The following is a 55,133-nucleotide window of genomic DNA, read 5'->3' as shown; positions in this document are numbered from 1 at the left end:
ACCCGTACGCGCCCCTGCCCGAGGTCGGCGATCGCCTCGCGTGCCGCGGCGAGCTCGGTCTCCGGCAGGCGCAGCAGGAGGCGGACGTCCGCGCCGTACTCGACCTCGGGCTCCGGGTAGCCTGCGGCGTTCGCCCACCGGCGCAGCCGCTCGGCATCCCCGTAGTCCGCGCGCAGCTCCAGAACCGTCTCCTGCACGCGTTCGACCGTCTCCGCGTCGGCGAGCGCCGTCGCGATCGCGTCGGTGTAGGCGCGCACCAGCCCGCCGGCGCCGAGCTTGACGCCGCCGAAGTAGCGGACTACTACGCCGAGCACGCCCTCCAGCTCGTGGTGGCGGAGCACTTCGAGGATGGGCCGACCCGCGGTGCCCGACGGCTCGCCGTCGTCCGACATCCCGGACTGGCCGCCCGCCAGCAGCGCCCAGCAGACGTGCGCCGCGCCCGGGTGCTCCGCCCGCAGCCGTGCGACCTCGACGAGAGCGCCCTCCCGGTCGGCGACGGGGAGGGCGCTCCCGAGGAACCGGCTGCGGCGGATCTCGAGCTCGGAGTTCACGGGGAAGGCGAGGGTGCGGCTCACACCTTCACGGTAGCCGCCCGCAGGTCGGAGGACGCGACGTCGGTCAGCGAGCGGCCCCGCGTCTCGGGGGCGAAGAACTGCGAGACCACTGCGCCGATCACGCACACCGCGGCCATGGCCGCCATCGCGAACTGCACGTTCCAGGCCAGCACCAGGGGGAACATGAACGTGCCGAAGGCGGCGCCGATCCGGCTGATGGAGCTCGCGAAGCCGACGCCCGTCGTCCGGATCGCCGTGGGGAACAGCTCCATCGGGTAGACGCCGCACAGCACGGAGGCGACGCCGTACGAGAACAGGTAAGCGAAGAAGCAGATCACGATGACCGGCGCGGGCAGGAACGCCTCGAAGGTGACGACCAGGAGCGCGGCCGCGGTGATCCAGAACGGGACGATGAGCAGCCTGCGGCGGCCCACCCGGTCGACCAGGAAGGTGCCGAGGATCGCGCCGAACACCACGACGATGGTGCCGAGCAGGGCGGTGAGGATCGGGTCCTGCAGCCCCAGCGTCTCGTACACCGCGGACTGGAAGAAGATGATCGCGAAGTAGGGGAGCACCAGGCAGATCCAGAACACGCACACGAACACGGTGCGGCCGAGCTGGCCGCGCGCGAACAAGTCGCGGACTCGGGCCTTGGTGCCGGTCTCGGCCTGGAAATCGCCCGACTCGAGCGTCCAACCGAGACGTGCCAGCACCTCGCGCGCCTCGTCGACGCGGCCCTTGCTCATCAGCCAGCGCGGCGACTCCGGCAGACCGTGCCGGGCGATCAGGCAGACGATGGCGGGGACGGCGGCAGACAGCAGCACCCACCGCCAGGCCTCCGGATGGGAGACCGTGACGAGGTAGCCGATGAGGAAGGCGACGACGTACCCGACGTTCCACGCGATCTGCAGGGTGGAGCCGAGACGTCCGCGGGCGCTGCGCGGTGAGAACTCGGAGAGCAACGGCGTGCCGATCGCGTAGTCCGCGCCCACGGCGAGGCCGAGCGCGAGGCCGAGCGCGAACACCTGCCACGGCTCCTGCACGAAGAACAGCAGGATGGCGGCGCCGGCGAACAGCACCAGGTCGGCGACGAAGAGCGGCCGGCGTCCGTAGCGGTCGGTGAGCCAGCCGAAGACGAAGGCGCCGACGAAGATGCCGATCAGCGTCGAGGAGGAGATCATCCCCTGCCAGAACGCGTCGACTCCGAGCTCGTCGCGGAAGGTCTGCAGAGCGAGAGTCACGCCGATCACGGCGAAGACGTAGCCGTCGATGAACATCCCGCCGGCGGTGACCGCCGTGAGGCGGGTGAGGAAGCGTCTGGCTTGTGGGTTCATGCTCTCATCGGTCTGCCGGCGGGCGTCGATGAAGCCTGTGGGGGTCTGGGAGGACATTCTCGTGATACCAATCTCGTCGTCGAGGATCGTTGGCCCCGTTTCGGTAGGCACGAGAGTACTGATGGTCGCCACCAGAACAAATCTGGTTGCAAATATGGCAAATACTGGTCAATCCGCGCCGAGGGAACGGGACAGCTCCCGTGCCCCCGCCGCAACGTAGCGGCCGAGGCTTGTGAGCCGGTCTCCGATCCGCACCTTCGGCGCGCTCACGTTGAGCGCGGCGACGATCCGGCCGGAGAAGTCCCGCACCGGCGCGGAGGCGCCGACGACGCCGAGTTCGAGCTCCTCGTCGAGCAGGGCGTAGCCGTTCGACCGGATGCGCGCGAGCTCCTCCTGGAGCGACGGGAGGTCGGTGACGACGGCCTTGGACTCCGGCGGGGCGGTGAGCACGGCGAAGCCGGCTGCGTTCGGCGGGACCGGCCCGACGATCGCGGTGTCGTGCCCGTGCTCGCGGTACCACTCGGCGAGCGATGCCGAGTCCCAGTCGGACAGCAGCACGCGGCCGGACGGGGTCCGCCAGGCCGCGGTCGTGACGCCCTCCCAGCCGGTGGTGCGGAACTCGTGCGGGCTCAGCTCGCTGAGCAACGTGAGCACGTTGCCGCCGCGCAGAACGCAGAGGTGCGTGGTCTCCCTGGTCATCTGCGCGATCCGCCGGAGCGCCGGCCGGGCCTCGCGCACCATCCGGGTCTCGGCCGTGCGCCCGGCGATCGCGTAGAGGCGGGAGCCGAGGCGGTAGTTCAGCGTCCCCTCGTCGCGATCGAGGAGCCCGGCGTCGGCGAGTGTGGCCAGTGTCCGGGAGATGATCGCCTTGTCGCGGCCGGTCAGCTGGGCGACGCGCATCACGCCGAGACCTCCGGCCTCCACCGCCTCTGTGCTCGAGAGGAGTTCGAGCAGCTCGATGTCGCGCGCGAGTCCGGACGAATTGCGTCGTGGTGCCGTGGCCGTCGTCATGCCGCGACACTAGCAGGCGTTGCCATAAACACAACCTGGAATGGCCAGATGGCATCGATGCGCTCTAGCGTGAGGTACTCCCTCCCACCTCGACGCAGAGAGGACCCCGCATGCAGATCGGCGAGAGCTTCGTCGGAGACGGCGTCAACGCCGCGCACATCAACACGGTCAACGGGGCGCGGTCCGGCCCCGCCGGAGCGGCCTGGGCGACGGCGCTCGCCTCGCCGAGCGCGGGACACGTCCCGTTCGTCGCCGTCCTGGCGCCGTCCGTGCCGGTCAAGCCGATGACGCTCTTCGTGACAAAGGCCGCGCCGGCGAGCGACGCGCACGGCACGCTCATCTGGGGTCCGGCTCAGGCCGGCGTCGCGGCCGGAGTCGCCGACGCCGTCGCCGACGGAACCATCGCGGCCGACGCCGTTGACGAGCAGGTCGTCATCGCGGCCGTCTGGGTCAACCCCGGGGCCGACGACGCCGACGCCGTTTACCGCAACAACAGGGAGGCCACGGCGACCGCCCTCCGCAACGGCGCCGCAGGTCTGCCGGCCGTGGCGGATGTGCTCGCTGCACGCGACCGGCCGGCCAATCCGTTCTACACGGCGCCCGCGTCCTGACCTCGCGCCCTCCGACACCCCGGACAAGGAAACAATGACAGGCACACCACCTCCCACGATCGGCTTCATCGGCCTCGGCAGCATGGGCAGCGGCATGACCCGCAACCTCCAGAAAGCCGGCTTCCCGCTGGTCGTGACCGACCTTCGCCGTGAGGCGGCAGACGAGCTCGTCGCGAACGGGGCGACCTGGGCGTCGTCCGCCGCCGAGGTCGCCGCAGCCAGCGACGTCGTGATCACCATGCTTCCCACACCGCGTCACGTCTCGGACGCGGTCACGGGCGCCGACGGCGTTCTCGCGGGCATCCGCGACGGCGGCACCTGGATCGACATGTCGACCTCGGTGCCCGAGGTGGCCGACGGCGTCCGCGCCGCCACCTCCTCCCGCGGGCTGCGCATCCTCGACGCCCCGGTGAGCGGGATGTCGGCAGGCGCGTCGCGCGGGATGCTGCAGATCTTCATCGGAGGCGACGCGGACGACGTCGCCCGGCTGCGCCCGGTATTCGAGGCGATGGGCGATCCGGAGCGGATCCTGCACGTCGGGGGGCACGGCGCCGGGTACGCCGTCAAGCTGATGATCAACCAGCTGTGGTTCTCGCACCTGGTGGCGACGGCCGAAGTGCTGTCGGTCGGGGTGCGCGCCGGAGTGAACCTCGAGGTGCTCCGCAGCGCACTCGTGGCCAGTCCTGCCAACAGCAACTTCGTCGAGCACGACGTGCGTTCGATCCTCGAGCACGGCGACTACGACGAGGGCTTCGCCCTCGCCCTCGCCTGCAAAGACCTCGGTCTCTCTGTCGACCTGGCGCGCTCGGTCGGCGTCTCGGTCGAGCTGTCCGGCCTGGTGGAGCAGGTGTTCCGCCGCGCCAAGGCGGCGTACGGCGACCGCGCGGGCGAGATGGCGCCCGTCAGATTGTACGAAGACCTGATCGGCGCGCCCCTGCGCACCGTCTCCGAGGAGGTGACCCGATGACCGCGGACCGCGAGAACGAGCTCCTCGCGAGCATCCCGACCGGGCTCTACATCGACGGCGCCTGGCGCCCCGCGTCGACCGGCGCGGAGTTCGACGTGATCGACCCCGCGACCGAGCGCGTGCTCGCCCGCGTCGCCGACGCGTCGCCCGCTGACGGCGAGGCGGCCCTCGCCGCCGCGCACGCCGCGCAGCGCGACTGGGCGCGCACCGCGCCCCGGGCACGGGCGGAGATCCTGCGCCGGGCGTTCGAGTCGGTGACCGAGCGGGTGGACGACTTCGCGCTGGCCATGACCCTCGAGATGGGCAAGCCCCTGGCGGAGGCACGCGGCGAGGTCGCGTACGGCGCCGAGTTCCTGCGCTGGTTCTCGGAGGAGGCCTCCCGGATCTCCGGCCGTTTCGCCACCGCACCGGACGGCGCGAACCGCCTGATGGTCGTCCGGCGTCCGGTCGGGCCCAGCCTCTTCATCACGCCATGGAACTTCCCGCTCGCGATGGCCACCCGCAAGATCGCCCCCGCGATCGCTGCGGGCTGCACGATGGTCTTGAAGCCTGCGGCGCTCACCCCGCTCACCGCGCTCCTGCTGACGAGCGTTCTGGAGGACGCGGGCCTGCCGCGCGGCGTGCTCAACGTCATCCCGACAACGCGTGCGGGCGCCGTGACCGGCCCCCTGATCAAGGACTCCCGGCTGCGGAAACTGTCGTTCACGGGCTCCACGGAGGTCGGCCGTCGCTTGATCGCGGACTCCGCGGACCAGGTGCTGCGCGTTTCGATGGAACTCGGCGGCAACGCCCCGTTCATCGTGTTCGAGGACGCCGACCTCGATGCCGCCGTCGACGGCGCGGTGCTCGCCAAGATGCGCAACGGGGGAGAGGCGTGCGTCGCCGCCAACCGGTTCCTCGTGCACACGGAGGTCGTCGACGAGTTCACCGAGCGGTTCACCGAGCGGATGCGGTCGTTCACGCCCGCACGCGGAACGGAGCCGGACTCGACGATCGGCCCGATGGTCGACGCCGCGACGTGCGACAAGATCGAGTCCCTCGTCGCCGGCGCGGTCGAGGGCGGCGCCGCGGTGGCGCTCGGCGGCGTGCGGCCGGACGGCCCCGGCTACTTCTACCCGCCGACCGTGCTGACCGGGGTTCCCCACGACGCCCGCATCCTCGACGAGGAGATCTTCGGCCCTGTCGCGCCGATCACCACCTTCGCGACAGAGGAGGAGGCGATTCGGCGGGCGAACGCCACCCCGTTCGGGCTCGTCGCCTTCGCTTACACGCAGGACCTCAACCGCGCCCTGCGTTTGGCTGAGGAGTTGGAGACGGGCATGCTCGGCATCAACGCCGGTGTCGTCTCGAACCCGGCGGCGCCGTTCGGCGGCGTCAAGCAGTCCGGCCTCGGCCGGGAGGGCGGCTTCGAAGGCATCGAGGAGTTTCTCGAGGCCACCTACGTCGGCATCGCCGACCCGTTCGCGGCGAACAGGAGCTGACCGATGGACATCACCGACTTCACCTCCGGTCTGTTCTCGCTGGAGGGCAAGCGTGCGCTCGTCACCGGCGGCAACGGCGGCCTCGGCCGTGCGTTCTCCGTCGCGTTGGCCGCGGCGGGGGCCGACGTCTTCGCCCCGGGCCTGGCCGACGACGACGGCACGACCGCCCGCCTGGTCGAGGAGCGCGGCGGTCGGTACGCCTTCGCGCAGGCCGACATCACTGGGGCCGGTGTGCCGCAACGGATGGTCGACGAGTGCGTCGCGCACCTCGGCGGCCTCGACATCCTGGTCAACTCCGCCGGCATCAACCTGCTCGACGACGTCGAGGGGTTCGGCCGGGACAAATGGGATCCGATGGTCGCGGTGAACCTCACGGCGGCCTTCGAATTCGCCCACGCCGCAGCCCGGCAGATGATCCCGCAGGGCTCGGGGAAGATCGTGAACATCGCGTCGTTGTTCTCGTTCCTCGGCGGCAAGGGCTCACCGGCGTACGCCGCCACGAAGGCCGGGATCGTCGGCTTCACGAAGGCCTACGCCGACGAGCTCGGCGAGCACGGCATCCAGGTCAACGCCATCGCGCCCGGGTACTTCTCGACCGCGCTCACCGCGAAGACCCGCTCCGACGCTGCGGCGAACGCGCGCATCGTCGACCATGTTCCGGCCGGTCGCTGGGGAGACCCCGCCGACCTGATGGGCGCTCTCGTCTTCCTGTCCAGTTCCGCCGCCGACTATGTCACCGGGCACACCCTCGTCGTCGACGGCGGCTACCTCGTCCGTTGACCCATCCAGACCTGACCGCACAACACACCCCAGGAGATACGACCATGGCCGCATCCCGTTCCCCGCTCACCCGCGATCAGATCGTCGAGGGCCTGACCTCCCTGCTCGGCGCAGAGCAGGTCTCCACCGACGAGACCGCGCTGCGCGAGGCGAGCGTCGACCGCTTCAAGAAGTACACCGCCGTGCACGGGATCTTCGACGGACCCTTCCCCTCGGCGATCGCCTTCCCGCGCTCGACCGACGAGGTCGCAGCCGTGCTGCGCTTCGCCGACGAGAACCTCGTCGCCGTCGTGCCGCGCACCGGCCGCACCGCCACCGAGGGCGGCCTGGAAACCGTGGTCGCCGACTCGATCGTGCTCGACGGCTCGCGGATGGACGCCGTGCTCGAAGTCGATCCCGTCGACATGATGGTGACCGTCCAGTGCGGCGTCCCCCTGCAGCGGCTGGAGGACACCCTGCGAGCTCAGGGGCTGACGACGGGCCACTCGCCCCAGTCCAAGCCGCTCGCCCAGTACGGCGGCCTGACCGCCACCCGGTCGATCGGCCAGTTCTCGACGCTGTACGGCGGCATCGAGGACATGGTGGTCGGGCTGGAGGCCGTCCTGCCCGACGGGACCGTCACCCGGATCAAGAACGTCCCCCGACGGGCGGCGGGGCCGGATCTCCGTCACCTCGTCGTCGGCAACGAGGGAGCCCTCTTCTTCATCACAGAGGTCACCGTCAAGGTCTTCCGGTTCCAGCCGGAGAGCTACCGCTTCTTCGGGTTCCTCACCGACGACTTCACCGCCGGTGTCGAGGGACTGCGCGAGCTGGTCACCTCCGGGTACCGCCCGTCCGTTGCACGGCTCTACTCGCCGGAGGACGCACGCCAGCACTTCGCCGACTTCTTCGACGGCAAGAGCGTCGTCGTGCTGGTGGCCGAGGGGCCGGTGCCGATCGCCGACGCCACGGCGGAGGCGATCCGCTCGCAGTTCTCCGGCGGGGACTTCACCGCGGTGCCCGAGGAGCGCATCCGATCGTGGTTCGACCACCTCAACTGGGGTCAGGACAAGATCGACGACGAGAAGCGCACGATGCTGGAGACCAACCACCTCGGCTACACGACGGAGGTCTCCGTCGACTGGTCGAACGTGGACGCGCTGTATCGTGCCGTCATGGACCGGGTGCGCCAGGAGTTCCCGAGAGCCGCCGACCTGACCATGCTCGGCGCGCACTCGTCGCACAGCTATCAGACCGGGACGAACCTGTACTTTGTCTACGACTACGACATCACGTGCGAGCCGCGCGACGAGATCGAGCTCTACCACAAGCCGCTCAACGCGATCATCGTCGAGGAGGCGCTCCGGCTGGGCGGCTCGATGGTCCACCACCACGGCATCGGCAAGTACCGCACCGACTGGACGGCCGAGGAGCACGGTTCCTCGTACGAGCTGCTGCTGCGGCTCAAGGCAGCGCTCGATCCGAACGGCATCATGAATCCGGGCACCATCTTCCCTCTGGAGCCGTGAACAGGTGACCTCGTTCGTCGTCGCCATCGACAACGGCTCGCAGAGCACGAAGGTGCTCGTCGTGGACGAGCACGGCGCGATCCACGCCTCGGCGCGCGTGGCCCTGCGACCGTACGCGCACCCGGCGCCCGGTCGGGTCGTGCATCCGGACGACGACGTGTGGACCTCGATCGCCGAGGCCTGCCGGGTCGCCCTCGACCGTTTCACGGGCGACCGCGGCCGGATCGTCGGGGTGGGGTTGTGCACCATCCGTTTCTGCCGCGCGCTTCTGGCCGCAGACGGGACGCTCGTCGAGCCGATGTCGAGCTGGATGGACGCGAGCGTCGGCCGGCCCTACATCGCACGCCAGGGTGTCGCGCGGGTGACCACCTCGTCCGGCTACGTGACCCATCGGCTCACGGGACGCTTCCGCGATACCGCGTCGAACTACCAGGGCGTGTGGCCGATCGACCAGGCCACCTGGCGCTGGTCGGACGACCCGGCGGAGCGGGAGCGCACGGGGATGTCGCGCGACCTCCTCGTCGAGCTGGTGGATCCGGGCGACCTCCTCGGTACGGTGACGGCGGAGGCGGCCGCGTCGACCGGGCTGCCCGAGGGTGTGCCCGTGTTCGCGACGGGCAACGACAAAGCGGTGGAGGCGCTCGGCGCCGGCCTGGCGTCTCCCGATCAGGTTCTCTTGTCGCTGGGCACCTACATCTCGTCGATGACCGTCGGCGAGGGCAGGGCAGCCGGCGCGGGGTTCTGGACGAATTTCGGTTCGCGGCCGGGCCAGTACCTCGCCGAGAGCGCCGGGATCCGACGCGGGATGTGGACCGTGAGCTGGCTGCGCTCACTGCTGGAGGGGGACCGCGCAGGCGAGGCCTCCGGAGACGACGCCATGTACGACCTGGAGGCGCGGCTCGACACGGAGGCGGCACTGCTGCCTCCCGGCAGCGACGGTGTGCGTGCCGTGCTCGACTGGCTCGCCCCCGATGACGCGCCCTCACGGCGCGGGGCGCTGCTCGGATTCTCGGGCGCGAACGGTCGCGCGCACCTGTACCGCGCCATCCTGGAGGGCATCGCGTTCGAGATGGCCGACAACATCGATGCGATGGCCGCCGGACTCGGCCGGTCGTTCGCGGAACTGATCATCATCGAACGTTCTCGCCTCCTCGCTGGCCGACGCGCTTCGGCTGCCGGTGCGGCGTGCGACCGTGGACGACGCCGCCGGAGTCGGCGCAGCGATCTGCGCGGCGGTCGGCGCCGGCCTCCACCCCGGGTGGGATGAGGCGGTCGCCGCGATGACCCGGCTCGGCGAGCCGGTGTCCGCGTCCGCCGATCCCGCGATCCACGCCCGGCTGCGCGCGTCGCACCGGCGCACGCGCGAGGTCGTCCGCGCGCTGGAGGAGGAGCTCGCAGACACCGGCGCTCCCCGCTGCTAGCCTGGTATCGAACTCATCGGTTCAGTACCCGTGCTGGGCCGGAGGACCGGAGGGCTCATGACGAAGACGGTGGAGGACCCGCTGAGTCGCACGTTCGCGGCGCTGGCGGACCCGACGCGGCGTGCCATCCTGGCGCGGTTGACCCGCGGCTCGGCGAACGTCGGTGATCTCGCCGCCCCGTTCGACATGAGTTTCACCGCGGTCTCCAAGCACTTGCGCGTGCTCGAGGGCGCCGGTCTGGTGTCGCGTGGCAGGGATGCGCAGTATCGTCCGGCGATGCTCGATGCGCGACCCCTTGCTGCCGCGTCCGCTTGGATCGACGACTACCGGGTGTTCTGGGGCGACAGCTTCGACGCTCTCGATGACTTCCTCGCCGCCTCGATCGCCCGTGACCAGGAGTCGGACGACAAGGACGCGGAATGACCGGCATCACCGAGGACGGCATCGAGATCGAACGCGAGTTCGCTGCGCCGCCCGCCGCGGTCTTCGCGGCGTGGACCACACCGGAGTCGTTCGCCCGGTGGTTCGGCGGACGGGAGGTCCAGATGCCGCTCGACGGCCTCGACTACCGCGCGGAACCCGGACGGGCGTGGTCGGCGATGATGGTGCTCCCCGACGGGAACACGATCGACTGGGCCGGCGAGTTCGTGGAGGTCGATCCGCCCTCCCGCTTGGTGATGACGCTCACCGACCGTCCCTCTGCGGGCGAGCGGGCGGTGCTCACAGTGGAGCTCACGCCGACGCCCACGGGCACACGCCTGCGGATGACGCAGCAGACGCCGGGCTTCACCGACGAGCAGCGCCGCGGCACCATCGCCGGCTGGCAGACCTTCCTCGACGTGCTGGCGGAGATCGCGGAGGGCTGACCGGGGCCGCGGAGCAGGGTTCTACTCTGCGTCCAGCGTATTGAACTAATTGGTTCAGAACCTGTAGGTTGTATACACGACGGATCGGCCGTCGATATCACGAAAGGACTCATCATGCGCACCCTCATCGTCTCCGCCTTCGTCTCGGCAGATGGCGTCGCCCAGGCGCCCGGCGACGACGCCGCGTACCGCAATGCCGGCTGGACATTCAGCGGCGTCGAGTTCGACCCGGCCGCCTACGAGCTCAAGGGCCGCGAGCAGGAGGAGTCGACGGCTGTTCTGCTCGGTCGCACCAGCTACGAGCTGTTCGCCCCGGTCTGGCCGTCGATGAAGGAGTTCGCCGGCTACAACGCGATGCCCCGCTACGTCGTCTCGACGACGCTCGACCACGACGACGAGCGCTGGCCGGCCACGATCCTCCACTCGCTCGACGAGGTCGCCGAGCTCAAGAACGGCGACGGCGGCCCGATCATCGTCCACGGCAGCCTCGAACTGGCCCGCGCTCTGGCGGACGCCGACCTGGTCGACCGCTACCACCTCCTGGTCTTCCCGCTGCTGCTGGGCGAGGGCGCACGACTCTTCAGCGACTCCGCGCACGCGACCGTGAAGCTCGACGTGGTCGAGCACGACGTGTACGGGAACGGTGTGCAGAAGCTGGTGTACGACGTGGTGCGGTGAGGGGTTGCCTGCGTGCCCGGCGCCGGTAGGCTCGATGCTGTGACGGACAGGGACGGCGCGAGGCGCGAGGTCGACGGAGGACTGGTGAAACTCGGCTACTTCCTCGGCGGCGTTCTCGCGTTGATCGGCGGAGGGCTCTGGGCCATCTACTCCATGGCGTCGACCACGACGACCCTGTCAGGCGGCATCGAAGTCGTCAATTCGAGTTCCGCGTGGGCCACGGCCAGCGGAGTCATGGCGCTCGTCGGCATCGCCCTGGCGCTGACGACGTTCGTACTCCACCGTGCCAGTGCGGCGAAGGTGCACGTCGGGGAGTAAGCCACCCCCCGTCCGCGTGCTTCTGCTCGGTCGACCGGAGCCAGTACGCTGCCGTAATGACTTCTTCCGGCATCGCGGCGTTGGGGTTCATCTACTCCCTCCTCATCGGGCTGATTGTCGCGGCGGTGAGCCTGCTGATCACGTGGGCGGTCATCCGCAGCGCGGTTCTGTCCGCGTTGCGGAAACACCACGCGGAGACGAACGGCTCGACTCCTTCGCAGATCCGCGAGTAGCGGGCCGCACTGCGCGGGCGGGATGCGTACGCCTGAGGGCGCGGCCAGTTTCTCGGTAAGCTCGTCGATCCGCCGACGGAGCTCAGCGAGGTGCGACCCTCGACCGGATGGAAAGTGCCCCCAGTGGGACTCGAACCCACACTCGGGCGATTTTAAGTCGCCTGCCTCTGCCAATTGGGCTATGGGGGCCGAGCGGCTCGGAGTACCGATCGGAGGGGCGGGACCGCCCGCGCGGATCAGCGGTTCTTGTAGGGTGCCTTCGCCATCTGCACCACGGCGGCGAGCGCGAGCGCACCGCCGACGATGACGACAGTCCAGATGAATCCGATCAGCACGCCTTCCATGGTTCCAACCATATACGGTGCGGCGGCCACGCGCCCCTTGCCGTCGCGTGCCCATCGGCGGAGGGTGGGGTCATGATCCGGATCGGTTCCATCGTGTGGGGAGTTCGCGACATCCCGAGGGCTGTGGAGTTCTGGTCGGCGGCGCTCGGCTACGGGCCGCTGTACGAGCCGGACGTCGATTGGGCGCTCCTCGCGCCGACGACCGGGACCGGGACCGGGACCGGCACCGGCCCGCGGCTCGCGCTCAAGCTGGTCGGCACCGAGGCGAACCCGTCGCCGCGGCACCACCTCGACCTCTACGCCGACGATCAGGGTGCGGAGGCCGACCGACTTCGGGGGCTGGGTGCGTCCGACGTCGAGTGGGAGTACGAGGAGAGCGCCGACTATCTCGTGCTCGCCGATCCCGACGGCAACCGGTTCTGCGTCGTGGCGGCGGGAGAGTCGGCCGCCGGCGACGCCGCCGCGCACTGAGAGGACGTTCAGACCCTCCAAAGGCCTCACCCACCCTGGTCGTGCACACTGGGTTCAGACACCCTTTCTGGTGAGGTGTCCTCCGACCCGGCTGGAGCCCGAGATCCCCCGACGTAAGGCTCCGGCCGGGTCGCCTTATGCCTGCGCCGTTAGGCTCGGGGGAGTGACCGACATGCGATGCCCCTGCGGAAGCGGCGAGACCTACGCGAACTGCTGCGGCCCGCTCCATGGCGGTGCTCCCGCGCCGACGGCCGAGCGGTTGATGCGATCGCGGTTCAGTGCTTTCGCGCTCGGTGACGTCGACTACCTGCTGCGCAGCTGGCATCGGTCCACGCGGCCGGCGACGCTCGACCTGGACGACGGGCTGCGCTGGTATCGGCTCGACATCGATGCGACCCAGCGGGGCGGTCCGTTCGACCGCGACGGCGTCGTCGCGTTCACCGCCCACTACAAGGGCGCAGAGCGGGGCGCGCTCACGGAGACTTCCCGCTTCGTCAAGGAGGGCCGCGACTGGTTCTACGTGGCCGCCCTCTGAGTCGGCATCGGCATCGGCGTCGCTGAGGGCAGCGGCGTCAGCGCGCCGGTTCGACGTACCGCTCCCACAGCCACACCGACACGCTCAGCACCGCGAAGACCAGCGCGGCCACGACCACGGCGACCATCCCGCTTCCGGCCTGCACCAGGGAGGCGACGGGCAGCAGTAGCGCGAAGAGCACCGTATACACCACTAGGGCCATCCCCAGCCAGAGCGGTCGCGACCAGCGCAGGACGGCCCGACCGGCGAGCCCGCCGAACGGCAGGAGTGCGATCGCCGTCGACCCGATCGCGATGAGGGCGATCGAGTTGGCGAGCTCTCGCACGAACGCGGAGATGTCGCCGGACGGCGAGGGCAGCACGCCGACCACCAGCCAGGCCAGGACGCCGAAGGCGGCGACGGCGGACAGCTGCACCGCGGCCGTGCGGCCCCGCGCGATCCGGCCGGCGGCCTCCGGGAGCGCCGCCCCCACCACGAGGCCGAACAGCAGCGCCGGCTCGAGTCCGATGAACCGGGAGCCGAGTGCGGTCGCGGCGACGACGACCAGGAGCCACGGACGCAGGATGGGCTGCGCCGGCGACAGGCCGAGCTGCCGCGTCATCCCGCGCGCTGCGAGCAGCCAGATCGCATTGACGCCGACGACAGCGAGCGCGACGGCCGCGAGCAGTCTCAGGTAGGCCGAGGCGTCCTGGACCGAGGTCGAGAGGGTGACGAGGGCGGCCGCGGTGACGCCGACCAGCGGCGCCATCCAGACCGGCTGCGATCCGGGCGTGGAGGCGGTGTGCGCGCCGCCGAGCAGGGCGTCGGCCTCGCCGAGCTCCGACCGAGCCCGGTTCCGGCCGAAGATCGACGCACGGCTGCCCCGTGGCTCGCGCGGGCGGGAGAGGGCGGCGACCAGCAGTCGCGCCGGCAGTACGAGCAACAGGAGCGCGGCGACCGCGAGGCCCACGGAACGCAGCCAGCCGGGCATGGCGGCAGCGCTGACGACGGGAGCCGAGGCCGTGCTGAACGGGGTGTCGGTCCAGCCCCTGGTCTGCGCGTGTCCCGGCGCCGAGGGCGACGGCGGTGTTGCTGCTGGCGGTGCCGGCTGGGCGGGCGCCGGCGTCGCGGAGGGGGAGGGCTTGCGGGTGGCCGGCGGCGCGACGGCCGCTGCCTCCACCGAGATCGCGACCGCGTTGCTGCCCGCGCTCACGTTGCCCGCCGCGTCGCGCTGCAGCGCGGACGCGAGATAGTCGCCGGGTTGCAGCGCGGCGCCGCACGACCACGCGGTGCCACTGACGGTCGCCGTGCAGGCCACGGTGGTTCCGCGCGACGTGTTCGCGTAGACGGTCACGGTGGCGCCGGCCTCGCCCGCGCCGCCGAACGCGATCGGCTGCCCGGCCGCCGCCGAGGTGCCCGGTGCGGGAGAGGTCAACGTCGGCGCGGCGGGCGCAACGGTGTCGACGACCACCGTGATCGTCCGGCTCGCCGCGGAGCGGGTGGACGAGAACGGTGCCACCTGCGTCGCGCTGACCGTGTGCGAGCCGTCGCGGAGCCCGGCGATGACGCAGCCCCAGCTGCCGGAGCTGTCCGCGGGGAAGGAGCAGGAGTCTCCGGTGTCGGCGGTGACCGTGACGGTCGCGCCCGGGTAGGCCGTTCCGCGGATCCCGCCGCCGGTGGTGCCGCCGTCGGCCGAGGTGATCACGGGCGGCGAGAGGACGTCCACCCGTCCGCTGTCGGTGAGGCCCGTGCTGCGCGACTGCGCACGCACCGGCACTCCGGGGCCGTCGGGGAGGCGCTGGATTGCACATCGGAATCGGCCGTCGTCGCCGGCGGTGGCCGTGCAGTTCGAGTCGGCGTTGGTGGAGGATCCGCCGGAGATGTCGATGACCTCGCCCGGGTCGGCGGTGCCGGAGACCCTCAGCGGCAGGCTGGTGATGAGGCGGCTGGGGAGCGGGTCGAGCTGCGGCGGCCCCGGGGTCGGGGTGGGCGTCGGCGTGCCGGAGGACGCGTCGCCGGGGGCCAGGCTGGGAGACTTCGGAGGTGCGGTGTCGGTGCGGGCGGTGCGCGTGGTCGCTTCCGTGGAGGCGGCAGAAGCGGGGGCTGCGGTCGCTGCGGTCGCCGCGACCGCCAGCAGCAGGCTGATCAGGGCAGCGACGAGCCGTCCGGTCGACCCCCGCGGCCGGACTGGTGGAGACACGTCAGACGTAAATACCCGCATTCCACCCCATTCCAGGGGGCCGACACGCGCATGTCAAACCACCGAGCCGGATTTGCGGCATACTGTCAAGTGGGTCAACTGTCCCACTTCGCGCGACGACGCGCGAACCGGCACCGCGAGGAGCTCCGATGACGCGCATCCCCCCAGCGGACCGCCGTGCGGCACTCGTGCAGGCGGCTCTCCGGGTGATCGCACGCGACGGCGTGGCCGCCGCCACGACCCGCAGGATCGTGGGCGAGGCCGGGATGTCGCTCGCCAGCTTCCACTACGTCTTCGCGTCGCGCGACGAGCTCATGGCCGAACTGGTCAACGTCGTCGTCTCCAGCGAGCAGTCCGACCTCGAGCCGGCGCTCGACGCCGCCCGTGCGCCCATCGGTCTCCGCGCCGCGATCCGCTCCGGTCTCCAGCACTACTTCGACGGGGTCCGCGCTGCCCCCGATCGCGAGAAGGCCATGTTCGAGCTGACCCAATGGGCGTTGCGGGAGCCCGGGTTCGCACCGCTGGCGCAGCGGCAGTACGACCGCTACTACGAGCTGGCCGCGCGGGCGGCGCGCGACGCCGCAGAGCTCACCGGCAGCGTCTGGAACCGCCCGGTCACCGAGATCGCGCGCCTCCTGGTGACCCTCACCGACGGCGTCACGATCGCCTGGCTCGTCACCCGCGACGACGCTGCGGCCGAGCGCGCGCTCGACTTCGCGGCGGACGCGCTCGCCGCCCTCGCAGACCCGGTAACCGCAGACCCGGCGCTCGCAGACCCGGCGACCGCAGACCCGGCGCTCGCAGACCCGGCGCTCGCAGACCCGGCGACCGCAGACCCGGCAACCGCAGACCTCACCGACGGCGACGATGCCGCCGGCTCCCTCCTCCCCAACCCGAACGCAGGTGCACGATGACCAACACCTCGACGCCGGCGGTCTTCGCCGAACCCACTCGGCGCATCCCCGGCCGCTGGATCGCCGCCTTCGCCATCGCCTGGCTCGGCGTCTGGATGGCGCAGCTCGCGCCCATCCAGAAGCTCCTGCCCGACCAGGTGCAGGCCCAGCTGCACACGGACTACTGGGTCGACAACGTCATCGCTTTCGGGATCATCTCCGGCATCTCGGGGGTGTGCGCCATCGTCGCGTACCCGCTCACGGGTGCGCTGTCCGACCGCACGACCAGCCGCTTCGGCCGCCGTCGCCCGTGGATCGCCGGCGGCGCGCTGCTGTTCGCGGTCTCGCTCGTGCTGCTCGGCCTGCAGACGACGATGGTGGGGATCGGCGTGTTCTGGTCTCTGGCGCTCACCGGCTTCTGCGTGCTCACCGCCGCGCTCACCGCGACGATCTCCGACCAGGTGCCGGTGGATCAGCGCGGCTTCGTCTCCGGGTGGATCAGCGCTCCGCAGGCGATCGGGATCATCCTGGGCGTCTCGCTGGTGACTTACGTGTTCGTCGGGGCGCTGCTCGGCTACACCGCCATGGCCGTGCTGCTGATCGTGCTCGTCGTGCCGTTCCTGTTCCTGCCCGACGCGGTGCTCCCCGCGCACCTGCGCGAGAGGATGACGTTCCGCGGCATCATCGAGGGACTGTGGATCAGCCCGCGCGAGCATCCCGACTTCGGCTGGACGCTGCTCAGCCGGGTGCTGGTGAACTTCGGCAACGCCTTCGGGACCTCGCTGCTGCTCTACTTCCTGGAGTTCGGCCTCCACGACAAACACGCCGACGACGACCTGCTGGTGCTGATCCTCATCTACATGGTGTTCGTGATCATCGCCTCCCTCGCTCTCGGGCGCCTGTCCGACCGGCTCGGGAGGCGCAAAGCCTTCGTCTTCATCTCCTCGGCGCTGCAGGGCGTCGCTGCCCTGCTGCTGGCCTTCGTGCCGGAGCTGACGGTGGCGATGGTCGCCGCCGGCCTGCTCGGTCTCGGCTACGGCTGCTTCCTCTCCGTCGACCAGGCGCTCGCGACGCAGGTGCTGCCCGACCCGGAGAACCGCGGCAAGGACCTCGGCATCATGAACATCGCCACGGCCGTGCCGCAGGCGATGGCCCCGCTGTTCGGCGCCGCGATCGTGGCCGCACTCGGCGGATTCGTCGGCCTGTTCGTGCTCTCCGGCGTGTTCGCCTTCGCAGGGGCCATCGCCGTCTCGCGCGTGAAGGCGGTGCGCTGATGCCGCGCGCGACGCCCGCTTCGCCGAAGGCGCCCGCTCCGACGAAGGCAGCCACGAGCCAGACCCGACAGAAGGACCCCGTGAACCCGATCGACCTGTCCACCAAGCCGGCGCCGCCCGAGCGCACCTGGACCACGCCCGACGTCTTCTGGCCGGCGCTCACCGTCGCGACGGCGCGCCTCGACCCGGCCTACGGCGTGCTGCACCTCCCGGCCCTCCGCCACAACACCCACGACATGCTGCGCCGCGCAGGCGGCAAGCCCATCCGCGTCGCCTCCAAGTCGGTGCGCGTGCGCTCCGTTCTGGATGCGGTGCTCGCACTGCCCGGGTACGCCGGCGTGCTGGCATACACCCTCCCCGAAGCTCTGTGGCTGGCCGAGGGCGACGCCGGGCACGCGCCGATCGAGGACGTCGTCGTCGGCTACCCGACGGCCGACCGCGGCGCGATCGCACGGCTCGCCGCCTCTCCAGAACTCGCCGCGCGCGTGACCCTGATGGTCGACTCGGTCGCCCACCTCGACCTGATCGACGCCGTCGTCCCGCCCGCGGAGCGCGCGACCATCCGGCTCTGCCTCGAGCTGGACTCGTCCTGGGACGCTCCCGTGCTCGGGCACATCGGCGTCTACCGCTCGCCGCTGCACAGCGCCCAGGCTGTCCGGGAGGTCGCCGAGGCGATCGTGCGCCGGCCGGGCTTCGCGCTGGTCGGCATGATGGGTTACGAGGCGCAGATCGCCGGTCAGGGCGACAACCCGCCAGGGCGGCCGGCCTGGGGTGCGACCCTGCGCTGGATGCAGAAGAACTCGCAGGAGGAGCTGCTCGCACGCCGCGGGGAAGCGGTCGCCGCGGTACGCGCCCTCGCCGATCTGGAGTTCGTGAACGGCGGAGGCACGGGCTCGCTGGAGTTCACCGCCTCCGACCCGTCCGTCACCGAGATCGCGGCGGGCAGCGGGCTGTTGGGCGGCCACCTGTTCGACACCTACCGCGGGTTCCGGCCGGCGCCGGCCGCGTCGTTCGCCCTCTCGGTGGTGCGCCGTCCAGACGAGCGCACGGCAACCCTGCTCGGTGGTGGCTGGATCGCGTCCGGGCCGCCCGGACCCGACCGCCTCCCGAAGATCGAGTGGCCGACCGGCCTGTCGATGGTCGACCGCGAGATGGCCGGCGAGGTGCAGACCCCGGTGACGGGGGCCACCGCAGGGATCCTGCGCGTCGGGGACCGGGTCTGGCTGCGGCACACGAAGTCCGGCGAGCTGAGCGAACACGTGAACGACTTCCACCTCGTCGACGTCGTCGACGGCCGGGCCGCTGTCGTCGGCACCGTGCCGAGCTACCGCGGCGAAGGGAAGGTCTTCCTGTGACGGCGACCGGCGCGGTCTGGCGCAACGGCGTCTGGCACAACTGGGGCCGGAGCGAGTCCGTCCGGCCGCAGCGCGTCGAACGCCCGCGCGACGCCGAGGCCGTGCAGCGCGCGGTCGCCGCAGCGGCGAAGCAGGGGATGCGGGTCAAGGCGGTCGGTGCCGGCCACAGCTTCACCGGCATCGCGGTGGCCCCGGGAGTGCTGCTCGACCTCGCCGACGTCAGCGGCGTCCTCGACGTGGACCTCGAGCGCAGCCGGGTGCGCCTCGCAGCGGGCACGCACCTCCATCAGCTGCCGCGGCTGCTGCGCCCGTACGGCCTGGCACTGCAGAACATGGGAGACATCGACCGGCAGACCATCGCGGGTGCGACCTCCACGGGCACGCACGGCACCGGGGGCGCGTTCGGCGGGCTCGCCACGCAGATCGTCGCAGTGACGCTCGTGACCGGCTCCGGAGAGCTGCTGACGGTCAGCGAGGACGAGAACCCCGAGCTGCTGCCCGCCGTGCGCCTCGGCCTCGGTGCGCTCGGCGTGCTCGTGGACATCACGCTGCAGTGCGTTCCCGGCTACCTGCTGAAGGCGGTCGAGCGACCGGAGCCGCTGCGGCAGGTGCTCGACAGCTACCTGGAACGCTCGGCGGCGGAGGATCACTTCGAGTTCTACTGGTTCCCGCACACCGAGACCGGGCTCACCAAGACGAACACCCGGCTGCCGCTCACCGAACAGCGTGCTCCGCTGTCGGCCGCCGGCCGTTGGGTCGACGACGAGCTTCTCGCCAACGGCGTGTACCGGGGCGTGTGCGCCGTGGGCACGCTGACGCCGGCGATCATCCCGCCCTTCAGCCGTCTCGCGCAACGCCTCACCGGGAACCGCGATTTCACCGACCACTCGCCGCGCGTGTTCGTGACGAACCGGACGGTGCGCTTCCGGGAGATGGAGTACGCGATCCCTCGGGAGGCGGTGCCCGAGGCGCTCGCCGAGGTGAAGGCGCTCATCGAGCGCCGCGGCTGGCGCATCTCGTTCCCCATCGAGGTGCGATCGGCGGCGGCCGACGACAACTGGCTGTCGACGGCGTACGGGCGCGAGACCGGGTACATCGCGGTGCACAGGTACTACCGGGAGGACCCGACCGAGTACTTCACCGCGGTGGAGGAGATCATGGCGGCCCACGACGGCCGGCCGCACTGGGGCAAGATGCACTACCGCGACGCGGAGTCGCTGCGCGAGACGTACCCGCGCTTCGACGACTTCCTCGCCGTCCGCGACCGCCTCGATCCCGACCGCCGCTTCGAGAACGCGTACCTCCGCCGCGTCCTCGGCCCCTGACGCCCTCCCGTCGCCCAGCCATCGATTCCTCACTTCCTCCCGCGACACACCGGTCTGGAGGGGGAGGAAGTGAGGAACCGATGGCTGGCTGCTAAGAGGTGCGGCGCTGGAGGGTGAGGGCACCGACGACGACGGCACCCACGGCGAACGCGCCGATGATCAGGAGCTGGCCTCCCACGTAGGCGGCGTCGTGCGAATTCGTCGCGACGGCGTTGAGGGCGTCGACCGCGTGCGACAGCGGCAGCCAGTCGCTGATCTCCTTGAGCCCGGCGGGGAGCTGGTCGCGGGGGAGGAAGATGCCGCCGAGCAGGATCTGCGGGAACACGATCGCCGGCATGAACTGCACCACCTGGAACTCGGTGCGCGCGAAGGCGCTCGCGAACAGCCCCAGCGTGCTGCCGAGCACGGCGTCGGTCACGGCCACAGCGACCAGAAGCCACGCGTCGCCCTTGATCGTCAGCCCGCACACCCAGATCGCGTAGCCCGAGGCGACCAGCGACTGGATCACGGCGAGCAGCCCGAACGCCAGCGTGTAGCCGAGGATGAAGTCGCCTTTGCCGAGCGGCATCGACAGCAGGCGCTCCAAGGTGCCGGTGCGCCGTTCGCGGAGTGTGGTGATGCTCGTCACCAGGAACATGACGACGAACGGGAAGAGTGCCAGCATCGCCGGGCCGATCGTGGCGAAGACGTCGGTGTCCGTGAAGATCCAGGCGACCAGTCCGATCAGGAGGCTCGGGACGACCACCAACAGGCCGATCGTGCGCGGGTCGTGCCGGATCTGCGTGAGGACGCGCGCGGTCGTGGCGAGGGTGCGGGCGGCGTTCATCGGGCGGCCTCCTCGTCGCTCGCGCCCGGTTTCGGCTCGCGGGGTGCGGGGTCCTCGGGTGCCGGCTCGTCGGGTGCTGGCTTGTCGGTAGCTGCCCCATCCAGGGCGTGGCGCGGATGGTGCCGGCGCAGCAGCGTGAGGAACGCGCCCTCCGCATCGGCGGCGCCGGTCTCGGCCAACAGCTCGTCCGGCGTGGTGTCGGCGAGGATCGCGCCCTCGCGCATCAACAGCAGCCGGTCGCAGCGCGTCGCCTCGTCCATCACATGGCTCGAGATCAGGAGGCTGGTGCCGCCGTCGGCGAGCCGGTGGAACAGCGACCACAGCTCGACGCGCAGCAGCGGGTCGAGCCCGACCGTCGGCTCGTCGAGCACCAGGAGGTCGGGGGAGCCCAGCAGGGCGGCGGCCAGCGAGACGCGGCTCCGCTGTCCGCCGGAGAGCGTGGAGACCAGTTGGCCGGCGTTCGCTCCCAGGTCGGTCGCGTCGATCGCCCGCTCGACGTCGTCTCTGCCCGCGCCGAGCACGCGGCGGAAGTAGGCGAGGTTCTGCCGGACGGTCAGATCTTCGTACACGCTCGCGGCCTGGGTCACGTAGCCGACCCGGTGGCGCAGCGTGGCGGATCCCGCCGGCTGGCCGAGCACCTCCACCCGGCCTCCCGCCACCCGCTGCACGCCGACGATCGACCGCATCAGCGTCGTCTTGCCGCAGCCGCTCGGCCCGAGGAGGCCGACGACCTGCCCGCGCGGGATGCTCAGGTCGAGGCCGTCGAGCACCGTCGTGCGCCCGCGGCGCACCCGCAGGCGCTCGATCACGACGGCGGCATCGCCCGAATTCATCATGTGATGAATTATTCGCCCGGTCCGGCCCCTCCGTCAAGATCGCCGAAGAGATGCCACTGGATCACCGGACCCACCCGGCGCGCGAGCTCGTCGGGAGTAGCGGTCGCGATCGGCTGGAGCTTCAGGGCGTACCGCGTCATCAGCAGCCCGGCGACCTGGGATGCGGCCAGGTCGGCGCGCAGGTCGGCATCGTCGGTGTGGGCGAGCGCGGCCAGGCGCGTGAACACCTCCCTGGTGAGGAACTCGCGCAGCATCCGGGTTCCCGCTCCGCTCCCGAGCGCAGTGCGCAGGATGAGCACCATGCGCCCGGCGGCGCGTTCGTCCTCCAACTGGGTGAGCAGGTAGCGCACGAGGGTCTCGCCCACAGCCTCCCGCGGGGCGCCGAGCACGATGTCCAGCACACGATCCGGACGCAGCGGAGCTTCGAGGGTCGCAGCGAAGAGGTCTGCCTTGTCGTCGAAGTAGTGGTGGACGAGCGCGGAGTCGACACCGGCGCGACGGGCGACGGCGCGCAGCGACGCGGCCTCGTAGCCGCGCTCGGTGAACTCGTCGGCGGCGGCCCGGACGATGGCCGAACGCGTGGAGGCCGCCCCGCGCTCCTTGCGCGGGCGTCCGCGTCTGCGGCGTTCGACGGTCTCGCTCACGTCAGCAATTGTGCACCCGGGCACCCGTGCGCTGTCCATCCGCATTGCGCTTGCTTCGAGAGTGGTGGGAAGGCAGTGGGAGGCGCATCCGCGCCCGTTAGGATGCTGTCAGCGCCGTCGATCAGCGCCCAGAGGCTTAGGAGTTCCCGCAATGGAATGGCTCATTCCGGTCATCATCGTCGTCGTGCTCGTCGCGATCATCGGAATCTACTTCTGGGCCACATACAACTCGCTGGTCACCCTGAAGGTCCGGGTCGACGAGGCGTGGAGCGACATCACGGTGCAGCTCAAGCGCCGTGCCGACCTCATCCCCAACCTGATCGAGACGGTCAAGGGCTACGCCGCGCACGAGCGCGGGGTCTTCGAGTCCGTGACCAAGGCACGCGCCGAGACGCTGACGGCGCAGACGCCGGGTGAGGCGTCCGTGGCCGAAGGGCACATGCAGACGGCCCTGAAGAGCATCTTCGCCGTGGCCGAGGCGTACCCGCAGCTGCAGGCGAGCCAGAACTTCCTGCGGCTGCAGGCCGACCTGGTCGACACGGAAGACAAGATCCAGGCCTCCCGCCGGTTCTACAACGGCGGCGTGCGCGAGTTCAACACCAAGATCAAGGTCTTCCCGAACAACCTGTTCGCCCGCCGACTGGGCTTCAGCGAGCGCGAGTTCTTCGAGGTCGACAACCTGGCGGCGATCGCAGAGCCGCCGCGCGTGCAGTTCTAGGTCGTCGATGTACAGGGCTATCGCCAGGAACAAGCGCAACACCGTCTTCATCATCCTGCTGTTCCTGGTTCTCATCGGTGCGCTCGGCTGGCTGTTCTCGGTCATCTACCACAGCTGGGCGATCCTGGCCTGGGTCGGGATCGGCGCGATCGTGTACGCCGTGTTCCAGTACTTCATGGCCTCCAGCCAGGCGCTCAGCATGTCCGGCGCCGTGCAGATCACCAAGGCCGACAACCCGCGACTCTGGAACGTCGTCGAGAACCTCTCGATCACGACCGGAACGCCGATGCCGGCGGTCTACATCATCAACGACCCCGCCCCCAACGCGTTCGCGACCGGACGTGACCCGCAGCACGCGTCCGTCGCCGCGACGACGGGTCTCCTCGACATCATGAACGACGCCGAGCTCGAGGGAGTGATGGCGCACGAGCTCGGTCACGTGCGCAACTACGACATCCGGCTCTCGATGATCGTCTTCGGCCTCACGGTCGCGATCGGGCTGATCGCCGACATCTTCCTGCGCATGGCGTTCTTCGGCGGCAACAACCGCAACAACAACAACGGCGGCGGCGGCAACCCGATCGTTCTGATCGCGGGCCTCATCGCAGCGATCATCGCCCCGCTGGTCGCGACACTCGTGCAGCTCGCCGTCTCCCGCCAGCGCGAGTATCTCGCCGACGCAACGGGAGCGATGACCACGCGTCATCCCGACGCTCTGGCGAGCGCCCTCCTCAAGCTGCAGGACTACGCGCAGCCCATGCGCCGCCAGAACAGCAGCATGGCGCACCTCTGGATCGCCGAGCCGCTCAAGCCCAGCCTCATGAGCCGCCTCTTCTCGACCCACCCGCCCATCCCCGAGCGCGTCGACCGCCTCGAGAAAATGGGCTCCACCTTCTGACGCTCGCGCCCCGGCGCCGCCGCGGCGCCGCCGCAACGCGACATTCGTCACGAATCTCGCGATTCGTGCCACGAATGTCGAGATTCGTGACGAATGTCCGCGCCCTCGCGCGTGAGCGCGCCGCAGCCGTTGCCGCCTCAGCCTCCCGATATTCGTCACGAATCTCGTGATTCGTGGCACGAATGTCGTGATTCGTGACGAATCTGTGGGGGCGGGAAGGGGCGTGGCCTCGCCGCGACAGCGGCGACGGGGAGTGGGAGATTCGTGACGAATGTCGGGATTCGTGCCACGAATGTCGGGATTCGTGACGAATGTCCGCCCCTGGCGCGTGAGCGCGCCGCAGCGGCGGCGCCTCAGCGCCCCGACATTCGTGACGAATGTCGTGATTCGTGGCACGAATGTTGGGATTCGTGACGAATGTGCGGGGCTGGCGCGGCGGGAGGTGCGCGGCGGGAGGCGCGTGAGCGCGCCGCGGCTACGCCTCGGCGGCCTCCAGCTCGGCGGTGCCGGTGTAGCGGTAGCGGACGCGCGTTCCCACGGCCTGCTCGTCGAGGGGGCGCCACTCGGTGCCCGCGTTGGTGGAACCGTCGACCACGTCGATGTCGCGGATGAGGTCGGCGGGGGCGCCGTCGCGGTAGCCGGTGATGACCTCGGCGTAGACCGTGGAGTCGGGGTTCAGCAGGACGGCGATGTAGTGCGTCGACTCGCGGACGTCGTCGGTCGTCACCCACATGCGGCCGTCGAACTGCACGTGCGCGCGGCCGTCGGTTCCGCGTTTGACGCCGGTGACGATGCCGTCGCGCCAATGGTCGCCGTCGCGGTAGGCGAAGAGCTCGCGCATGGGCTGTTCGAAGTCGGCCTCATCGGCCCCGTCGGCGTTCAGATACTCCAGCGGTGAACTCATGCCCGCACCTTACCCCCGCGTGCCGCGACTCCGCGAGAGCGGCGTCGCCCGTGCGCCTCCGACGGCTCAGAGCTCCGCGGCGAGCACCGGCGCGAGGTCGCCGCGCGCACCGTCCGCGACGCGCACCTCGCCGAGACCCTGCCACGCCGCGGTCTGCGCCAGCAGCGGGGCAAGACGTTCGGCGATCGGGCCGGAGTGCCCCGACTCGGTCCACGCCGACTGCACCCGCAGCACGCCGGCCTGGCGGTCGCTCTTCAGGTCGATGCGGCCGACGAGCTCGTCGTCGAGCAGGATCGGGAGCGAGTAGTAGCCGTACACCCGCTGCGGCGCGGGCGTGTAGATCTCGATGCGGTAGTGGAAGCCGAACATGCGCAGCGCACGGTCGCGGAACCAGACGACCGGGTCGAACGGCGACAGCAGTGCTGTCGCTTCGATCGAGCGCGGCTTGCGCGCGTCGCGATGCATCCACACCTTCAGCGGGCGCCCGCCGGGACCCTCCCAGCCGCGCACCTGCACCGGGATCAGCTCGCCCGCGTCTTCGAGCTGCTGGAGGGCGACCTGCACCGCCGGACCCTTCAGCCGGTAGTAGTCGGCCAGGTCGCGCGCCGTGCCGATGCCGTGCGCGACAGCAGAACGGCGCAGCAGCTCGCGGATGGCGTCGCCATCGGAGACGGTGCGGTCGAGGATACTCGCGGGCAGAACGTCGTCGACCAGACCGTACCGGCGCTGAAAGCGCGTGCGGCCGGCGATCGCGACCTCGCCGAACAGGAACATCCGCTCGAGCGCACGCTTGACCTCCGACCAGCCCCACCACGGCCCGGAGCGCCGGTTGGCGTCGTGCTCGATCTCGCTCGCCGCCAGCGGCCCCTTGTCGGCGAGCTCGGCGCGCAGCCACTGCAGCGTGCTCTCATTGGCTGCGAACCAGGCATTGCCGGTGCCGTAGCGCTCGCGGTAGGCGCGCATGCGCCACCGGAACAGCGGCCAGTCGTCTTTGCGCATGAACGCGGCCTCGTGCGCCCAGTACTCGGTGTGCGGCCCACGGGCGTCGAACGTCAACCGGTCGAGCAGGGCGCGGTCGTAGGCGCCGAGGCGCGCGAACGCCGGGAGGTAGTGGCTGCGCTCGAACACGTTCACCGAATCGATCTGCAACAGGTTGAGCCGGTCGATCAGAGCGTTGAGCTGACGCGTGCCCACGACCGCCGGGCGCGGCCTCCCGAAGCCCTGGGCGGAGAGCGCCATGCGTCGCGCGAGGGCGGGGGAGAGCTGTTCGACCACGGGTCGACCCTATCGGCAAGGTCCGACATCGATCGTTCACCGACGCGTTACCTGCCGCTGGCCCACGCGTACCCCGGCCTCCCTAGCGTGGCGTCGAGCCGGGTCGAACGCCCGGCCACCAACCCGTGCACTGGAGGATATTCCGTGATCAACAAGCGCGCTCGCGTCGCCGGCCTCGCCGCCGCAGCGACCGTCGTCGCCCTCTCGTTGGCCGCCTGCTCGAGCGGCGCCGGCGCGAGCAGCACAGCAGACGCCAGCAAGGTCGCCACTGCCACCGACGTCGCGTCGGCCGGCGGGATGGACGCCCTGGTCGCCGCCGCCAAGAAGGAGGGCAGCCTCAACATCATCGCCACTCCCGGCGACTGGGCCAACTACCAGGAGATCTTCGACGGCTTCACCAAGAAGTACGGCATCACCATCAACCCGAGCCAGGACTCGGCCTCCAGCCAGGAGGAGATCGACGCCGCGAAGAAGCTCAAGGGCCAGGACACCGCCCCCGACACCTTCGACATCGGCTCGTCGGTCGCGCTCGCGAACACCCAGTACTTCGCGCCGTACAAGCCCACCGGCTTCGCCGACATCCCCGACGCCCAGAAGGAGAAGGACGGCCTCTGGAAGGTCGGCTACTACGGCGTCATGTCGGTCGGCTACGACGCGAACAAGATCAAGACCCCGCCGAAGTCGTTCTCCGACCTGCTGAAGCCGGAGTTCAAGGGCGCCGTCGCGCTCAACGGCAACCCGACCCAGGCCGCTGCCGCCGCCGGTGCCGTGGCGTACGCCGACCTGCAGAACGGCGGGACGCTCGACGACCTGACCCCGGGCATCGACTGGTTCACCAAGCTCAAGGCAGCGGGCAACTGGAACGCCGCCGACGGCAAGCCGAACACCATCGCCTCGGGTGAGACCCCCGTGCTGCTCGACTGGTCGTTCAACCAGAAGGGCTACGCGACCTCCGACACCATCAAGTCCGGCGGCATCGACTGGAAGTACGTCGTCCTGCCCGGCACCGCGTACGTCGGCTACTACAACCAGGCCATCAACAAGGACGCCCCGCACCCGGCGGCCGCTCGCCTGTGGGAGGAGTACCTCTACAGCGACGCCGCTCAGAACGCCTGGCTGAAGGGCGGCGCCTACCCGGCCCGCGTCGACGCCATGGAGAAGGCCGGCACCCTCGACACCAAGGACTTCCCCGGCAAGCTCGACAAGGTGGCCGTCATGACGGACAAGCAGGCCACCGACGCGGGAACGCTCCTGAACGCCAAGTGGGCCAACGCAGTCGGCTGATGACCGAGACCATCGCCGCACCCGCGGCCGACGCTGCCGCCGGGGTCACCTCGCGTGACTCCCGGCGGCAGCCGTCGTCGGCGGGCACCTCCCGGTCGAAGCGCCGGCGCCGCGGTGGCGTCGCCGCCGTGCTCGGCCTCACCCCGTTCGCCTTCTACGTCGTCGTCTTCCTCGCCGTGCCCACCCTCGTGGCGGTCGGCAGCGGTTTCGTCGACGGCGAGGGCCGGTTCACGTGGTCCAATCTCTCCGGGCTCGCGGAGCCCGCCATCGCCGGATCGTTCTTCGGTGCGTTCTGGCTCTCCGCCGTCACCGCCATCGTCGGTGCCGTGGCGGGAGCCGCGCTCTGCTTCGCCATGCTGCACTCGCGCCCCGGCGGGACGACCCGCTCGCTCGTCGACTCGGCCAGCAGCGTGCTCGCGCAGTTCGGCGGCGTCATGCTGGCCTTCGCGTTCATCGCGACGATCGGCGCGCAGGGTCTGGTGACGGTGCTGCTGCGCAACACCTTCCACATCAACATCTACGCCAACGGCGTCTGGCTCTACACGGTCCCCGGCCTGATCCTGCCGTACCTCTACTTCCAGATCCCGCTCATGGTCATCACCTTCCTGCCCGCGCTGGAGGGCCTGCGCCCGCAGTGGCTGGAGGCGACGGCGACTCTGGGCGGCACGCGCTGGACCTACTGGACGCGCGTCGGCGGCCCGATCCTGCTGCCGTCTTTCCTCGGCAGCCTCCTGCTGCTGTTCGCCAATGCGTTCTCGTCGTACGCGACGGCGGCAGCGCTCGTCGGCCAGGCGAACAACATCGTGTCGCTGCAGATCCGCCAGGCGCTGATCTCGGAGACCGTCCTGGGCCGAGCGAACCTGGCCGGCGCGATGGCACTCGGGATGCTCGTCGTGATGGTCGTGGTGATGCTGGCCTACTCCGCTCTCGTCCGCCGCACCGCGAGGTGGCAGCGGTGAGCCGGGCGACCCCTCTGCGCCTCGGCCCCGGGCCCGTCGTCCGCACGGTGATCTGGGTGGTGCTCGGCGCGTTCTTCCTGATCCCGTTGTTCTCGATGCTCGAGTTCACCCTCCGCACGGCCAAGCCGGGCGTGTACAGCTTCGACCGCTGGATCGCCGTGTTCGGCGGTGGCACGACGCGCTACGACCGCGTCTACCAGGGACTCGGCAACTCGCTCGTGCTGGCGGTCGTCACCGTCGCGATCGTGCTGCTGGTGCTGCTGCCGACGATCGTGCTCGTCGAGCTGCGCTTCGCCAAGCTGCGCCGGCTGCTGGAGGCCGTGTGCCTGCTGCCGATCATGATCCCGGCCATCGTCATGGTCGTCGGGCTCGCTCCGACCTACGCCGTGGTCACGCAGATCTTCGGGTCCGGCGCCTGGACGCTCGCCTTCGCCTACGGCATCACCGTGCTGCCGTACGCCTACCGGGCCATCCAGAGCAACGTCACGGCCATCGACATGGTGACGCTGAGCGAAGCGGCTCGCTCGCTCGGCGCCGGCTGGGGGACCGCCTTCTGGCGGGTGCTCGTGCCGAACCTGCGGCGCGGCATCCTCGCCGCCTCCGCTCTGTCGATCGCCGTGGTGCTCGGCGAGTTCACGATCGCCTCGCTGCTCAGCCGGGTGAACCTGCAGACCTCCCTGCTGTTGGTCTCGCAGTCCGATCCGTTCGTCGCGGTCATCTTCGCCCTGCTGGCGCTGGTGTTCGCCTTCGTCCTCCTCGTGGTCGTGGACCGCGTCGTCAGCGCCCGCCGACGCACGCGCCGCGTTCCGCCGGACCGTCGCCTCCTGAAGGGCTCCTCATGACCGTTCTCGCCGATTCCCCCGCCGTCGCCGCCCGCGTCGGCTCCACCGTCGAGCTCGACGGGGTGGTGCGCGACTTCGGAGGGGGCGCCGGGCTCGCCGGGTTCTCGCTGCGGGCGGCGCCGGGGGAGTTCATCGCGCTCCTCGGCCCGTCCGGGTGCGGCAAGACGACCGCGTTGCGCTCGCTCGCCGGGCTGGAGCGCGTCGACGCCGGCCGCATCCTGATCGACGACCGCGACGTCACCGACGAGCCGACCAACCGGCGCGACCTCGGGATGGTGTTCCAGTCGTACTCGCTCTTCCCGCACCTGACGTCGGGCCAGAACGTGGAGTTCGGGCTGCGGATGCGCAAGGTGGCGGCCGGCGAACGCCGTCGCCGGGCGGTGGAGGCCCTCGAGCTCGTCGGGCTCGACCATCACGCCGACCGGTACGCCCACCAGCTGTCCGGCGGCCAGCAGCAGCGCGTCGCGCTGGCGCGCGCCCTGGTGACGGAGCCGCGCGTGCTGCTCCTCGACGAGCCGCTCTCGGCGCTCGACGCGAAGGTCCGCGTGCAGCTGCGGGAGGAGATCCGCCGCATCCAGACCGAGCTCGGCATCACGACGTTCTTCGTCACGCACGACCAGGAGGAGGCGCTCGCGGTCGCCGACCGCGTCGCCGTCATGCGGGCCGGCGCGATCGAGCAGATCGGCACCCCGGAGGAGCTGTACCACCGGCCAGCGACGGCGTTCGTCGCCGAGTTCGTCGGCCTCACGAACCGGCTGCCCGGCACCGTCTCGGCCGGTGTCCTGACCGTGTTCGGCCAGGTCGTGCCGCTGGCCGCGACCGTCGCGGACGGCCCGGTGACGGCCTACGTGCGCCCGGAGGACGTGCTGCTCGCTTCGGAGGGCCTGCCGGCCGAGGTGCTCACCACCAGCTTCCTCGGCGCGCTGCGCCGCACCCGGGTGCGGCTGGCCGACGGCTCGGAGCTGGCCGTGCAGCACGGCGCGCGCGACGTGCCGACGCCCGGCTCGCGCGTGCACCTCGCGTTCTCGGGCACGCCCGTCACCACAGCCCCCGCGGCATAGGGGCCGAGGGGCACGCCCACGCCCGGAAACGCTCGCTGCCAGGGGCGTCTGCGTGCCCCTCGATATCCGTGGAGGCACGGTCGCGCCCGCGGAGACCCGCTTGTAGAGTTATCCTCATGTCTGGCATCGTCCCGGGGACGGACGCCGAAGTCTCGGCCGCCATCGACCCCTCATCCTTCGTGAAGACCCTCTCGCCGAGTGACGTGGCCACTCGGATCCGTCCGGGCGGCATCCTGCACTGGCCGCCCTTCTTCTTCCCCATCGACATCATCAGCCCGACCCACACCGTGGGCGAAGGCCGAACGAACCTGACGCTCATCGCGTCCGACATCATGCAGACCGACACGTCGGGAACGCCGTACGCGTCGTTCACTTTCCGCCCGGTGCCCTCCGGAGGTCCCGGAGTCTCCGTGCACTTCGACCCGGCCGCCTACGGCGCGACGGCGACGGCGGACTACGTCGTCTCCTTCCTCGTCTCGACGAGCGGACCGGTCTCGCTCACGGTCGGCGGCTACGCGGGATCCGGCAGCGTCACCGGAGCCGGCGTCACGACCGTGAACGGCAACGTGTCGGTCGTGGTCGGCCTGCAGAACGTCCCGCCGGGGCAGCAGACCTACGCCTCGATCCAGCAGACGTCGCCCGGCCCGTCGTGGTCATGGTTCAACACCTGGATCGAGCATCCGCCGCTCGTCTTCGAACCCTGAGCGGGTCCACAGGATTCACGCGGCAGCGCCCCTAGACTGGCGGGCATGGCAGAAAGCGACGCCCCGGCACCGCAGGACCCCAGCTCGTCGGTCAGGGCGCGCTTCCTGAGACGGCGACGCGACCTTGCGGCACCCGCCGAGACGGTCGACGAGTCACTGCCGCGCGGGGTGCGGCTCGCGGGCGCCTGGTCCTGGCGCCTCCTCGTCATCGGAGCGGTGATCGCCGTCGCGATCTTCCTGATCGTGCAGTTGCGGCTCATCGTCATCCCCGTGCTCATCGCGGTCCTGCTCGCGGCGCTGCTCGTGCCGTTCAAGGACTTCCTGATCCGCCACCGCTGGCCCGCCTGGCTGGCCATCGTCACCACCCTCGTCACGCTCATCGTCGTGGTCGGCGGTCTCTTCTACCTCGCGATCTGGCAGGTCACCCGGCAGAGCCACGAGCTGCAGACCCAGTCGGTCGCCGCGTTCGACCAGTTCCGCGCGTGGCTCACCACCGGTCCGCTCGGCCTCACCGCCGACCAGATCGACAGCACGTTCCAGTCCATCTGGACGTCGCTCCAGCAGGACAGCCAGGTCTTCATCTCCGGCGCCCTCTCGATCGGCTCCACGCTGGGCCACGTGGCCACCGGCGCACTGCTGACCCTGTTCAGCGTGCTGTTCATCCTCATCGACGGGCGCAGCATCTGGGGCTGGGTCGTGCGGGTCTTCCCGAAGTCCGCACGGAGCGCGGTCGACGGTGCAGGCCGGGCCGGCTGGACGACGCTCCGCAACTTCGCCAAGGTGCAGGTGCTCGTCGCCTCCATCGACGCCCTCGGCATCGGGCTCGGAGCGTTCTTCCTCGGCCTCCCGCTGGTGATCCCGATCGCGGTCCTGGTCTTCCTCGGGTCGTTCATCCCGATCGTCGGCGCCGTGATCACCGGCGCGCTCGCGGTCTTCATCGCCCTCGTCTTCAAAGGCTGGGTCTTCGCGCTGATCATGCTCGGGGTCGTGCTGCTGGTGCAGCAGATCGAGGGTCATGTCCTCCAGCCGCTCATCATGGGCACCGCCGTCAAGGTGCACCCGCTCGCGGTCGTCCTCGCGGTCGCGGCCGGCTCGCTGCTCGCCGGCATCCCCGGCGCCCTGTTCGCCGTGCCGTTCGTCGCGGTGCTCAACGTGATGGTGCACTACGTGTCTTCCGGCGCATGGAGGGACACGCCTCCCGTGCCGGTAGGGGCACCGCCCGGAGCGATCTGGGAGACCGTGCCGAGGCCGCTCCGCCGGCCCTAGGCACCCCTGCCATTCGCATACATCCGGCGGTATATGACCGCGAGTAGGCTGTGCAGGTGGACACCGCGACCGAATCGACGCGCACTCCGTTCGCCGGCCCCAGCCTCGACGAGATCGAAGCAGCGCGCGCGATCGTCGGCCTGGTCGCGCAGCCGACGCCGATCGAGACCTCCCGGTACCTCACCGACGTGATCGGCTCGCCGGTCATCCTCAAGTGCGAGAACCTGCAGCGCACGGGCTCGTACAAGATCCGCGGCGCGTACCACCGGCTCTCGAAGCTGACGGCGGAGGAGCGGGAGCGCGGCGTCGTCGCCGCCTCGGCCGGCAACCACGCGCAGGGCGTCGCCTTCGCCGCGCGCGAGCTGGGCATCCACGCCACCATCTTCATGCCGGTCGGCGTCGCGATCCCCAAGTTCCAGGCCACCCGGGCATACGGCGCCGACGTGGTCCTCAGCGGCAGCATCGTCGACGAGACGCTGCGCGCCGCCGCCGACTTCGCGGCGGAGACCGGTGCCGTCTTCATCCCGCCGTTCGACCACCCGGACGTGATCGCGGGGCAGGGCACGCTCGGGCTCGAGATCCTCGACGAGGTGCCCGACGTGTCGACCATCGTCGTGCCGATCGGCGGAGGCGGGCTCATCTCCGGAGTGGCGAGCGCCGTCAAGCAGCGCGCCGCGCTCGAGGGCCGGACCATCCGCGTGATCGGCGTGCAGGCGGCCAACGCTGCCGCCTATCCCGCGTCGTTGGAGGCCGGGGAGCCGACCGAGATCGGCCTCGTCGCCACCATCGCCGACGGCATCGCCGTGAGCAAGCCGGGAATCCTCAACTTCGCGATCGTGCGCGATGCCGTCGACGCGGTCGTCACCGTCACCGAAGACGACATCGCGCGGGCGCTGCTGGTGCTGCTGGAGCGGGCCAAGCTCGTCGTGGAGCCGGCCGGCGCGGCCGGTGTCGCGGCGATCCTCGCTGGACTCGTCCCGGCCGACGCGGACGGCTCGGTCGTCGCGATCCTCTCGGGAGGCAACATCGACCCGTTGCTGATGCAGCGGGTGATCGCGCACGGTCTCGCAGCCGCCGACCGCTACCTGCGCCTGACGATCATGCTGCCCGACCGCCCGGGCCAGCTCGCCAGGATCGCCGAGATCCTCGCCGGCGTCAACGCCAACGTCGTGGAGGTGCTGCACACCCGGCACGGGAACGGCCTGCAGCTCAGCCAGGTCGAGCTCGACCTCTCGGTCGAGACGCGCGGCACCGAGCACCGCGAGCAGGTCATCCACGCGCTCCGCCAGGCCGGCTACGACCCCGTCCTCAAGGAGGACTGACGCAAAAACCGCCGAGTCCGCAGATCATCTGCGTACTCGGCGGTTCTCTGCTGAATTCGGCCGTACTCGCTGGGCGCCGTCTCGCCGGCTACTGGCCGGCGTAGGTGTCGACCTTGGCGATCTCGACGGCGATCTGACGGCCGTTGGGCGCGGTGTACTCGGTCTTGTCGCCGACCTTGAGGCCGAGGATGGCGGAGCCGAGCGGGCTCTGCTCGCTGTAGACGGGCAGGTCGGTGCCTGCCGCGATCTCGCGGTTGCCGATCAGGAAGACGCTCTCGTCGCCGGCGATGGTCGCGGTGATGACGGTCCCGGGCTCCACGACGCCGTGGCTCTCCGGCGCCTCGCCGACGGTCGCGCTGCGCAGCAGGTTCGTCAGCTGCACGATGCGGGCCTCGATCTTGCCCTGCTCGTCCTTGGCGGCGTGGTAGCCGCCGTTCTCCTTGAGGTCGCCCTCCTCGCGGGCCGCCTCGATGCGCTTCGCGATCTCGTTACGGCCGTTGACGCTGAGCTCCTCGAGTTCGGCCGAGAGACGGTCGTACGCGTCCTGGGTCAGAAAGGTGACCTGAGACTCCTGGGACATGATGAACTCCTTCGCGCCTGCGGTGTGAACCGCTTCGGCTGATGGCCGGCCGGAGCCGGTGTGTAGAACCTTCCGGTGGGTAAAGTAGACGCCCCGGCCTCGGCCGGGGCGTATCCAGAGAATGTTAGGTCAGCCAGCAGGTGTTAATCAAACCCGTGTTGCTCTGCGCGATGGTACGGATCGTCTCCGTGTGCGTCGTCACACGCGCGTCGGCGGCGGGATAGCTCACGATGCGCCAGCCCACGATCGCGTAGTCGTCGTTGAGCGCCTGGATGGCGCAGGTGACCGGTGTTCCCGGCTGCGTGTTGATCGTGAACGTGATCTCGACGTGGTGCGCATCGGGGATGGTGTACGCGGTGTCCGTCGCCTCCAGATCGGCCTGGTTGTTGTCCCAGCCGGCCCAGAACACCCAGGCGGTCACGACGGCGACGACGCCGAGTGCCCCGCCGATGAGCAGCCAGCGGTCGCGGCGGCGCCGGCCGGGGGTGCGGCCATAGCGGGACTGGAGGGTGGGCGACTCGGGCGCGACCGAGGGCTGCGGTGCCGATGGCTGCTGCGCCGATGGCTGCTGCGCCGATGGCTTGTGGGTCTCGCGTGCCATCGCTTCGCGGTCCGCCTCTCGGTGGGTGTTCAGGCCCGCCGTCCGGGCGACGGTAGGCTGAGACAAGACTAGGAGACGAAGCTGTGAATCGCGCTTCGCACCCTGCTCGTCTCCCGACCGAAAGCGAACCTTCCCATGCCTGAGCTGCTGCTCAAGGCCGGCATCTGGCTGGCCGCGACGCCGACCCCGACGCCGACGTCCGGCCCGAACGAAGACCAGGTGACGCCGGGCGTCGTGGGCTTCACCGTCACCTTCCTGATCGCCGTGGCCGCCGTGCTGCTCGTGATCGACATGACGCGGCGCATCCGCCGCGTGCGGTACCGGGCCGAGATCGCAGAGAAGTTGGACGCGGAGCAGAGCTCCCGGCCCGACGACGAGCAGGGGCCGTCCGCGTCGTCCTGACGATCCGCTCCCTCTGCGGTCGCCTCAGCCGTTGTAGGCGGGATGCAGCGCGATCAGTAGCGTGGCCGTCCAGTGGCAGAGGAACGCCAGCACCGTCAGCGTGTGGAAGATCTCGTGGAAGCCGAAGACCCCTGGTATGGGGTTTGGGCGCTTGATGCCGTAGATCACGGCGCCGATCGTGTAGAGGACGCCGCCGATGCACACCAGAACCATCATCGCGACGTTGGCGTTCACCAGGTCGACGATGTACATCATCGCCGCCCACCCGAGCAGCAGGTAGATCGGCACGTACAGCCACCGTGGCGCGGTGATCCAGAAAACGCGGAAGCCGATGCCGAGGAGGGCGCCTCCCCAGACGATGCTGAGCAGCAGGATCCCCTTCTGCGGTGGGAGGGCCAGCACGGCGAGCGGCGTGTAGGTGCCCGCGATCAGCAGGAAGATGTTGGCGTGGTCGATGCGCTTGAGCACGACCTTCGTGCGCGGCCTCCAGTTGAAGCGGTGGTAGAGGGCCGAATTGCCGAACAGCAGCATCGACGTCAGCATGAAGACCGCCGACGCCCACTTGGCCGGAGCGCCCTGCGCCAGGCAGATGAGCACGATGCCCGCCGCGACGGCGACCGGGAACGTGCCCGCGTGGATCCAGCCGCGCCAGGTCGGCTTGATCTCGGCGGGGTTCGCGGGGGAGGCGTCGAGCAGCGGGATGTTCGGTAGTACCGGGCCGCGCGAATCGTCTTCCTTGACGGCGGCGTCGGCGGGCTGGAGGTCGGCGGCCGGCTCGGCGAGCAGCTCGGCGACATCCTCGGGCTCGGGGGCGTTTCGCGGCGTCATGGAGCAAGAGTAGGGGAGTCGGGTGGTCGGATGCTGGGAGACGTGCCTCGCGCGTCGCGCTAACGTAGCTCCGTGAGCAGACGGAGTTCCGAGACGGCCAACGGGCTGCTCTACGGGCTGTACCAGAAACGGCTGCGACGCTATCTCGCCGGGCTCGGCCCGGAGTCGCTGCCGCGGCACGTTGCGATGATCATCGACGGCAACCGGCGGTGGGCGCGTCAGGCCGGGCTGACGACGCCGGCGCACGGCCACCGCGCGGGCGCCGCCAAGATGCGCGAGTTCCTGGAGTGGTGCGACGACCTCGGCATCGAAGTGGTGACCCTCTACCTGCTCTCGTCGGACAACCTGACCAACCGCGACAGCTCGGAGCTCACCGACCTGATCGAGATCATCGCCCAGCTGGCGGACGATCTCTCGCGCTACCGCGACTGGCGCATCAAGCACGTGGGTTCGACGGCGGGCCTCCCCGAGCGGCTGGTGCAGGCGCTCGCCGACGCCGAGAAGCGCACGGCGGGACGCACCGGGATGCATGTCAACCTGGCGGTCGGCTACGGCGGCCGCAAAGAGATCACCGACGCCATGCGCAGCATCGTCGCGGCCCATCACGCCGAGGGCGGCAGCCTGGAGACGCTGGCCGACCTTCTCACCCCCGATCTCATCGGCGCCCACCTCTACACCGGAGGCCAGCCCGACCCGGATCTCGTCATCCGCACCTCCGGCGAGCAGCGGCTGAGCGATTTCATGCTGTGGCAGAGCGCACACAGCGAGTTCTATTTCGTCGAGGCGCTCGGGCCCGACCTGCGGCAGGTCGACTTCCTGCGCGCGATGCGCGACTACTCGCGGCGCCAGCGGCGCTACGGCTCCTGAGCCCGCTGTCGACCCGTCACGGGTGATCCTGGGCGTGAACAGCGGTTGCGCCGGCTTCCGATTCGTCGCGACCGCCGCGCACCAGGCAGGATGGTCCCGGAGGTCAGGATGACGACGATCGAGGAGTTCGCCGCCGGATTCGGCGAGGAGCCCGGCTACCTGGACTACGGGCGCGTCGGGCCGCTGTCGGCAGCGGTGCGCGCCGAGCTGCTCGGGCAGTACGAGGTGCTCGCGAAGGCACGGTTCGGCACCATCGAGCGGATGCACGCCGAGAACGAGCGGGTGCGGGAGGCGGTCTCCGCGCTCACCGGCTTCCCCGCAGGCCAGATCGCGTTCCAGCCCAACGCCTCCACCGGGCTTATGCACGCCGCCTTCGGGCTGACCGGAGGCGAGGTGCTGCTGTCCGCCGGCGAGTTCCCGAGCGTGACGTACGCCGCCGTCCGTGCCGCCCAGGCGATGCGCGTCGTCACCCCGGTCTGGCTCGAGACCGACCACGGCCGGGTCACGCCGGCGCAGCTCAAAGAGCAGATCACCGACACCACCAGCGCTGTGATGGTGAGTCTCGTCGACTCGCGCACCGGCTATCTCGCCGACATCGACGGGATCCGGCAGGTGATCGGCGATCGCCTCCTCATCGTCGACGCCATCCAGGGGTTCGGCGTGGTGGATGCACCGTACGAGGTGGCCGACGTCGTCGTCTCCGGCGGCCAGAAGTGGACGCGCGCGGGCTGGGGCACCGGCTTCCTCGCGCTCAGCGAGCGGGCGATCGAGCACCTGACCCCGGTCTTCAGTGGTTGGGTCGGCACCGGCGCAGGAGAGCTCTGGGACGAGGTCGTCGACCCGGCTCGGGACGCGTCGGCGTTCACCGTCTCGAACGCCGACCCGGTGGCGGAAGCACGCTTCGCCGCCGCGCTGGAGGAGACCGCGGCCGTCGGCGTCGCGGCGATCTCCGCGGCGATCTCCGACCTCGCCGAGCAGGTGATCGACCTGGCCGACGAGTTCGCCGTGCCCGTCGCGTCGTCGCGCAATGCCGCCGAGCGTGCGGGGATCGTCGTGCTGGAGCCGCTGCCGGAGCAGCTCACGGTGCTCACAGCCTCGCTGTTCAACCACGGCGTGACGGCCAAGATCCGCGCGACCAGTGCTCGGATCAGCGTGCACGCGGGGACGACGGAGGAGACGCTCGACATGCTGCGTGCGGCGCTGACCTCCTACGCCTCCGCCACCTGATCCCGCGCCTCCCACAACTGGGGGCGAATGTTCACCTGGCCGAAACACGACACGCGGTCGTCGGGACTCCTCGTGTCGGCGGTGCGGCGTACGTTCGACTCATCGGGCACGGCGCCCGATCGAGACGGCCACACAAGTTCGTTTCGGAACCCACTGGCCGGCTCGCCAAAGTATCCGCCGGCTCCTGCGGAAGCGGAGCGGCGGGGTGGGAGTGGTCGTGGCTGAATCAGGAACCCGACAGTTCGAGTCGGCATCGAGCGACATCCGGCAGAGCGAGCGCACGTATGTGCTCGACACGTCGGTGCTGCTGTCCGACCCCAAGGCGATCTTCCGGTTCGCCGAGCACGCTGTCGTCATCCCTGTCGTCGTCGTGAGCGAGCTGGAGGGCAAGCGGAACGATCCGGAGATCGGGTACTTCGCGCGGCAGGCGCTGCGCAACCTGGACGACCTGCGCGTCCAACACGAGCGGCTCGACTTCCCGATCCCGGTCGGTGACGGCGGGTCGCTACGCGTGGAGCTCAACCACTCGAACATGTCGGTGCTCCCCAGCGGGATGCAGCTCGGCGACAACGACTCCCGCATCCTCGCGGTCGCGATGAACCTCGCGAACGACGGGCTGGCCGTCACGGTCGTCTCCAAGGACCTCCCGATGCGCGTGAAGGCGTCGTCGATCGGATTGGCGGCCGAGGAGTACCGGCACGAGCAGGTCGTCGACAGCGGCTGGACGGGGCTTGCGGAGATCTCGCTCGGCAGCGACCAGATGAGCGACCTCTACGAGGAGGAGTGGATGCGCACCCCGCTCGTCGACGGCCTCCCGGTGAACACCGGTCTTATCGTGCACTCCGACCGTGGGTCGGCCCTCGGTCGTGTGGTCGCCGACGGCGAGGTCAAGCTCGTCCGCGGCGACCGCGACGTGTTCGGACTGCACGGCCGCAGCGCGGAGCAGCGGTTGGCCATCGACCTCCTGCTCGACCCCGAGGTAGGGATCCTGTCGCTCGGCGGTCGCGCCGGCACGGGCAAGTCGGCGCTGGCGCTGTGCGCCGGGCTGGAGGCCGTGCTGGAGCGCCAGCAGCACAAGAAGATCATGGTCTTCCGCCCGCTCTACGCGGTGGGCGGCCAGGAACTCGGCTACCTGCCCGGCGACCAGGGCGAGAAGATGAACCCCTGGGGCCAGGCCGTGTTCGACACCCTCGGCGCGCTGGTCTCGCAGAACGTGCTGGACGAGGTGCAGGACCGCGGCATCCTGGAGGTGCTGCCGCTGACGCACATCCGCGGCCGCTCGCTGCACGACGCGTTCGTGATCGTCGACGAGGCGCAGTCGCTGGAGCGGAACGTCCTGCTTACCGTGTTGAGCCGGGTCGGCCAGAACTCGCGTGTCGTCCTGACGCACGACGTCGCTCAGCGGGACAACCTGCGGGTCGGCCGGCACGACGGCGTCGCCTCGGTGATCGAGACGCTCAAGGGCCACCCGCTGTTCGCGCACATCACCTTGACCCGCTCGGAGCGCTCCGCGATCGCCGCGCTCGTGACGGAGATGCTGGAGGGGAACGAGCTCGCCTGAGCGGTGTCCACCGAGCCTTGATGAAGGCTCGGGTGAAAGAACCCGCCTCGTTGTGGGGAATCCTGAGATTCAGGAATTCCCTGTGGAATTGTGATCCCGCCAGAGACCCACGCCTAGCGTGTGGTCATGGGGGAAACACCGATCCGGATCGCTCTCGCGGCCGGTCTGGGCGTCGCACTGCTGGGGGCACGCGACGCCGGGCCGGCCGCGGTGGGCACGCTCTACATCGCCGCGGTGACGGCCGCCCTGGTGCAGTACGACCTGCGGGAGCGCCGGCTGCCGGATGCGCTGGTGCTGCCGGGCTTCGCCTTCGCCGGCGTGGGGGCGGCGTGGAGCTCGTCGAGCGGTGGCGGCGGCCTCACCGTCATCGCGGCTGCCGCGCTGAGCGGGCTCGCCGTGCTTGGCGCGTTCCTGGTGCTCGCGTCCGGCGGCGGGCTCGGGATGGGCGATGTCAAGCTGGCCGCCGTGCTCGCGGCGGCTCTGGCCGCGCTGGTGGCCGAACGGGCGCCTCCGGAGAGGGAGCCTGCGGCCGCCGTCGTGGGCGCCGTGGGCGCGCTGGTCGTCGGGTCGCTCGTCCTCGGGGCGCTCGCCGCGGGGATCGTGGTGCGAAGCCGGGGAGCAGGAACGGGTGCGGCGAGGGCGGAGAGGACGGTGGGTGCGGGGCTCGCGGACGACCTGCCGTTCGGGCCGGTGTTGCTCGCGGTGTTCTGGGCCGTTGCGCTCGGCTGGTGACGTGCGACGAGGCGCCCCTCCCGCAGAAGGGGAGGGGCGCCTCGTTAGGACGGTCCGTGGGCGGCGCTGTGAGCGCCACCGGCCAGGGGTCAGCCCGGGTGGGTCATGCTCAGCACGTCGAGTGCCGAGTCGAGCTGCTCCTCGGTGACCTCTCCGCGGTCGACGAAGCCGAGGTCGATCACGGCCTCCCGCACGGTCATTCCCTGCGCCACAGCGTGCTTGGCGACCTTGGCCGCGGCCTCGTAGCCGATGACCCGGTTGAGCGGCGTCACGATCGACGGGCTCGACTCGGCGAACGCGCGGGCGCGGTCGAGGTTGGCCTCGAGGCCGGTGATCGTCTTGTCGGCGAGCACCCGGCTGGCCTGCGTCAGCAGGCGGATCGACTCCAGCAGGGCGGTTCCCATGACCGGGATCGCCACGTTGAGCTCGAAGAGGCCGGAGGCACCGCTCCAGGCGATGGTGGCGTCGTTGCCGACGACACGGGCGGCGACCATCAGCACGGCCTCCGGGATGACGGGGTTGACCTTGCCCGGCATGATCGACGATCCCGGCTGCAGGTCGGGGATGTGCAGCTCGCCGAGGCCCGTGTTGGGGCCGGAGCCCATCCAGCGGAGGTCGTTGCAGATCTTGGTCAGACTGACGGCGATCGTGCGCAGGGCGCCGGAGGCCTCCACCAGGGCGTCGCGGTTGGCCTGCGCCTCGAAGTGGTTGCGGGCCTCGGTGATCGGCAGCTCGGTCTCGGCGGTCAGCAGCTCGATCACGAGCTGCGGGAAGCCGAGCGGGGTGTTGATGCCGGTTCCGACGGCCGTTCCGCCGAGCGGGACCTCGGCGACGCGCGTCAGCGCCGCCTGCACGCGCTCGATGCCGTAACGGATCTGCGCGGCGTAGCCGCCGAACTCCTGGCCGAGCGTGACCGGGGTGGCGTCCATCAGGTGGGTGCGGCCCGACTTGACAGCGGTGGCCCACAGCTCCGCCTTCTCCTCGAGCGCAACCGCGAGGTGGTCGAGCGCGGGGATGAGGTCGTCGATCAGCGCACCCGTGACGGCGATGTGCACGGAGGTCGGGAAGACGTCGTTCGACGACTGCGACGCGTTGACCTGATCGTTCGGGTGCACCGGACGGCCCAGCCGGCGGGTGGCCAGCGTCGCCAGCACCTCGTTCATGTTCATGTTCGACGACGTGCCGGAACCGGTCTGGTACACGTCGATCGGGAAGTCCCCGTTGTGCGCGCCGCTGACGACTTCGTCCGCGGCGGCGGCGATGGCCTCTGCGACATCGGCGTCGAGGACGCCGAGGCGCGCGTTGGCGAGCGCGGCCGACTTCTTGATGCGGGCGAGCGCAGCGATCTGAGCCGGCTCGAGCACCGAACCCGAGATCGGGAAGTTCTCGACCGCGCGCTGCGTCTGCGCGCCGTAGAGTGCGGCTGCGGGAACCCGCACCTCGCCCATCGTGTCGTGCTCGATGCGGTAATCGGTACCCGCCTGGGTGTCCACCACGGTGTGTTTGTCCTTTCTGGGCTCGGGCGCGTCAGCGCCCGTGCGATGAGTCGGCGACCGGTTCGGCCATACCGACGACGGCGTCGGGAACGACCCGACCTTCTTGGAGACGGTAGTTCGCCCCGACGATGGCGAGGAGGTTCGCGGCGACGGCGTCGCTGAGGATCTCCGAGCGCGCCAGCAGCTCGCCCACGGTGTCGCGCAGGTGTTCCTTGCCGACCTCGGACGCGTCGACGTCGGACGGGACGACGGGCTGGTCGGCCGGCGTTCCGGCGACGCGGTGCACCGCGGGCAGGATCGGCGCGATGAGCTGCGCGATGTGCGGGGGCAGCGGATCGGCGTCGGCGGCCTGGGACGCGATGGCGGATGCGACCGCCCCGCACGCGTCGTGGCCGAGCACCAGGATGAGCGGGACGTTCAGCACGGCGACGGCGTATTCGAGCGAGGCGATCGCCGAGTCCGAGGCCACCTGGCCGGCGTTGCGCACCACGAAGGCGTCGCCGAGCCCGAGGTCGAAGATGATCTCGGCCGCGAGGCGCGAGTCGGCGCAGCCGAAGATGGCGGCGACCGGGTTCTGCCCCTGGGCCAACGTCTCCCTGCGCTCCACGTCTTGCCGCGGGTGCTGCGGCGTGCCGGACACGAAGCGTTCGTTGCCGGCCAGCAGCTCTTTCCAGACGCGGCCCGGGCGGGTCGTCGGCATCTACTTACCTCCTGGGGTCGGGGATCCGAGGTCGTGCAGTTGGCCGGCCAGTGACGAGGCGACCGTCGTGAACTCGTCGTCGCTCGCGGTGCCGAAGACGACGACCGTGCTCGTGCCGGCGGTCGCGACCAGGGCGTACGCGACGTTGCCCACGTCGGAGCCCGCGCGATTGTCGTAGACGTCCCACTTCACGCCGCCGATGTCGCGGGTGCCGGAGATCCGTGCGCGGTTCACCTGGTCGGCGACCCAGCTGTCGTTCGCGCCGAAGCCTTGGACGATCCCGATGTACTGGCCCTTGGGCGTCAGGAGGCCGATGTACCAGGCGTCGACCTTGTCGGAGGTCTTCGTGCGCAGCTCCGCGCTGTTGGACTTCCAGCCGGACGGCAGCTCCGGCACCAGCAGGCGGTCGGGCTCACTGCCCTGTGCCTGCTGCGCGACGGCCGCGTAGTCGACCGGCGGAGCCGATGCCGTCGGGTTGCCGCGCGGCACGATCAGGACGATCACGACGACCAGCGCCACCGTCGCGATGAGCGAGTAGACGAGGTTGTTGACCGTCTGCCGGTTGCGATGGTTCGCCGAGTTCTGCGCCTTGCGCGCCGCCGTCTCCTCCGGCGTCTCCGGACGCCCGAGCTCGGCCACGACCGCCGGGGGCTTGGTGCGAGGGCTCATTCGCCGGGCGCTCCCGACGCCTCCGCGACTGCGCCGGCGCGTGCGGCGTCGAGCCGCGCCTTCGCTCCGATCAGCCACTCCTCGCAGTGGCGGGCCAGCGCCTCGCCGCGCTCCCAGAGCGCGATCGACTCTTCGAGCGTGATGGAGCCCTGCTCCAGCTCACCGACGACGCGGATGAGCTCGTCACGCGCTTCCTCATAGGTGAGCGCGCTGATCTCGGAGGTGGGCATGGTCCCCATTCTATTTGTCTCGCTGGGCGGCCGCTGGATCGGTCCCGGTCGGTGCCGCTCGTCGATCGTCCGCCCGCTCGCCGTGCCCCTCCGTCGCAGGCGATGCCAGCCGTTCGCCCGCCGTCGCGGCGAACGCGCCTCCGGCGACGGTGACGCGCAGCACGGCGCCCTCCGGTGCCTCGCCCGGCGAACCGACGACGTGGCCGGCGGCGTTCTGCACGATCGCGTACCCGCGGTCGAGCGTGCCCTGCGGGGACAGCGCGCGCAGCCGGCCACGCAGGTCGGCGATGCGCGTGGTCTCGCGATCGGCCAGCCGCTCCACGAGCTCGGCGCCGCGGGCGACCTGCCGGGTGAGTTCCTGGGCGCGCGAGTCGATGATCCAGCCCGACGACGCGAGCGCGGGGCGCGTGCGCAGATGTCCGATGCGGTCGATCTCGTGGTTCAGCAGGTGCGTGAGCTGCATCCCGATGCGGGCACGCGCCTGCTGCACGCGGGCGAGCTCTTCCGCGACATCGGGCACGACGCGCTTGGCGGCGTCGGTGGGCGTGGAGGCGCGCAGGTCGGCCACGTCGTCGAGCAGCGGGCGGTCGGCCTCGTGGCCGATGGCGCTCACGATCGGGGTGCCGGCCTCTGCCGCGGCGCGCACCACCCGCTCGTCGCTGAAGCCCAGCAGGTTCTGGAAGTCGCCGCCGCCGCGCGCCACGATGATGACCTCGACGTCGGGATCGGCGTCGAGCGTGCGGATCGCCGCGACGACCTCCGTCGGCGTCCTGTCGCCTTGCACCGCGGCGTGGACCACGCGGAACCGCACCTGCGGCCAGCGCAGCTGCGCGTTGCGGAGCACGTCCTTCTCTGCGTCGGAGTCCTTTCCGGTGACCAGCCCGATGGTGTGCGGGAGGAACGGGAGGCGCTTCTTGCGATCCGCCGCGAACAGCCCCTCGGCCGTCAGCTGCGCGCGCAGCCGCTCGAGCCTCTCGAGCAGGTCGCCGAGGCCGACGTGGCGCATGTCGGAGACCTGCATGGTGAGGCTGCCGCCCTTGACCCAGTAGTTGGGCTTGACGGCGGCGATGACCCGGTCGCCTTGCTTGAGATCCGCGGGGATGCGGGCGCGCACCGACGACCAGATCGTGAACGAGATCGTCGCGTCTTCGCGCAGGTCTTTGAGCTTGCCGTAGACGTTGCCGCCCGAGACGCCCCACTGGGTGATCTCGCCCTCCACCCAAGCGGTGCCGAGGCGGTCGATCCAGCCGCGGATGCGGTCGGCGAGCAGTGCGACCGGCCACGGGGCGTCGAGGGTCGGCGGCCCTGGCGTCATCGTCGGCGTGTTCGTCGGCGTGCTGCCTGCGACCTGTGCCACCCGGCCTCCCATTCGTTCTTCAGCGCGCTCCGCGTACGATCGAGGAGTGAGCGACGCGACCATCAGCCTCCCCATGCCCCGGATCCCCGTCAAGCGGGACACCGGTGCGCGCGGGCGGCTTCAGGATATCCCGGTCCAGGGACACAAGCGCGTGCTGCTGGCCGCCCCGCGCGGGTACTGCGCCGGCGTCGACCGCGCCGTCGTGGCCGTCGAGAAGGCGCTCGAGCACTACGGCGCGCCCGTCTACGTGCGCAAGCAGATCGTGCACAACGTGCACGTCGTCTCCGAGCTCGAGCAGCAGGGCGCGATCTTCGTCGACGAGGTCGACGAGGTGCCCACCGGCGCGCACGTCGTGTTCTCCGCGCACGGGGTGTCGCCCGCCGTCGTCAACGCCGCGGCAGACCGCGGCCTCCTCGCGATCGACGCCACCTGCCCCCTGGTCACCAAGGTGCACCGCGAGGCCGTGCGCTTCGCCCGCGACGACTACGAGATCCTCCTCATCGGTCACGAGGGCCACGAGGAGGTCGAAGGCACCGCGGGGGAGGCGCCCGACCACGTCACGCTCGTGAACGGACCCGACGACGTCGACCGCATCGAGGTGAAAGACCCGGACAAGGTGGTCTGGCTGTCGCAGACGACGCTGTCGGTCGACGAGACCATGGAGACCGTGCGCCGGCTCCGCGAGCGGTTCCCCAACCTCCAGGACCCGCCGAGCGACGACATCTGCTACGCGACGCAGAACCGTCAGGTCGCGATCAAGAAGGTCGCGGAAGACGCCGACCTCGTGATCGTGGTCGGCTCCGCGAACTCGTCCAACTCGGTGCGCCTCGTGGAGGTCGCGCTCGAGTACGGCGCCAGGGCGGCCTACCGTGTCGACTACGCGAGCGAGATCCGCCAGGAGTGGCTCGAGGGCGTCGCGACCGTCGGGGTGACCAGCGGCGCGTCCGTGCCGGAAGTGCTGGTGCAGGAGGTCCTCGCCGATCTCTCCGGCGCCGGCTACACCGAGGTGCAGGAGGTCAAGACGGCCGAGGAGGACCTGATGTTCTCGCTGCCCAAGGAGCTCCGCAAGGACATCACCGGCCGGCAGGATGCGCGGGCGCTCGGCGGTCGGGGGCACTGACCCGCCCGAGCCGTCCGTCCCCTCCTCGCGACGCGTCGCGCTCCGGCCGCGCTCCCGCCCGCCTCAGACCTCCAGGGCGCGGGACGACGCCGGATCCGCGGCGGCCGAGCCGCCGAACGCCGGGTGGTACGCCGGGGGCTCGCTGAGCTCGACCACATCGGCGACCACCACCGAGACATTGTCGCGGGCGCGGTAGCGCAACGCCAGCGCGACGAGGGCGTCAGCGGCATCCTGCGGGGTGGCCGCCGCGTCCAGCGTCTCTGCGACCTCCGCGACGGGAACGTAGTCGGTGAGGCCGTCGCTCGCCAGTAACCAGCGGTCGCCGCGTCGCAGCGGTTCCGCCGACACGTGCAGCGCGGCGGCATCCTCGGGGTCGCCGCCCAGCACGTGGGTCACGACCGAACGCAGCGGATGGTCCGCGACCTCCGCCTCGGCGATCGCGCCGGAGGCCAGCAGCTCGCGCACCAGCGAGTCGTCCTCCGTGACCTGCGACAGGTCGCCGTCCCGGAGCCGGTAGGCGCGGGAGTCGCCGGTGTGGGCCACGAGCACATCCTCCCCGCCGGAGAACAGACCGACGAGCGTGGTCGCCATCCCCGCCAGCGCGGGGTCCATCCGCACCCGCAGCGCGAGGTCGGCGTTGGCGATGGCGACGAGCTCCCGGAGACGCTCCTCGCCGGGGAGGCGGCCCTCGGTCGCATCCAGCATCGACGCCAGCCGGATGGCGACGGTGGCCGACGCCACCTCGCCCGCTGCATGGCCTCCGACACCGTCGGCGACGAACGCCGACCAGGACGACGCGTACAAGGAGTCTTCGTTGCCGTCACGGTAGTCGCCGCTGATCGAGGCCTGGCCGGTCGCGAAGCCGAGGGGAGCGGGAGGCGCGGGTGGGACGCCCGTGAGGATGTCGTCGGCGTTGCCCGCGATCCACTGCATGAGTGGGAGCAGATGGGCGGTGACCTCCCTGCCGCGGCCGGTCAGGCTGTAGTCGACGCGCGGCGGCACGGTGGGCTGCGCGGTGCGCAGGACGAAGCCGTCCTTCTCGAGGGTCCGCAGCGTCTGCGCGAGCATCTTCTCGCTGATGCCCTGCACGGTGCGCCGCAGTTCGCCCCAGCGGAGGTCGCTGCGGGCGAGGGCGACGAGCACGAGCACGCCCCAGGTGCTCGTGACATGGTTCAGCACGATGCGGGACGGGCACTCCGACGGGAGCACGCCGTCCGTGAAGCCGAGGGCCTCGAACGACGGAAATCTGGTGTCCACGTCAGTAACTTACCGAAAAGTGGGTACCTCCGACAGGGAAGTATCGCGCCTTCCCAGCGGTTGCGAAGGACGACCCCGAACGAAAGGAACCACCCCCATGACCATCGTCGTAACCGGAGCAACCGGACACCTCGGCCGACTCACTGTCGATGCGCTGCTCGAGCGCGGCGTCCCCGCTGCCCAGATCCGCGCCGCCGGGCGCAGCGCCGAGCGCCTGGCCCCCCTCGCCGCCCTCGGCGTGCAGACGGCCGTCATCGACTTCGAGAAGCCGGAGACCCTCGACGCCGCCTTCGCCGGCGCCGACGCCCTTCTCCTGGTGTCCGGGTCGGAGGTCGGCCAGCGCATCCCGCAGCACCGCAACGCCATCGAGGCGGCCGCGCGCGCGAACGTCGGCCGGATCGTCTACACGAGTGCTCCGCGCGCGACCGACACCGACCTCATCCTCGCCCCCGAGCACGCCGAGACCGAGCAGCTCCTGGCGGCCTCCGGCCTCCCGGTGACGGTGCTGCGCAACAACTGGTACACCGAGAACTACGTCGGCCAGGTCGACACCGCTGCGGCGACGGGGGAGCTCGTCGGAAGCGCCGCCGCCGGTCGGGTGGCGTCCGCCTCCCGCAAGGACTACGCGGAGGCGGCGGCCGTCGTGCTCATCACGGACGGGCACGAGGGAGCGGTCTACGAGCTGGGCGGCGACGTCGCCTGGACGTTCGACGACCTCGCTGCGACGGTCGGCGAGCTGCTCGGCCGCCCTGTCGTCTACCGGTCGGTGACGCCGGACGAGCACACGGCGGCCCTGCGCGATGCGGGCCTCGACGAGGGGACGGCCGGCTTCGTCGTCGCCCTCGACGGCAACATCCGCGACGGCGCGCTGGCCGAGGTGACCGGAACGCTGAGCGAGCTCATCGGCCGGCCTACCACGCCGCTGGCCATCGGCCTGGCGGAGGCGCGGGGCACGGGCGCCGCAGCCTGATCGTTCAGGCGGACGCCGATACCCCTGCCGTCGTGGTGGGTGTCGGCGTCGGTGTTGGTGTCGGCGTCGGGCTCGTCGGAAGCGGCGAGCTCGGCGCCGGGGTCGGCGAGATCCCACTGTAGAAGTCGAGCAGTACGGGGTCGGTCGAGAAGATGATCCCGAGGATCACGAAGAGCGTGACCAGCGCGAGGACGCCCGCGATCAGCGGGACGTAGAACGCCATCCGCTTCTGCACCAGGAGCCAGACAGACAGACCGGCCGAGATCGCCCAGAAGCCCGCCATCGCGATGGAGCCCCCGGTGATCAGGGGCGCGACCGAGGGGTCCTGCACGTACGCGCCGAGATTCTGCGTCGAGTGCAGCACCGCCATTCCGGCGGGCACCCCCTGCAAGGTGATGATCGAGTACGACATGCCGAAGAACCCGATGACCAGCAGCAGAACGGTGAAGGTGACGTTCCAGCGTGGAGCGTCGGCCCGCAGCTGCGGGCCGGGACGGTACGGCCCGTGACCGTCGTGTCCCGGCCCCGCAGGAGGCTGCGGAGGCGCGGGCGGGTGCTGCTCGACCTCCGAGGCCGCCGGACTGTGGTGCGTGGTGTCCAAGCGGTCGGCGTCCTGCGGCGGGCGCCACACCCAGCCGGGAGGAGCGAGCTCGCCGTATTTGGGGCGCGGACGTTCGTCCGGCCGCTTCTCCGGCTCGTGCTCGCTCATCCCCCCTGCCTTCTGGACTACTTGCCGGAGTGCCCGGCGCTGCCCAGCTGCTGCGTGGCCTCGATCACGCGGGCGGCCATCGCCGTCTCGGCGACCTTGCCCCAGGCGCGCGGGTCGTACGCCTTCTTGTTCCCGACCTCGCCGTCGACCTTGAGCACGCCGTCGTAGTTCTCGAACATGTAGCCGGCGACGGAGCGCGTGAACGCGTACTGGGTGTCGGTGTCGATGTTCATCTTGACGACGCCGTTGCGCACCGCTTCCGCGATCTCCTCGTCGGTCGAGCCGGAGCCGCCGTGGAAGACCAGGTCGAGCGGCTTGGGGCCGGTGCCGTACTTGGCGGCCAGGCCGTCCTGGATCTCCTTGAGGAGCTCCGGACGCAGCTTCACGTTGCCCGGCTTGTAGACGCCGTGCACGTTGCCGAAGGTCAGCGCGGCCATGTAGCGGCCGTTCTCGCCGAGGCCGAGCGCCTCCACGGCCTGCTCCACGTCGCCGAGGGTCGTGTAGAGGGCCTCGTTGGAGCCCTCGTGGCGCACGCCGTCCTCTTCGCCGCCGACGACGCCGATCTCGACCTCGAGGATGGCGTTGATGGCCTTGGTGCGCTTGATCATCTCCTGCGCGATCTCCAGGTTCTCGGCCAGCGGCACGGCGGAGCCGTCCCACATGTGGGACTGGAAGATCGGGTTGCGGCCGGCGCGCACCTCCTCCTCGGAGGCGGCGATGAGGGGCAGCACGAAGTCGTCGAGGGCGTTCTTCGGGCAGTGGTCGGTGTGCAGCGCGACCGTGATCGGGTAGTTCTTGGCGACCTCGGTGGCGAACTTCGCGAACGCCAGCGCACCGGTCGCGCGCGCCTTGACCGTCTGGCCCGCGAAGTAGTCGGCGCCACCGGTGGTGACCTGGATGATGCCGTCGCTGCCCGCTTCGGTGAGGCCCTGGAGTACCGCGTTGATGGTCTGCGACGACGAGACGTTGAACGCGGGATACGCGAACCCGCCCGCCTTCGCCTTGTCGAGCATCTCTGCGTACTGGTCCGGCGTGGCGATGGGCATTGCGGCTCCTTGAGGATCGGTGTGTCGAACGGGTCTCATCATACCGAGGCGGCACGCGCGGCCTGCTGTCGATGAACGTTCACCCGGGTGGGGGCACGCGGTGACCGCGCGTGGATACACTGGCATCGCCGTCGTCCGGCGGCTGACGCCGTCGTTCGGTTTCGGCGGCGTCCACCTCGATTCGTCCGGGAGGACCCATCATGACCAGCACCGACACCGCAACCCTCTTCCTGCACCCCGATCGGAACCTGGCCATGGAGCTGGTGAGGGCGACGGAGGCCGCCGCCATCCGGGCGACGCCCTGGATCGGGCGCGGCGACAAGAACGCGGCCGACGGTGCGGCGGTGGACGCGATGCGCAAGTTCCTGGGAACGGTGAACTTCGACGGTCTGATCGTGATCGGCGAGGGCGAGAAGGACAACGCCCCGATGCTCTTCAACGGCGAGCACGTCGGCAACGGCCGCGGACCGGCGTGCGACATCGCCGTCGACCCGATCGACGGCACCTCCCTCACCGCCGCCGGGCGCCAGAACGCTCTCTCGGTCATCGCGGTGTCGGACCGAGGCACGATGCTCGACGCCTCCAGCGTCTTCTACATGGACAAGATCGTCACCGGGCCGGAGGGTCGCGGGGTGGTCGACCTGTCGCAGCCGATCGGCGACAACATCCGGGAGCTGGCGAAGGCGAAGGGGAAGCCGGTCGGCGAGATCCGCGTCGCCGTGCTGGACCGGCCGCGGCACGAGGGTCTGATCGAGGAGATCCGCGCGGCAGGCGCCGGCACCCGCCTGATGCTCGACGGCGATGTGGCGGGCGGCATCAATGCGGCGCGCTACGAGTCGCGCATCGACCTGTGCGTCGGCATCGGCGGCAGCCCGGAGGGCATCACCACGGCCTGCGCCATCAAGGCGATCGGCGGGTTCATGCAGGGTCGACTGGCGCCGAAGGACGACGCGGAGCGCGCGGCGGGGATCGCGGCCGGCCTCGAGATGGACCGCGTCTACGGCGCCGACGACCTGGTCAAGGGCGACAACACCTTCTTCGTCGCGACCGGCGTCACCGACGGCGGCCTCGTGGAGGGCGTGCGCCGCAAGGGCCCGATCATCCGCACCGAGTCGATCGTGCTGCGCTCCAAGTCGGGCACCATCCGCCGTGTCTCCGCCGACCACCTCGCCGAGAAGTGGCTGTCGCCCGACGAACTGTGACCGCCGGCGAACCGTGAGCGCCGGCGATTTGCGCCGAATGTGCCGATAGAGCGTCGCTATCGCAACATTCGGCGCAGATCTGGGCGTGCTCAGGCGGCGCCGGACTCCGCGTCGCGCGCGTCGGCGCGCTGCTTCTCTTCGAGGGCGAGCTTGTCGATGCCGTGCATGTCGCGGGCCTCGTCGCCGCCGACCTCCACCCGGGTTCGCGCTTCGGCCTGCGCCTCGAGCTCGTTCACGAGTTCGAACGCCGTGAGCTCGCGCGGGGACTCCTCGATGCCGTCGAGCGTTCCGATGATCTTGGACTCGTCGAGCGTGCCGAGCTTGCGGGCGGCGGGGAACACCTGGCGCTCGAACGAGCCGACGAAGCCGTTGTAGTCCTTGACCGTTCGCTCGATCGATCGTCCCAGCTTCTCGATGTGCCCCGCGGTCGTGCCCAGCCGTGTGTATAGGGTGCGGCTGAGATCGAAGAGCTGCTTGGCGTCCTGGGTGAGCACGTCCTGCTGCCAGCTGAACGCGACCGTCTTCAGCACCGACCACAGTGTCACCGGCGATGCGAGCGCGACCCGCTTGCCGAAGGCGAACTCCATGATCGACGGGTCGGCCTCCATCGCCGACGAGACCAGCGACTCGCTCGGGATGAACGCGATCACCAGCTCGGGAGACGACTCCAATCCCGTCCAGTACGCCTTGCTGCCCAGCGTGGTGATGTGGTCGCGGACCGCCTTCACGTGCTGCTTCAGCAGCGCTTCGCGCTGCGCGCCCTCTGTGCCGGTCGCCGTGGCCGGGATCTGGCTGGCCTCCAGGTAGGCGTTGAACGGCACCTTCGCGTCGAGCGCGATACTCTTGCCGCCGGGAAGCCGGATGATCATGTCGGGTCGGCCGGCCCCCGACTCCGAGTGGATGCTCGACTGCACGTCGAAGTCGACCCGCTCGAGCAGGCCGGCGGCCTCCACCACGCTGCGGAGCTGGGTCTCGCCCCACACGCCGCGAGTGCTGTTGGAGCGCAGCGCCGACGCCAGCGCCTCGGCGGTGCTGCGCAGCCGCTCCTCGGACTCGGCGGCCGAGCGCAGCTGCTGAGCGAGCTGCCCGTGCTGCTGGTGGCGCTGCGTCTCGAGTTCGACGACCTTGCGCTGCATGTCGGTGAGGCTCTCCCGAACCGGGGCGAGTGCCTGCAGCACCTTGCTTTCGGCGCGCTCGCGCTCGCTCTGGGCCAGCGCCTCGGCGCGGTGCCGCTCCTCCGTCTCGCGCAGCTGCTCCTGCACGCCGCGCAACTGCTCCTGCAGTGCATCGACGCGCGTGTCGGCCGACGCGAGCTCGGCGCGAAGCTGCGACTGGACCGCGGCCTCAGCCGCGCGGACCTCGACCAGCTCCTTCTCGTGGCGGGCTGCGACGATCGCGGGACTCTCGGCCGGCTCGGCTGCCGCCTGCCGGCCGCGCAGCAGTTTCGCGACGGCGAATCCCGCCGCCGCGGCGCCGACGATGAGGCCCACGAGGAGTCCGAGGAGCAGGGCGAGTGTGTCCATGGCCTCAGTGTGGCAGGGGCCGCCGACACCGGCCGCGAACGCCGGCGGGCGGGGCGGGAAATCGTCCCGTCCCGCCCGCCCCCGTACCGCGGATCAGCGCGTGAAGCGTGCCTTCAACTCCTCTTCGAGCCCTTCGAGGCTGCGGCCGCGCGTCTCGGGCAGGCAGCGGGCGACGAAGACCACAGCGCCGACGCCGACGACGGCGAAGAGGAAGAACGTGGGCGAGATCCCGAGCCCGTCCACCAGCTGCGGGAAGAGGAACCCGACGAGGAAGTTCGTCAGCCAGAGCACGAGGGCCGCCAGGCCGAAGGCCGCGCCGCGGATGCGGGCCGGGAAAATCTCGGCGAGCATCAGCCAGGTCACCGGGGAGACGGCGCCCTGCTGGAAGGCCAGGAACGTCACCGTGAGCGAGAGGACGACGAACGGCAGCGCGGGGGAGCCGGCGAGCAGCGCCGAGGCGCCGCCGACCAGCAGAAGGGAGGTGGTCGTGCCGATCAGCCCGATTATCAGCAGCGGTCGTCGGCCGAGCCGCCCGAGGAGGGCTATCCCGACGAACGTCGCGAGCACCGAGATCACGCCGTTGGCGATCTGCCCGATGAGCGCGCCCTGCTGGTCGAATCCGGAGCGCTGCAGGATCTGCACGCCGTAGTACATGATCGAGTTGACCCCGGTCAGCTGCTGCACCATCGCGATGCCGAGCCCGATGACGAAGACGCGTCGGATCCACGGCACCGCGAGCTCGCGCAGCAGCGGGGTGCGCACGGCGCGCTCGTCGTGGCTGCGGATCTCGGCGGCCTCCCGCTCGGCCTGCTCCTCCGCGCGGATGCGGCGCAGCACGGCGACACCCTCGGCGAAACGGCCGTGCAGGATCAGCCAGCGCGGACTCTCCGGCACGACGAGCATCCCGAAGAACAGCACGACGGCGGGCAGCGACGCGACCACCAGCATCCAGCGCCACACGGCCGCGTGCTCGGGGATCACCGCGGCGAGAACGGCGTTCACGACGAACGCCGCCAGCTGGCCCGAGACGATCATGAGCTCGTTCTGGGTCACGATGCGCCCACGGCGCGCGGCGGGGGAGAGCTCTGCGAGGTACATCGGGACGACGACGGAGGCGCCGCCTACGGCGAGGCCGAGCGCGAACCGGGCGGCGATCATCACGCCGATCGTCGGTGCGAACGCGCAGGCGAGCGCCGCGACGAAGAAGATGACGGCGAGGGCGGCGATGAGCCGGCGACGGCCGCGCCGGTCCGCGATGCGGCCGCCGAGGAACGATCCGAGGGCGGCGCCGAAGAGCAGGGAGGAGACGATGGTCCCCTCTTCGAGAGGGGTGAGCGGGCGCTGGTCGAACTGCATGAACGGGAGGGCGCCGCTGATCACACCGGTGTCGTAGCCGAACAGGAGGCCGCCGAAGGTGGCCAGCACGGCGATCCTGCGCAGGAATCTCCGCGCCCGTGGGTCGTCGGCGTGGGGCGGGTCGGCGCGCGCGGCCGGCGCCGACGTCGTCGTTCGAGGATCTGGGGATGCGGTCATGAGCGCTCCTTCGCGTCTTGTTGCTATGTCTGGACATTAGAACCAGATGCGGGAAGTTGCAACGCTTGCATTCCTGAGGTTTAGATGCGGTACTCGAGCGGGTCGTCGGATGAGGACGCGTGCGGGCGCGCGGGGGCGCCGAGTGTCCTGCTGGTGTCAAGGTGGGTGCGGAAGGCGCTGCTACGCCGCCGCGGGCATCCCGATGCGCCCGATGCGGGCGCCGGTGAGCGCCGCGAGGTCGTCGATCGTCGCCGCCTCGTGCCTGCGGGCGGCGTGCACCACGATCGCGGCGCAGGCCTCGGCGTCGGCGAGTGCGTCGTGGTGGTGGAAGTCCTCGAACCCCGCAGCCATCGCCGCGACCGGGAGGCGGTACGACTCCAGGTGGTACGTGCGGCGGGCGACTTGGAGGCTGCACAGGTAGCGGTACTCGGGGCAGGAGACGAACGTGGCGGCGCAGGCCGCGCGGATCACGCCCATGTCGAAGCCGGCGTTGTGTGCGACGAGGTGGTCGTCCTCGGCGAACTCCACGAGGTCGGCCAGCTGGTCGACCCAGCCCGCCGCCCCGGCGACGTCCTCCGGTCGGATCCCGTGGATGCGCACGTTCCACTCCTGGAACAGGTCGTGCCCGAGCGGCGGCCGGATGAACCAGCTCGCCCGGTCGACGACCCGGCCGTCGCGGACCTTCACCAGCCCGACCGAACACGCGGAGGCCGCTGAGGAGTTCGCGGTCTCGAAGTCGATGGCGGTGAAGTCCAGGGGCACGCCTGAATGCTCGCATGGCCCACCGACGTCGCCCGCGCGCACCGCCGAGTACTCCCGAAATCCGTGGCGGACCGTCCAGCATGC

The 55,133-nt window shown here is 70.5% G+C and carries 58 protein-coding genes, 1 tRNA gene and 1 pseudogene (1 of these 60 only partly in view); 35 read left to right on the top strand and 25 right to left on the bottom strand.

All coding sequences use genetic code 11. The features are described 5' to 3' along the window. The 3 genes from JNB50_RS25805 to JNB50_RS14940 form a co-directional block, all read right to left on the bottom strand. A protein-coding gene (locus JNB50_RS25805) for a YigZ family protein (protein ID WP_208040977.1) crosses the window boundary here: on the bottom strand, window positions 1–575 show its 5' portion. The gene continues 16 nt to the left of window position 1, outside the view; only the first 575 of its 591 coding nucleotides appear in the window; the start codon lies at window positions 573–575; its stop codon lies beyond the left edge, outside the window. Next, window positions 572–1,945, bottom strand: a complete 1,374-nt coding sequence (locus JNB50_RS14945; protein WP_208040976.1) for an MFS transporter — start codon at window positions 1,943–1,945, stop codon at window positions 572–574. The genes JNB50_RS25805 and JNB50_RS14945 overlap by 4 nt, the downstream gene beginning before the upstream one ends. A gap of 111 nt (window positions 1,946–2,056) precedes the next feature. Continuing rightward, window positions 2,057–2,899: an IclR family transcriptional regulator gene (locus tag JNB50_RS14940; protein WP_208040975.1), complete on the bottom strand. Its 843-nt coding sequence runs from the start codon at window positions 2,897–2,899 to the stop codon at window positions 2,057–2,059. Between the two features lie 110 nt (window positions 2,900–3,009). Between JNB50_RS14940 and fae the strand changes: the two genes are divergently transcribed. The 12 genes from fae to JNB50_RS14880 all read left to right on the top strand — a co-directional run bounded on the left by fae (window position 3,010) and on the right by JNB50_RS14880 (window position 11,762). Beyond that, entirely contained in the window at window positions 3,010–3,510 is a 501-nt protein-coding gene (gene fae, locus JNB50_RS14935; RefSeq protein ID WP_208040974.1) for a formaldehyde-activating enzyme, read from the top strand. A gap of 34 nt (window positions 3,511–3,544) precedes the next feature. Continuing rightward, a complete protein-coding gene (locus JNB50_RS14930; protein ID WP_208040973.1) occupies window positions 3,545–4,477 on the top strand; it encodes an NAD(P)-dependent oxidoreductase in 933 nt (310 codons plus the stop codon). Then, on the top strand, window positions 4,474–5,958 hold the full coding sequence (locus JNB50_RS14925; RefSeq protein WP_208040972.1) for an NAD-dependent succinate-semialdehyde dehydrogenase: 1,485 nt from the start codon (window positions 4,474–4,476) through the stop codon (window positions 5,956–5,958). Before JNB50_RS14930 ends, JNB50_RS14925 begins: the two co-directional genes overlap by 4 nt. Window positions 5,959–5,961: 3 nt before the next feature. Further along, complete coding sequence (locus JNB50_RS14920) at window positions 5,962–6,738, top strand: SDR family oxidoreductase (protein WP_208040971.1); 777 nt, start codon at window positions 5,962–5,964, stop codon at window positions 6,736–6,738. A gap of 44 nt (window positions 6,739–6,782) precedes the next feature. Then, a complete protein-coding gene (locus JNB50_RS14915) occupies window positions 6,783–8,246 on the top strand; it encodes an FAD-binding oxidoreductase (RefSeq protein ID WP_208040970.1) in 1,464 nt (487 codons plus the stop codon). A 4-nt stretch (window positions 8,247–8,250) separates the two neighbouring features. After that, window positions 8,251–9,513: an FGGY family carbohydrate kinase gene (locus JNB50_RS25800; protein WP_208040969.1), complete on the top strand. Its 1,263-nt coding sequence runs from the start codon at window positions 8,251–8,253 to the stop codon at window positions 9,511–9,513. A 13-nt stretch (window positions 9,514–9,526) separates the two neighbouring features. After that, complete coding sequence (locus JNB50_RS25115; protein ID WP_243768493.1) at window positions 9,527–9,667, top strand: hypothetical protein; 141 nt, start codon at window positions 9,527–9,529, stop codon at window positions 9,665–9,667. Between the two features lie 57 nt (window positions 9,668–9,724). Beyond that, entirely contained in the window at window positions 9,725–10,090 is a 366-nt protein-coding gene (locus JNB50_RS14900; protein ID WP_208040968.1) for a helix-turn-helix transcriptional regulator, read from the top strand. Then, window positions 10,087–10,533: an SRPBCC domain-containing protein gene (locus JNB50_RS14895; protein WP_208040967.1), complete on the top strand. Its 447-nt coding sequence runs from the start codon at window positions 10,087–10,089 to the stop codon at window positions 10,531–10,533. The genes JNB50_RS14900 and JNB50_RS14895 overlap by 4 nt, the downstream gene beginning before the upstream one ends. 114 nt (window positions 10,534–10,647) lie before the next feature. Beyond that, window positions 10,648–11,211, top strand: a complete 564-nt coding sequence (locus JNB50_RS14890; protein ID WP_208040966.1) for a dihydrofolate reductase family protein — start codon at window positions 10,648–10,650, stop codon at window positions 11,209–11,211. A 39-nt stretch (window positions 11,212–11,250) separates the two neighbouring features. After that, window positions 11,251–11,529 (top strand): hypothetical protein, encoded by a 279-nt coding sequence (locus tag JNB50_RS14885; RefSeq protein WP_208040965.1) that lies wholly within the window; start codon window positions 11,251–11,253, stop codon window positions 11,527–11,529. A 56-nt stretch (window positions 11,530–11,585) separates the two neighbouring features. Then, entirely contained in the window at window positions 11,586–11,762 is a 177-nt protein-coding gene (locus JNB50_RS14880; protein ID WP_208040964.1) for a hypothetical protein, read from the top strand. A gap of 115 nt (window positions 11,763–11,877) precedes the next feature. Here the strand turns inward: JNB50_RS14880 and JNB50_RS14875 are convergent. Beyond that, window positions 11,878–11,951 (bottom strand) — tRNA-Leu (locus JNB50_RS14875). Between the two features lie 227 nt (window positions 11,952–12,178). Between JNB50_RS14875 and JNB50_RS14870 the strand changes: the two genes are divergently transcribed. Continuing rightward, on the top strand, window positions 12,179–12,577 hold the full coding sequence (locus JNB50_RS14870; protein WP_208040963.1) for a VOC family protein: 399 nt from the start codon (window positions 12,179–12,181) through the stop codon (window positions 12,575–12,577). Window positions 12,578–12,749: 172 nt separating this feature from the next. After that, entirely contained in the window at window positions 12,750–13,112 is a 363-nt protein-coding gene (locus tag JNB50_RS14865) for a YchJ family protein (RefSeq protein ID WP_208041037.1), read from the top strand. A 37-nt stretch (window positions 13,113–13,149) separates the two neighbouring features. On the opposite strand, the gene JNB50_RS14860 is transcribed toward JNB50_RS14865, so the two are convergent. Then, the gene (locus JNB50_RS14860; protein WP_208040962.1) at window positions 13,150–15,291 is read right to left on the bottom strand and encodes a hypothetical protein; all 2,142 of its coding nucleotides are present in this window, start codon (window positions 15,289–15,291) and stop codon (window positions 13,150–13,152) included. 149 nt (window positions 15,292–15,440) lie between these two features. On the opposite strand from JNB50_RS14860, the gene JNB50_RS14855 reads away from it, so the two are divergent. The 4 genes from JNB50_RS14855 (at window position 15,441) to JNB50_RS14840 (ending at window position 20,138) form a co-directional block, all read left to right on the top strand. Then, the gene (locus JNB50_RS14855) at window positions 15,441–16,205 is read left to right on the top strand and encodes a TetR/AcrR family transcriptional regulator (RefSeq protein WP_208040961.1); all 765 of its coding nucleotides are present in this window, start codon (window positions 15,441–15,443) and stop codon (window positions 16,203–16,205) included. Then, complete coding sequence (locus tag JNB50_RS14850) at window positions 16,202–17,458, top strand: MFS transporter (protein WP_208040960.1); 1,257 nt, start codon at window positions 16,202–16,204, stop codon at window positions 17,456–17,458. The genes JNB50_RS14855 and JNB50_RS14850 overlap by 4 nt, the downstream gene beginning before the upstream one ends. Before the next feature lie 80 nt (window positions 17,459–17,538). Then, window positions 17,539–18,813 (top strand): amino acid deaminase/aldolase, encoded by a 1,275-nt coding sequence (locus JNB50_RS14845; protein WP_208041036.1) that lies wholly within the window; start codon window positions 17,539–17,541, stop codon window positions 18,811–18,813. Next, entirely contained in the window at window positions 18,810–20,138 is a 1,329-nt protein-coding gene (locus JNB50_RS14840; RefSeq protein ID WP_208040959.1) for a D-arabinono-1,4-lactone oxidase, read from the top strand. The genes JNB50_RS14845 and JNB50_RS14840 overlap by 4 nt, the downstream gene beginning before the upstream one ends. Before the next feature lie 91 nt (window positions 20,139–20,229). On the opposite strand, the gene JNB50_RS14835 is transcribed toward JNB50_RS14840, so the two are convergent. From JNB50_RS14835 to JNB50_RS14825, 3 genes are read right to left on the bottom strand one after another with little or no spacing between them, the layout of a single operon-like run. Continuing rightward, the gene (locus JNB50_RS14835) at window positions 20,230–20,964 is read right to left on the bottom strand and encodes an ABC transporter permease (protein WP_208040958.1); all 735 of its coding nucleotides are present in this window, start codon (window positions 20,962–20,964) and stop codon (window positions 20,230–20,232) included. Continuing rightward, window positions 20,961–21,800: an ABC transporter ATP-binding protein gene (locus tag JNB50_RS14830; protein WP_208040957.1), complete on the bottom strand. Its 840-nt coding sequence runs from the start codon at window positions 21,798–21,800 to the stop codon at window positions 20,961–20,963. The genes JNB50_RS14835 and JNB50_RS14830 overlap by 4 nt, the downstream gene beginning before the upstream one ends. Before the next feature lie 8 nt (window positions 21,801–21,808). Beyond that, window positions 21,809–22,444, bottom strand: coding sequence for a TetR family transcriptional regulator (locus tag JNB50_RS14825; RefSeq protein ID WP_307794732.1), 636 nt, complete (start codon window positions 22,442–22,444; stop codon window positions 21,809–21,811). A 151-nt stretch (window positions 22,445–22,595) separates the two neighbouring features. Here JNB50_RS14825 and JNB50_RS14820 point away from each other — a divergent pair, with 151 nt between their 5' ends. Together JNB50_RS14820 and JNB50_RS14815 are read left to right on the top strand one after the other, a co-directional pair. Next, window positions 22,596–23,162 (top strand): LemA family protein, encoded by a 567-nt coding sequence (locus JNB50_RS14820; RefSeq protein ID WP_055915096.1) that lies wholly within the window; start codon window positions 22,596–22,598, stop codon window positions 23,160–23,162. A 7-nt stretch (window positions 23,163–23,169) separates the two neighbouring features. Next, complete coding sequence (locus JNB50_RS14815; RefSeq protein ID WP_208040956.1) at window positions 23,170–24,060, top strand: M48 family metalloprotease; 891 nt, start codon at window positions 23,170–23,172, stop codon at window positions 24,058–24,060. Between the two features lie 475 nt (window positions 24,061–24,535). On the opposite strand, the gene JNB50_RS14810 is transcribed toward JNB50_RS14815, so the two are convergent. Beyond that, window positions 24,536–24,964, bottom strand: coding sequence for a hypothetical protein (locus tag JNB50_RS14810; RefSeq protein WP_208040955.1), 429 nt, complete (start codon window positions 24,962–24,964; stop codon window positions 24,536–24,538). A 66-nt stretch (window positions 24,965–25,030) separates the two neighbouring features. Continuing rightward, on the bottom strand, window positions 25,031–26,239 hold the full coding sequence (locus tag JNB50_RS14805; protein ID WP_208040954.1) for a winged helix-turn-helix domain-containing protein: 1,209 nt from the start codon (window positions 26,237–26,239) through the stop codon (window positions 25,031–25,033). A gap of 144 nt (window positions 26,240–26,383) precedes the next feature. On the opposite strand from JNB50_RS14805, the gene JNB50_RS14800 reads away from it, so the two are divergent. The 7 genes from JNB50_RS14800 to ilvA all read left to right on the top strand — a co-directional run bounded on the left by JNB50_RS14800 (window position 26,384) and on the right by ilvA (window position 33,677). Beyond that, window positions 26,384–27,523, top strand: a complete 1,140-nt coding sequence (locus JNB50_RS14800; protein WP_208040953.1) for an ABC transporter substrate-binding protein — start codon at window positions 26,384–26,386, stop codon at window positions 27,521–27,523. Further along, window positions 27,502–28,482 carry an ABC transporter permease subunit gene (locus tag JNB50_RS14795; RefSeq protein ID WP_208040952.1) on the top strand — a complete coding sequence of 327 codons (981 nt, stop codon included), beginning with the start codon at window positions 27,502–27,504 and terminating at the stop codon, window positions 28,480–28,482. The genes JNB50_RS14800 and JNB50_RS14795 overlap by 22 nt, the downstream gene beginning before the upstream one ends. Continuing rightward, window positions 28,479–29,324 (top strand): ABC transporter permease subunit, encoded by an 846-nt coding sequence (locus JNB50_RS14790; protein ID WP_307794731.1) that lies wholly within the window; start codon window positions 28,479–28,481, stop codon window positions 29,322–29,324. The genes JNB50_RS14795 and JNB50_RS14790 overlap by 4 nt, the downstream gene beginning before the upstream one ends. Beyond that, on the top strand, window positions 29,321–30,385 hold the full coding sequence (locus JNB50_RS14785) for an ABC transporter ATP-binding protein (RefSeq protein WP_208040951.1): 1,065 nt from the start codon (window positions 29,321–29,323) through the stop codon (window positions 30,383–30,385). The genes JNB50_RS14790 and JNB50_RS14785 overlap by 4 nt, the downstream gene beginning before the upstream one ends. A 116-nt stretch (window positions 30,386–30,501) precedes the next feature. Next, complete coding sequence (locus tag JNB50_RS14780) at window positions 30,502–31,089, top strand: hypothetical protein (RefSeq protein WP_208040950.1); 588 nt, start codon at window positions 30,502–30,504, stop codon at window positions 31,087–31,089. A 45-nt stretch (window positions 31,090–31,134) separates the two neighbouring features. Then, on the top strand, window positions 31,135–32,355 hold the full coding sequence (locus JNB50_RS14775; RefSeq protein WP_208040949.1) for an AI-2E family transporter: 1,221 nt from the start codon (window positions 31,135–31,137) through the stop codon (window positions 32,353–32,355). A gap of 56 nt (window positions 32,356–32,411) precedes the next feature. Further along, entirely contained in the window at window positions 32,412–33,677 is a 1,266-nt protein-coding gene (gene ilvA, locus JNB50_RS14770; protein WP_208040948.1) for a threonine ammonia-lyase, read from the top strand. 88 nt (window positions 33,678–33,765) lie between these two features. On the opposite strand, the gene greA is transcribed toward ilvA, so the two are convergent. Then, a complete protein-coding gene (gene greA / locus JNB50_RS14765; protein ID WP_208040947.1) occupies window positions 33,766–34,257 on the bottom strand; it encodes a transcription elongation factor GreA in 492 nt (163 codons plus the stop codon). Between the two features lie 124 nt (window positions 34,258–34,381). Then, on the bottom strand, window positions 34,382–34,858 hold the full coding sequence (locus JNB50_RS14760) for a DUF4307 domain-containing protein (protein WP_208040946.1): 477 nt from the start codon (window positions 34,856–34,858) through the stop codon (window positions 34,382–34,384). Window positions 34,859–34,993: 135 nt separating this feature from the next. On the opposite strand from JNB50_RS14760, the gene JNB50_RS14755 reads away from it, so the two are divergent. Continuing rightward, window positions 34,994–35,260 carry a hypothetical protein gene (locus JNB50_RS14755; RefSeq protein WP_208040945.1) on the top strand — a complete coding sequence of 89 codons (267 nt, stop codon included), beginning with the start codon at window positions 34,994–34,996 and terminating at the stop codon, window positions 35,258–35,260. 24 nt (window positions 35,261–35,284) lie between these two features. Here JNB50_RS14755 and JNB50_RS14750 read toward each other — a convergent pair whose 3' ends face one another. Beyond that, window positions 35,285–36,088, bottom strand: a complete 804-nt coding sequence (locus JNB50_RS14750; protein WP_208040943.1) for a hemolysin III family protein — start codon at window positions 36,086–36,088, stop codon at window positions 35,285–35,287. 72 nt (window positions 36,089–36,160) lie between these two features. On the opposite strand from JNB50_RS14750, the gene JNB50_RS14745 reads away from it, so the two are divergent. The 4 genes from JNB50_RS14745 (at window position 36,161) to JNB50_RS14730 (ending at window position 40,475) form a co-directional block, all read left to right on the top strand. Beyond that, window positions 36,161–36,955, top strand: coding sequence for an isoprenyl transferase (locus JNB50_RS14745; RefSeq protein WP_208040941.1), 795 nt, complete (start codon window positions 36,161–36,163; stop codon window positions 36,953–36,955). A 108-nt stretch (window positions 36,956–37,063) separates the two neighbouring features. Beyond that, the gene (locus tag JNB50_RS14740) at window positions 37,064–38,182 is read left to right on the top strand and encodes an aminotransferase class V-fold PLP-dependent enzyme (protein ID WP_208040939.1); all 1,119 of its coding nucleotides are present in this window, start codon (window positions 37,064–37,066) and stop codon (window positions 38,180–38,182) included. Between the two features lie 217 nt (window positions 38,183–38,399). Beyond that, complete coding sequence (locus tag JNB50_RS14735; RefSeq protein WP_307794730.1) at window positions 38,400–39,743, top strand: PhoH family protein; 1,344 nt, start codon at window positions 38,400–38,402, stop codon at window positions 39,741–39,743. Between the two features lie 126 nt (window positions 39,744–39,869). Next, window positions 39,870–40,475, top strand: coding sequence for a prepilin peptidase (locus JNB50_RS14730; protein ID WP_208040937.1), 606 nt, complete (start codon window positions 39,870–39,872; stop codon window positions 40,473–40,475). An 89-nt stretch (window positions 40,476–40,564) separates the two neighbouring features. On the opposite strand, the gene JNB50_RS14725 is transcribed toward JNB50_RS14730, so the two are convergent. Genes JNB50_RS14725 through xseA form a run of 5 tightly spaced genes read right to left on the bottom strand, consistent with a single transcriptional unit; the run spans window position 40,565 to window position 44,885 of the window. Continuing rightward, the gene (locus JNB50_RS14725; RefSeq protein ID WP_208040935.1) at window positions 40,565–41,971 is read right to left on the bottom strand and encodes a class II fumarate hydratase; all 1,407 of its coding nucleotides are present in this window, start codon (window positions 41,969–41,971) and stop codon (window positions 40,565–40,567) included. 31 nt (window positions 41,972–42,002) lie between these two features. Then, window positions 42,003–42,671: a carbonic anhydrase gene (locus tag JNB50_RS14720; protein ID WP_208040933.1), complete on the bottom strand. Its 669-nt coding sequence runs from the start codon at window positions 42,669–42,671 to the stop codon at window positions 42,003–42,005. Beyond that, window positions 42,672–43,340 (bottom strand): DUF4245 domain-containing protein, encoded by a 669-nt coding sequence (locus JNB50_RS14715; RefSeq protein WP_208040931.1) that lies wholly within the window; start codon window positions 43,338–43,340, stop codon window positions 42,672–42,674. Continuing rightward, a complete protein-coding gene (locus JNB50_RS14710) occupies window positions 43,337–43,570 on the bottom strand; it encodes an exodeoxyribonuclease VII small subunit (RefSeq protein WP_374113141.1) in 234 nt (77 codons plus the stop codon). Before JNB50_RS14710 ends, JNB50_RS14715 begins: the two co-directional genes overlap by 4 nt. A 10-nt stretch (window positions 43,571–43,580) precedes the next feature. Next, window positions 43,581–44,885 carry an exodeoxyribonuclease VII large subunit gene (xseA, locus tag JNB50_RS14705; RefSeq protein WP_208041032.1) on the bottom strand — a complete coding sequence of 435 codons (1,305 nt, stop codon included), beginning with the start codon at window positions 44,883–44,885 and terminating at the stop codon, window positions 43,581–43,583. A gap of 115 nt (window positions 44,886–45,000) precedes the next feature. On the opposite strand from xseA, the gene JNB50_RS14700 reads away from it, so the two are divergent. After that, window positions 45,001–46,047, top strand: coding sequence for a 4-hydroxy-3-methylbut-2-enyl diphosphate reductase (locus tag JNB50_RS14700; protein ID WP_208041031.1), 1,047 nt, complete (start codon window positions 45,001–45,003; stop codon window positions 46,045–46,047). A gap of 63 nt (window positions 46,048–46,110) precedes the next feature. Here JNB50_RS14700 and JNB50_RS14695 read toward each other — a convergent pair whose 3' ends face one another. Together JNB50_RS14695 and JNB50_RS25110 are read right to left on the bottom strand one after the other, a co-directional pair. Beyond that, window positions 46,111–46,950: a PP2C family serine/threonine-protein phosphatase gene (locus JNB50_RS14695; protein ID WP_374222267.1), complete on the bottom strand. Its 840-nt coding sequence runs from the start codon at window positions 46,948–46,950 to the stop codon at window positions 46,111–46,113. Further along, window positions 46,945–47,304 (bottom strand): annotated as a pseudogene (locus JNB50_RS25110) (winged helix-turn-helix transcriptional regulator); the annotation flags it as partial. The gene JNB50_RS14695 and the pseudogene JNB50_RS25110, both read right to left, overlap by 6 nt. A 97-nt stretch (window positions 47,305–47,401) precedes the next feature. Between JNB50_RS25110 and JNB50_RS14690 the strand changes: the two are divergent. After that, on the top strand, window positions 47,402–48,274 hold the full coding sequence (locus JNB50_RS14690; RefSeq protein WP_208040927.1) for an SDR family oxidoreductase: 873 nt from the start codon (window positions 47,402–47,404) through the stop codon (window positions 48,272–48,274). A 4-nt stretch (window positions 48,275–48,278) separates the two neighbouring features. Here the strand turns inward: JNB50_RS14690 and JNB50_RS14685 are convergent, their stop codons facing one another. Then, window positions 48,279–48,983 (bottom strand): DUF6264 family protein, encoded by a 705-nt coding sequence (locus JNB50_RS14685; protein ID WP_208040925.1) that lies wholly within the window; start codon window positions 48,981–48,983, stop codon window positions 48,279–48,281. A gap of 17 nt (window positions 48,984–49,000) precedes the next feature. Continuing rightward, entirely contained in the window at window positions 49,001–50,029 is a 1,029-nt protein-coding gene (gene fbaA / locus JNB50_RS14680; protein ID WP_208040923.1) for a class II fructose-bisphosphate aldolase, read from the bottom strand. 200 nt (window positions 50,030–50,229) lie between these two features. On the opposite strand from fbaA, the gene glpX reads away from it, so the two are divergent. Continuing rightward, window positions 50,230–51,231 carry a class II fructose-bisphosphatase gene (gene glpX / locus JNB50_RS14675; protein ID WP_208040921.1) on the top strand — a complete coding sequence of 334 codons (1,002 nt, stop codon included), beginning with the start codon at window positions 50,230–50,232 and terminating at the stop codon, window positions 51,229–51,231. A gap of 89 nt (window positions 51,232–51,320) precedes the next feature. Here glpX and rmuC read toward each other — a convergent pair whose 3' ends face one another. From rmuC to JNB50_RS14660, 3 genes are all read right to left on the bottom strand, one after another. Beyond that, window positions 51,321–52,754: a DNA recombination protein RmuC gene (gene rmuC, locus JNB50_RS14670; RefSeq protein ID WP_208040919.1), complete on the bottom strand. Its 1,434-nt coding sequence runs from the start codon at window positions 52,752–52,754 to the stop codon at window positions 51,321–51,323. Between the two features lie 93 nt (window positions 52,755–52,847). Then, window positions 52,848–54,287, bottom strand: a complete 1,440-nt coding sequence (locus JNB50_RS14665) for a sugar porter family MFS transporter (RefSeq protein WP_208040917.1) — start codon at window positions 54,285–54,287, stop codon at window positions 52,848–52,850. Between the two features lie 180 nt (window positions 54,288–54,467). Continuing rightward, on the bottom strand, window positions 54,468–55,049 hold the full coding sequence (locus JNB50_RS14660) for an exonuclease domain-containing protein (protein ID WP_208040915.1): 582 nt from the start codon (window positions 55,047–55,049) through the stop codon (window positions 54,468–54,470). Window positions 55,050–55,133 lie beyond the last annotated feature (84 nt).

It is taken from the genome of Leifsonia sp. TF02-11 (assembly GCF_017565305.1).
GTDB lineage: Bacteria > Actinomycetota > Actinomycetes > Actinomycetales > Microbacteriaceae > Leifsonia.
The sequence above is the reverse complement of the archived record's forward strand: the minus strand, read 5'-3'. Positions and strand labels throughout refer to the sequence as shown.

Bases quoted from the DNA above. Each gene is read 5' to 3' on its own strand.
- JNB50_RS14720 (WP_208040933.1), bottom strand. From the start codon at position 42,671: ATGCCGACGACCCGCCCGGGCCGCGTCTGGAAAGAGCTGCTGGCCGGC.
- glpX (WP_208040921.1), top strand. From the start codon at position 50,230: ATGACCAGCACCGACACCGCAACCCTCTTCCTGCACCCCGATCGGAAC.
- greA (WP_208040947.1), bottom strand. From the start codon at position 34,257: ATGTCCCAGGAGTCTCAGGTCACCTTTCTGACCCAGGACGCGTACGAC.
- JNB50_RS14880 (WP_208040964.1), top strand. From the start codon at position 11,586: ATGACTTCTTCCGGCATCGCGGCGTTGGGGTTCATCTACTCCCTCCTC.
- JNB50_RS14780 (WP_208040950.1), top strand. From the start codon at position 30,502: ATGTCTGGCATCGTCCCGGGGACGGACGCCGAAGTCTCGGCCGCCATC.
- JNB50_RS14850 (WP_208040960.1), top strand. From the start codon at position 16,202: ATGACCAACACCTCGACGCCGGCGGTCTTCGCCGAACCCACTCGGCGC.
- JNB50_RS14915 (WP_208040970.1), top strand. From the start codon at position 6,783: ATGGCCGCATCCCGTTCCCCGCTCACCCGCGATCAGATCGTCGAGGGC.
- JNB50_RS14730 (WP_208040937.1), top strand. From the start codon at position 39,870: ATGGGGGAAACACCGATCCGGATCGCTCTCGCGGCCGGTCTGGGCGTC.
- JNB50_RS14750 (WP_208040943.1), bottom strand. From the start codon at position 36,088: ATGACGCCGCGAAACGCCCCCGAGCCCGAGGATGTCGCCGAGCTGCTC.
- JNB50_RS14870 (WP_208040963.1), top strand. From the start codon at position 12,179: ATGATCCGGATCGGTTCCATCGTGTGGGGAGTTCGCGACATCCCGAGG.
- JNB50_RS25115 (WP_243768493.1), top strand. From the start codon at position 9,527: ATGACCCGGCTCGGCGAGCCGGTGTCCGCGTCCGCCGATCCCGCGATC.
- JNB50_RS14715 (WP_208040931.1), bottom strand. From the start codon at position 43,340: ATGAGCCCTCGCACCAAGCCCCCGGCGGTCGTGGCCGAGCTCGGGCGT.
- JNB50_RS14760 (WP_208040946.1), bottom strand. From the start codon at position 34,858: ATGGCACGCGAGACCCACAAGCCATCGGCGCAGCAGCCATCGGCGCAG.
- JNB50_RS14740 (WP_208040939.1), top strand. From the start codon at position 37,064: ATGACGACGATCGAGGAGTTCGCCGCCGGATTCGGCGAGGAGCCCGGC.
- JNB50_RS14830 (WP_208040957.1), bottom strand. From the start codon at position 21,800: ATGATGAATTCGGGCGATGCCGCCGTCGTGATCGAGCGCCTGCGGGTG.
- JNB50_RS14940 (WP_208040975.1), bottom strand. From the start codon at position 2,899: ATGACGACGGCCACGGCACCACGACGCAATTCGTCCGGACTCGCGCGC.
- JNB50_RS14700 (WP_208041031.1), top strand. From the start codon at position 45,001: ATGCCCCGGATCCCCGTCAAGCGGGACACCGGTGCGCGCGGGCGGCTT.
- JNB50_RS14690 (WP_208040927.1), top strand. From the start codon at position 47,402: ATGACCATCGTCGTAACCGGAGCAACCGGACACCTCGGCCGACTCACT.
- JNB50_RS14835 (WP_208040958.1), bottom strand. From the start codon at position 20,964: ATGAACGCCGCCCGCACCCTCGCCACGACCGCGCGCGTCCTCACGCAG.
- JNB50_RS14930 (WP_208040973.1), top strand. From the start codon at position 3,545: ATGACAGGCACACCACCTCCCACGATCGGCTTCATCGGCCTCGGCAGC.
- rmuC (WP_208040919.1), bottom strand. From the start codon at position 52,754: ATGGACACACTCGCCCTGCTCCTCGGACTCCTCGTGGGCCTCATCGTC.
- JNB50_RS14710 (WP_374113141.1), bottom strand. From the start codon at position 43,570: ATGCCCACCTCCGAGATCAGCGCGCTCACCTATGAGGAAGCGCGTGAC.
- JNB50_RS14810 (WP_208040955.1), bottom strand. From the start codon at position 24,964: ATGAGTTCACCGCTGGAGTATCTGAACGCCGACGGGGCCGATGAGGCC.
- JNB50_RS14665 (WP_208040917.1), bottom strand. From the start codon at position 54,287: ATGACCGCATCCCCAGATCCTCGAACGACGACGTCGGCGCCGGCCGCG.
- JNB50_RS14685 (WP_208040925.1), bottom strand. From the start codon at position 48,983: ATGAGCGAGCACGAGCCGGAGAAGCGGCCGGACGAACGTCCGCGCCCC.
- fae (WP_208040974.1), top strand. From the start codon at position 3,010: ATGCAGATCGGCGAGAGCTTCGTCGGAGACGGCGTCAACGCCGCGCAC.
- JNB50_RS14945 (WP_208040976.1), bottom strand. From the start codon at position 1,945: ATGTCCTCCCAGACCCCCACAGGCTTCATCGACGCCCGCCGGCAGACC.
- JNB50_RS14775 (WP_208040949.1), top strand. From the start codon at position 31,135: ATGGCAGAAAGCGACGCCCCGGCACCGCAGGACCCCAGCTCGTCGGTC.
- JNB50_RS14925 (WP_208040972.1), top strand. From the start codon at position 4,474: ATGACCGCGGACCGCGAGAACGAGCTCCTCGCGAGCATCCCGACCGGG.
- JNB50_RS14900 (WP_208040968.1), top strand. From the start codon at position 9,725: ATGACGAAGACGGTGGAGGACCCGCTGAGTCGCACGTTCGCGGCGCTG.
- JNB50_RS14920 (WP_208040971.1), top strand. From the start codon at position 5,962: ATGGACATCACCGACTTCACCTCCGGTCTGTTCTCGCTGGAGGGCAAG.
- JNB50_RS14865 (WP_208041037.1), top strand. From the start codon at position 12,750: ATGCGATGCCCCTGCGGAAGCGGCGAGACCTACGCGAACTGCTGCGGC.
- fbaA (WP_208040923.1), bottom strand. From the start codon at position 50,029: ATGCCCATCGCCACGCCGGACCAGTACGCAGAGATGCTCGACAAGGCG.
- JNB50_RS14820 (WP_055915096.1), top strand. From the start codon at position 22,596: ATGGAATGGCTCATTCCGGTCATCATCGTCGTCGTGCTCGTCGCGATC.
- xseA (WP_208041032.1), bottom strand. From the start codon at position 44,885: ATGACGCCAGGGCCGCCGACCCTCGACGCCCCGTGGCCGGTCGCACTG.
- JNB50_RS14815 (WP_208040956.1), top strand. From the start codon at position 23,170: ATGTACAGGGCTATCGCCAGGAACAAGCGCAACACCGTCTTCATCATC.
- JNB50_RS14855 (WP_208040961.1), top strand. From the start codon at position 15,441: ATGACGCGCATCCCCCCAGCGGACCGCCGTGCGGCACTCGTGCAGGCG.
- JNB50_RS14890 (WP_208040966.1), top strand. From the start codon at position 10,648: ATGCGCACCCTCATCGTCTCCGCCTTCGTCTCGGCAGATGGCGTCGCC.
- JNB50_RS14755 (WP_208040945.1), top strand. From the start codon at position 34,994: ATGCCTGAGCTGCTGCTCAAGGCCGGCATCTGGCTGGCCGCGACGCCG.
- JNB50_RS14785 (WP_208040951.1), top strand. From the start codon at position 29,321: ATGACCGTTCTCGCCGATTCCCCCGCCGTCGCCGCCCGCGTCGGCTCC.
- JNB50_RS14895 (WP_208040967.1), top strand. From the start codon at position 10,087: ATGACCGGCATCACCGAGGACGGCATCGAGATCGAACGCGAGTTCGCT.